This window comes from Niallia sp. WK069_GA_01, assembly GCF_983173855.1.
In genome coordinates, this window is record NZ_OZ470138.1 from 3,517,957 (window position 1) to 3,575,627 (window position 57,671).

The window sequence follows — 57,671 nt, forward strand, 5'->3', positions numbered from 1 at the left end:
TTCTTGAGAACTCAAAAGCCTTCTTCTTGTTCCATCAAACTTATCGTTTTCCAAAAATACAATTCGTCTAATTGGTAAATTCAAGCCCATGCCAATAGCGTCTGTTGAAACGATAACGGATGTTTCTCCATCTAAAAAACGTTGCATCTGCTTTTTTCTTGTTTCCGGCGGCATACTTCCGTAAATTAAACTTACCTGCCTACCCGTTCTCTGCAATTCTGATGCGGTTTCCAGCACTCTTCTTCTTGAAAAACAAACTAGAGCATCCCCTTTTCGAGTATGATTTATACGAAATAAAGAAGATTCTACTTCCAAGGGAACAGCCCTTTTATATTCATGAATTTCCACATAAGAATCTCCAAGAAGGTGAAGAATCATTGATTTTGCATGAACGCTGCAAATAATATGCACTTCTTTTGCATTTGCTTTTGTAATGGCTCTATACCAAGCAAAACCTCTGTCTTTATCCGCAATCATCTGTGATTCATCTATGACAATTACTTCATAAAAATCTTTCTCATGAAACATTTCAACTGTGCAGGACAGATGATTTGCACCTATTGTAAGTTTTTCTTCTTCACCTGTTTTTAAAGAACAGGGCATATTCTCTTCCTGTAATTTCTCATAAATTTCAAGTGCTAATAATCGGAGAGGTGCTAAATAAAGACCACTTTTTGCTTTCTTCATTCTTTTTATTGCCTGAAACGTTTTCCCTGTATTGGTTTCCCCTACATGGAGCACGTAATGAATATTTCTGCCCGAGGGGGGGTGATATTCTTTACCGAAAATATCCTCTATCATTCGTGCTTCTTCTTCTTTTTTACGTCTTCTTTCTTCCTTATTCTCTTTTTCCTTTTCTTGTCGTTTTATGCGATCTTCTTGATAAATTTTTTGATGCGTTTCTAAGTCAAAAGGAATATCAAGAAGTTTTATAAGGTCAAAAATCGTTTCCTCTAATAAATCTTCAAAAAATTCCATAGAGAGTTCTTCAAAAACGTCCATTCCTATTTCTAATAAATACGAATTTGGTAATGCTTTATGAAAAATCCCCTCATATTCCGTATACAGATGGGAAGGCAATTCCTGTTTTAACCAATTAGGTGCAAAATCATCTATATAATTCCGAAGAAGGTCTTGATATGTTTCTTCTAAATCCTCCCCAAACAGCGATCCATTAGATTGCAGCATTGTTTCATCGTGAAAATAATCATCCAATGTACAAACATTCAAACTTACTATAACCCCGTTTCTTTCTATATCAATAGCAAGATGGCTTCCTACTAAATAACGAATATAAAGATATACATCCTCATAATTTTCTTTTAACTTTTGTTCGATATAATATAGAAACTTCTCTTCTAATTTCTTCTGGATTACTAGTTGTTTTATCTTTTCTTGTTGATCTAAATATATTTTTCTAACCTTTTTATATCTTTTTTCCCATGCAGTCATTTCATCAGCAACAAAAAGACTGTCTAGCCATTCCATAAAATCAATTGGTTCTACCTCTCTTATTTCTGTTCGAAACAGTTTGTTAACCAATTTTTTTCTTAATCCTTCTATGCTTACTCCCTTTTCAGTTAAATAGCTTTTCTTCTCCTTAAAAGTAGCATGGCTTGCTGTTATATTGAGCCATGTATTCAACCAAATTTGGTTAATATACTCTCCTCTCTCCCTTACATATTGTTCATATGAAGGCATCATTTCTTTTCGTTGTAAATACCTGTCTACATCTTCCAAAATAATTTGTTTTGTTCGTCTAACTGCACGTTCAAAATAAGCTGTTAACACATCATTCATAAGAAAAACTCCCATTTTTTATCTTTTTATTAGTTTTCTTATTTTCTTTCATTATATGTACAAGAGATTGTCTCGTCCTTTTTTATCTATTATACAACTTCTCTCTTTTGTTTTAGATATATGCTTTGTTTATTCCTTCTAAATTCAAGAGATGGAAGGAAAAGATCTTTATTATTATTTACGTGAAATTTGTTGCAATGATGCATATACTGCCCTAAAATACAGGATAGATATATTTATTTTAGCTATACTATTTAAAGAATACTGCGGAATTATGTTCATCTTATAGGAGGAACCAAACGTGCCAAATACATATAAAAGCTCCAAATTAAAAGTTTTTTCATTAAATTCTAATCCACAATTAGCGCAAGAAATTGCAGATAAGATTGGGGTCGAGTTAGGAAAATGCGCTGTAAAGCAGTTTAGTGATGGAGAAATTCAAATCAATATTGAGGAAAGTGTTCGTGGCTGTGACGTTTTTATTATCCAATCTACTTGTGAGCCAGTGAACCAACATATTATGGAAATACTCATTATGATTGATGCTTTAAAACGTGCATCCGTAAAATCAATTAATGTCGTTATTCCTTATTACGGTTATGCTCGTCAAGACAGAAAAGCGCAGCCAAGAGAACCAATTACGGCTAAGCTTGTTGCTAATTTAATTCAGAAGTCTGGGGCAAATCGTGTTATAACATTGGATCTTCATGCTCCGCAAACACAAGGATTTTTTAATATCCCAGTAGATTTAATGGTTGGTATGCCTATTTTATCCCAATATTTATGTACAAAAGAATTTAATAATGATGTCGTTGTCGTAGCCCCTGATCATGGCAGTGTAACACGTGCTCGTGAATTAGCTGATCGATTAAAAGCACCAATTGCGATTATTGACAAACGTGGACCTCGTGACTTTGGTTCAAGAGAAATCAATATTGTCGGGAACATCGAAGGGAAAACAGCAATTTTAATAGACGATATTATTGATACTGCCTATAGAATCACAAATGGAACAAACGCACTACTAGAAAATGGTGCTAAAGAAGTGTATGCCTGCTGTACACATCCTGTTCTATCTGAACCAGCAATTGAAAAGATTAAAGAATCTCCACTAAAAGAATTAATCGTTACAAATAGCATTCCACTTACAGAAGAAAAAAGAATCGATAAAATCACACAGCTTTCTATTGCACCATTGATGAGTGATGCAATCATTCGAGTATTTGAAGAAAAATCCGTCAGTGTATTATTTAAATAAAGAACAAAAAAGCATCTGGCAATATTGTCAGATGCTTTTTTTAAAAATAAGAAAGCATAAAATTTTCAACTTAGATTAGTGTCTAGATCCAGCGCACTTGCTTATAAAAAACTAAGTTGTTTTGTACAATGCACAGTGCAGCTTATTTCTTATTAAAAATCTACCTTTTCCAAATAAAGTCCGCACGCATCAGCCATGCCACCCGTTTGATCTCGTTTTTTCGATTCTAAAATTCCTGGGATATGATTGGCATTTATTGTGCCTTCGCCGACTTCTATCAATGTACCAACCATTTTTCTTACCATGTTATAAAGAAATCCATCTCCGCGCACTCTAATTTGGAGAAAACCAGCTTCTTCTTCAATTTGAATAGCATATATTTCACGCACCATCGACTTTTTCTTTGTTTTAGCATTTGAAAAAGCAGTAAAATCATGTTTCCCGATAAAATGCTTACTTGCTTGCTGCATTTTTGCGATGTTTAGTTTTTTCTCCACATGCATACTGTACTTACGCATAAAAGGATTTGTATATTCCTTATTCCAAATCTTATATAAATATGTCTTATCCTTCGCATTATATCGAGCATGAAAACGTTCAGAAACTAATGTAACTTTTATGATGCTGATATCTTGAGGTAAATATTTATTCAAATAGTCCTTAACTTCCGATTCCGTTAAATCTCTATTGATCTTAAAATTAGCTATTTGACTGATAGCATGGACACCAGCATCCGTTCTGCTGCATCCGATAATTTCTACCTTTTCTCCCATCATCTCTGTTAACACATTTTCTATTTTTCCTTGAATAGAACTATCGCCATTACCAAGACGCTGCCAGCCTTTATAACGTCCACCATCATACTGAATTAACAATTTATAATTATTCATTTTTTCTCCTTCGTGTAGTGCTTTATCATTTATATAAAGAATCGCAAATAAATCACTAATATTTTTCTATTGTATCCAAACTTTAAATGTCATTGCTCAAACATTCCTGAGTTGGAACACTTTATTATAACACTACTTAAGAAAAAAGGATGATCCAATACATAATATATATGTGATAGTCTTTTGCTGAAGCGTATACTAAGTTTTAGCTAAGCTTACTTACACGCTCAATTAGTCCGCAGGCAAATACACTTCGCTTTCCCCACGGACGAGCGTCGAGACTCCTCGCTGCACTGCGGGTCGAGTAGACGGGAGCCTCTCCGAAATGGATTGTGCTCCGCTATCCCTCTAAGAACCGTGCGTGCGGAATTATCGCACACGGCTCCTCCCTATCACCTTTTACAAAATGTTTCATACTGTTTCATTCTGCTATCCTTACTGGTTTTGTTTCCATTCCATCACTATCTCCGTGTATAGTAAATGTTTCTCCATAAGGGCTGTAATAGGGTAGCTGCCTTTCCTCCATCAGAATTACCCGATTTCTTTGGTACTACACAGCTATCCGACTTCCTGTCAGCTTTTGGCTTGCTTGCTTTTTATCGCTTGGTTCGCCATACTCTCTATTTACATAGAAAGACTAAACAGGATCTCCCGAGTTGCTACCATATATCGATGTATAACGTGCCGAGGTCACCGACTCCGAAGAGGTTTCCATTTTCTCGCCATTTTGCGAAAATAGAAATATTGCTTTCTGTGGAGACCAACACATCAGCCCTCTTAAAGGAAGATTTCGGAGCTCTATCCCTTCAACCATTTGGCTTACGGCCCATTACCTCGCTGTCTACGCTTAAAACCAAGAGTTACCCCTTGCCCTCCAAGACTCGCTACGAGTGAATGGCTAGTTCTTTCTCGGTGGGAATTCCACCCACTATATATGGCAACCTAGGCTCGGTCGCTCGGTCTCGTCTTTCTCGCATTCCCGTGGGAGTCTTCGTGTATTCTGACTGCTCTCTGCTTATAAATTTTAGAATGCTGCATCTTTTCATGCGCCATGGTGTATAAGGGTCTACCTGAATATATTGTCTGTTTTTCTTTCCTTTTTTCTAGTTAGTTCGCTTCCCTGTTTTTTTCCGGTTTTCCTTTTGATAAAAACCATCCACCCAAAGCGATCAGAAGCATAACCGACCAAAAGATGGTATTCCAAATAGGACCTTCCACAAAATCATGAGAAATAATATGCAAGGAAGGATGCGCAAGCGTATGCATTAATAACTTAACTCCAACCCAGCCAACGAGTAACATTGCCGCCTTTTCAAGACTTGGGCGTTCTGTCAAAATTTTAACAAAGTAACCTGCAGCGAACCGAATAACAATTAAACCTGCAATGGCTCCTATTAAAATAACAATAAATTGAGCACCATCCATCCCACCAATGTCTCTTATTGGCGTATCTGGCAAAGCTATAACAAGTGCTACTGCTGCTAATATAGAATCAACCGCGAATGCAATATCTGCTAAGGCAATTTGTGCAACAGTCATACGATAGCTCTTCCCTTGTTTCTTTGTTTCTCCATGATCCTTTTTTAATAAATGTTTTAATGCGATAAAGATTAAATAAGCAGCTCCAATCGCTTGAATTTGCCAAACATGAAAAAGATACGAAATAACAAAAATAGCGCCAATCCTAAAGATAAAAGCTAATATCAATCCAATATTAATCGCCTTTTTTTGCTGTTCTACTGGTAAATGCTTTGCCATAATAGCTAAAACGAGGGCATTATCAGCAGATAATATCCCTTCTAAAAAAATTAAAATAAGTAAAACCCAACCATACTCTAATAATAATGATAATTCCATCATATTCCCCCTATACATTCTTACTTCATAAACGATGCTTGCATTCGTTTACTACTATCTTGCATCATACTTTAATTTTTATAACTTTTTTATTAAGCCTAAATTTTTAAAATTTGGGCATCATCCCCATTTTACATAAACTAAAACCGACTAGTTAATTTAGGTATGAGTTCTTCACTTTTTGAACCATTTCCACTCATTCTGTTTATTTCAAATGGATACAAATTATATTTTCTAAGCTGAAAATTTCAATCTGTTTATCAGATAACAATTTTTAAAAATCACTTTGATTTTCTGCATAAAGTTTAATCAGTATAAGGATAGGAAATATATAGATAGGATAATAGCAACTTATAAGTAAGAAAGGAAAGTGCACTTTATATGTACATAGATATCAGTTTAAAATTAATAATTGGACTCATCTGTCTATTGGTTTCACTTCGATTTTCTGGCAAAAAATTAATGTCACAATTAACACCTTTTGATTTTTTGCAAATTATTGTTCTTGGCGCAATTGTCGGAGGTGTCATTTATAATCCTAAAATCGAGATTCATAAACTGCTTTATACGCTTCTACTTTGGCAAATACTTATCTTTATAATCGAAAAACTGACACATAGTAGAGGAGTACGCAAAATAATAAAAGGGGAAGATTCCATTTTAATGAGTAATGGAAAACTTAATATGGATGAATTCCAAAAAAATGATTTAGCAATGGAACAGTTTCGTACTATGTTAAGAATGAACGGGATTTTCTCTTTAACAGAAGTGAAGCATGCACAATTGGAAACAAACGGAATGTTAAGCATTGTAAGAGTTAATGAACCTGACCCTTCTGCCTTACTAATAAGTAATGGTGAATATGTAGATAAAGAATTCAGACGAATAGGCAAGACAAAAGAGTGGCTTAGCAGCCAATTAGAGGAAATGGGATATGAAGATAGAAAAAACCTCTTTTGTGTAGAATGGACAAATGGCAGAGGATTGCATGTGACACCTGCGAGAGAAAAGTAGAAAAAATAAGGGTAAAAATAAAAAAACGTCTGCTCCACAAATGGACAAATTCAAAGTTTTGTGTGTAGGCTTTTTTTTTTCCATTTTTTATTTACATACACCACTAAGCATGTTATTCTTTTTAAGAATTATAATTCCAATTTAACCAATCGGAATTATTACATATTGTATTAGGAGGAATTTTCGTTGAACTTTTTATCTATTTTAAATATTATTTTTTTATTAGTGCTTCTTAGTATTTTATTCTATATGCAAAAGAAGCATGTCTCCTTCTCCAAGCGTGTTTTTACTGGACTGGGACTAGGCATCTTATTTGGAGTTATTTTACAATTGTTTTATGAGCCAACTTCAGAAGTCATAATAACATCGAATGACTGGTTCGGCTTAATAGGTAATGGCTATGTGAAGTTATTACAAATGATTGTTATGCCACTTGTGTTTATTTCCATCATCTCTGCATTTACACGATTAGAAAAGTCAAATAACCTAGGAAAGATCAGTGGTCTTGTGATAGGAACATTATTACTGACAACAGCAATTGCTGCATCACTTGGAATTGCATCCGCTATTGGGTTTGATTTAAAAGCAATTGATATTAATTCTGGTGACGCGGAGGCACTTCGTGGTCAGCAGTTAGAAGAAAGTTTAGGAGAAGTACAAAGTACAACAATTCCACAAAAAATACTTGGATTTCTTCCTGCAAATCCATTCTTAGATTTAACGGGAGCAAGACCTACTTCTACAATTGCGGTTGTTATTTTTGCAGCATTCATTGGAGTTGCCTTACTTGGAATAAGACGAAAAAATCCTGAGCAGGCCGAATTTTTTCAAAAGATGGTTGAAGCAGTCTATTCAGTGATAATGCGTATAGTAACACTTGTATTACGTCTTACTCCATACGGAATTCTTGCTTTAATGGCAAAAACAGTTGCAGGCAGTAATGTTGATGCTATATTAAAATTAGGGAAATTTGTAATTGCTTCTTATGCAGCATTAATCGCCATGTTTATCGTTCATTTAGTTATTCTAGCCGTATTAGGATTAAGTCCAAAAAAATATATAAAAAAAGTGCTTCCAGTATTAACCTTTGCTTTTACTTCTCGTACAAGTGCTGGGACACTGCCATTAAATATTGACGCACAAAAATCAAAATTAGGCGTTTCTGAGTCTACTGCTAACTTTGCTGCATCCTTTGGTGTATCGATTGGACAAAACGGATGTGCTGGTATTTACCCAGCAATGGTAGCCGTTATGATCGCTCCAACAGCAGGAATTAATCCTTTGTCTCCTTCCTTTATTGCGACATTAATTATTGTCGTAATGATTAGTTCATTTGGAGTTGCTGGTGTAGGTGGAGGCGCTACTTTTGCAACATTAATCGTGCTTTCGACCTTAAATTTACCAGTTGCATTAGCAGGGTTATTAATCTCTGTAGAGCCATTAATTGATATGGGACGTACTGCATTAAATGTTAGTGGGTCAATGGTTTCAGGAGTCGTAACAAGTAAAACGCTTGGAGAGTTAGACACGGACATATATAATTCGGATGAAGATCTTTCATCTGAAAATAAAGCATCATAAATTATGAAGAAGCTGGGACATAAGTATTCCAGCCGAAGATAAACCCGAACCATGATACGAAGATGTAAAAAGTATTTCGTAATCATGGTTTGGGTTTTTTATTTATATAAAAAAGAAGGTTTGCGGTAAACACCCGCAGCCTGCATACACTTCGCTTTCCGTGGGGCTCGGCTTTAGCCGCTTCTTCCCAGCGGAAAGCGAGTGTTTGTAGCGTAATGGAACAACATAGTTTTCATACTTAACTACTCAAACTTCGCACCATCAAATTCGTTTCCAAGTCTTGAGGTTACTCGGTTTAGAACAATAAAATGGGAGGTTTGTTTTTTAAAAGGTGAAAAAGTATATACTTTTTGAAATGTGAAGGCTGTCTAGCTTCGCCGTACAGGATGTACAAGTGCCGGCCAAGACATAAGGACGTGGCGTATTTAGCCGGTCAGCGCCTAGCCCCGGTGAGTATTGCCTCCATCCTCTAAAAGTAAAAAACACTTTTTGAGTCTGGAGAACATTTTTCTTCGGAGCTAAACAAGGCGCTTGCGCTTTTCTTATGGGGTTGCTTTCCACTACGGGTTGCTTCGCTTTCCGCGGGGTGGGAGCTGAGCCTCCTCGGCGTTGCCTTGCGGGGTCTCAGCCTTCCCACATTTCCCGCAGGAGTCTTCGCACCCTCCGTTACAAGCAACTTGTTTTAGAATACGTTCTTGTCTTCGAATTTCATTACAAGGTATTATTGCTAAACCATAGTAGCGTTGTTTTTTTATGTTATTATTCAACGTTATTCTACTAAAATGTGTCGCTTTTAGTCTATTCAATAAAGTGGGTGTTTTTACCAGTTCAACGACAGCAACTAATGATCAAAAACGGCTTGATTGGAGTGGAAGGTGCGAGACTCCTGTGGGATTAGCGAGACAGCTGAGACCCTGCAGGCCAAGGGCCGAAGCGGCTCAGCGCGAGCCCCACGGAAAGCGAGCATCCTGAAACGGAAAGAAAGCCCCTATTTATAAGGAGATTAATCAATCCCCCTTTTCTCATTGCTCTAAACCAAGTTATGCTAATACATGAAGAGGAATTTATAACTGCGAAGTTTGAGTTAACTAGATGAAAAAACATAAATAACCAGTATAGGGAAGTAACCATTTACGTGCTAAATTAGAGCATATTCGTCTTTACCTATTACCAATTAGTTCAGACAAATTAAAACTCATTTCTTTATTCTATACAATCTTTTTCTGGATTCAAGTTTACTTGTCGCCACTTATCGTTGCCAATTCTGCGAAATTGGGCTATCTCGATGTCCGTTCCATTGGTTAAAGTAAAGAATATAAAACAGTAATCAGCCCCATCCTTTCCATGAAAAGAAATGTATTTCACATACTCTTTTTGAATCATCGGGTATTTTTTCTGAATAAACGAACACCAACTTCCATATTTCACATCAATAACAGATTCTCCATCATGACTCCAGCCGTGATAAGGTGCACAAAGAAAATCCTCGGTATCCTCTTGTATTGCTGAAATCCGATAACCATCTTCTTCATGAACAAGCTGAATAAAGCCGTACGTATAACCAAAGTATTCCGCTTTCTTGTGTTCAAGTACTTCGATCGTTTCGATTTCATAAAAGAATTTTATTGTCCCTTTTTCATCGGGCACTCGACAAAGCTTAATTAAACTGGTATGCCCTATCCCAGTAAAAAGTCGAATAAATGCTTCATACTTTACTCTTTTTTGATAATCTTTTGAGAAAAAATTATAAGCTAATGGAAAAGGATATTGCGCTTGCCCAATTGATCCGCAGCTTCGTTCTTCCATAAAATAAGCTTCACGTAAAAGGCTGAAATAGTTGAGAAGCGTGTTTTCAGGAGTTCCAGTCCAATCGGCTGGAAGCAGAATTTGATTATATTTTTTATCATAATAAGGAACAAATACGTCAAAGTTTTCAAACCGTCCATTCAGAGCAGGATGGCAAGAAGGACGGAAATATTGATTATTTTGTAATGGCACAACTATCACCCCATTTTAGTTTATGGGCAAATAAGATAGAGGTGTCCGCTTTCTTTTTTTTCTTCGTTTGCTTCCCCACTTCATTTTCAAAATTTGGAATGATAACGAGCGTAGAGTCACTTGTTCCAAAAATTTTTAAAAAATAGATGCTGTCATAGCTGGAGCAGTTTATGAGCCGAATAGCTGCTATTTATATTCCTCCACACGGTTTCGTCCATTTAATTTTGCCTGATAAAGGGCTTGATCTGCATTCTGTACAAGCTGCTCCATGTCTTCTTCCTTCGTAACATAACTTGAAGCAATCCCCAAACTAATTGTCACTCGATCAGAAAAAGGGGAATATTCATGATTTATTTTCATAGAAAATATAGCTTTTCGTATTTTTTCTGCAAGCTCATAGATTGCTCTATTATCTAAATCAAATACTGCCATCATAAATTCCTCTCCTCCAAACCGCGCTGCAATGCTATCAGCGGAAGGGAGACAAGATTTCAGCTTTTGCGCAACTAACTTCAGACTCATATCGCCTTCTAAATGTCCATAGTTGTCATTAAATTGCTTAAATACATCAATATCAAGCATGATAAGAGAAAGCTTTCTTTTTTTATTGACGGCCTTTAAAGCATCTTCTACATATTGCTGACAGCCTCTTCGATTTGGAATTTGTGTTAATTCATCGATCAAACTCAAACGCTCAAGCTTTTCGTTCACTTTCATAAGTTCTCTATTAATGTTCTCATTTTCTTCGATTTTTAATGACAGCCTGCTATTTGATTCTGTTAGAAGAAGTCTATTAAAAAAGCCAGATGCATAATTTGTATATAATATACGTGATGCAAGCCAACAGAAAAAAGCAAAAACTGCTAGATTAATATAGTGTCCCATTAAAATAGAGTGTGAATGCTGAAAAAATGGCAATCCTACAACAAGCACCAATATTGGGAGCAGATACAATAAAAGCATTCTTCTATTCGATGCGTGAAATAAAACAGAAACACTCATAAGGTTAACTGCAAATGCCATTACATGTCCATACTCGCGCTGATCAACCAAAGTAACTACTGCTCCCCATACTAAAAAGAAACTAATAAAGATCAATAAACCCATTTCAAACCTTTTAGCATTTCTTTCCGTAAAAGAGCCTTTTCTTTCAAACCGGTGTATATGCAAAAGCATTAAACAGCTCATTGTTAATAAGAAAAAATATAATAAGAAATAAACAGGAAAATTAAATTTGCAACCGGTTCCAATCGCGGCAATCATATTCACTAGAATTAAAATAGATTCAAATAAGCATACGACCTTTGCAAACAGCTTACTCCGCTTAATATTTTCATGAAATAAATGCTTTGTAAGTAATTTTTCTTTTTCAGGAGATATTTTTAACGTAATAAATGCGTTTTTTAATTCCATAACCATCCTCATTGCCTTTTTTTACTCATTATACAAAATATAATATGGAGATGATAGATTTCTTTTGCTAACAAGAACACATTTCCTATTTATTAAATACTATTTTACTGGCATTATGAACAATTTCTTCTATGAAAGAATGAACCAAGCACGACCTTTAATATTTTATCCATCTAAAAACCTACTTCTTTATTCCTTAAAGAGTGTGACCCTTTACATAGACAGCTTTCATATGTTAAAACTAATAAAGATAATCATCCATATTCAATTCATAATTTAATAAATACATACCACTAGGGGTGCTTTTTAGCTGAGAGAGACCATTGTCTTAACCCTTATAACCTGATCTAGATAACACTAGCGGAGGAAAGAGGTATTGTAATGGAATTTTGGCAACATATTATATGCTAATCATTCATTATAATGTTTATTCAAACACTTCTTTCTAATAAAAAAAGAAGTGTTTTTTTGCGTAAAAAGGAGAGGATTTACATGGCAGAGATTGTACAGTCCCTTGTCCAGCAAGTGGAGGAACGAAAAGAAGAGTTAATTGAATTATTGAAAAAGCTGGTATCTTATAAGACACCTGCACCGCCAGCAAGAAATACAAACGATGCGCAAGAGTATGTAGCCAGTTTGCTGGAGAAATCTCATTTTTCCATTGATAAATGGGATGTATATCCAAATGACCCGAATATTGTTGGTGTATTAAAAGGAACGAATTCATCCCATTATAAAAGTCTCATTCTAAACGGACATATGGATGTGGCAGAAGTAAGTGAAGATGAACAATGGGAAAGCAACCCATTCATGCCCATTGTAAAAGAAGATGTGATAATTGGACGTGGAGTGGCTGACATGAAAGGTGGTTTAGCTGGCGCATTGTTTGCCATACAGCTTTTTACAGAAGCAGGTGTAACATTCCCAGGTGATTTAATTTTTCAATCGGTTGTAGGAGAAGAAGTTGGGGAGGCTGGAACACTTCAATGCTGTAAACGCGGCTACTCCGCAGATTTTGCTGTTGTAATGGATACGAGTGATTTACATATTCAAGGTCAAGGTGGCGTTATTACTGGTTGGATTACGATTAAAAGCAAAAAAACATATCATGACGGGACACGCCGCAATATGATTCATGCTGGCGGCGGAACGTTTGCAGCGAGTGCCATTGAAAAAATGGCTAAAGTTATTCAAGGTTTACAAGAACTAGAACGTCATTGGGCTGTCACCAAAAGTTATCCTGGTTTTTTACCAGGTACGAATACGATTAATCCTGCCGTTATCGAAGGCGGACGACACGCAGCGTTTATCGCCGATGAGTGTCGTTTATGGATTACCGTTCATTATTATCCAAATGAATCCTATGAACAAGTGGCAAATGAAATAGAAGAACATATTTTACATGTGGCAAAAGCAGATCCGTGGTTAAAAGAAAACCCTCCAACATTTGAATGGGGAGGCACATCAATGATTGAAGATCGCGGGGAGATTTTCCCATCATTAGAAGTAGATAAAAATCATGCCGGGGTTCAACTGCTTGCACAGTCTCATGAACAAATATTTCACAAACAAGCCATCATGGATGTATCACCAAGCGTGACAGACGGAGGTTGGCTCGCCGATGCAAATATTCCTGCAGCAATTTACGGACCAGGAGATTTGCAAAATGCTCATGCTGTTAATGAACAATTGTCCCTCCATCAGCTCGTTCAGTATACAAAAGTAATGATTGAATTTATTTATAACTGGCTCCATACAGAAAGGCGTGAAAATGATGATATTTAGTGAACGTTTATATAAAAATATTCAGCCAATTTGGCGTAAAGTCCATGTTCATCCATTTATACAAGGAATGGGTGACGGCACTTTAGATAAAGAAAAATTTAGATTTTATATGATTCAAGATTATATCTATTTAATAGACTACGCAAAGCTGTTCGCATTAGGTGCAGTAAAAGCAACAGATGTAGAAACGATGGGGAAATTTGCGGCACTCTTGCATTCCACATTAAACGAAGAAATGGCTCTTCACCGTATATATGCGAAAAAGTTTGGAATTAGTGAGCAAGAATTAGAACAGGCAGAGCCTTCCCCAACAACGTTAGCTTATACACATTATATGCTGCATGTTGCGCAAAATGGTACTTTAGCAGAGCTTGTTGCAGCCTTGTTACCATGCATGTGGAGCTATTGGGAACTCGGCAAAGAGCTAAGCCAAAAGTCAGGAGCAATCGATGATGAATTTTACGGAGAATGGATTTCGATGTACAGCTCCATTGAATTCGGCGAACTTGTCACATGGTGCATTCATCTATGCGACAAATTAACCGAAGGAAAACCAGAAGCAGAACTAAAGAAATTAGAAGAAATTTTCTTAAATACAACTCGTTTTGAATATATGTTTTGGAATATGGCTTACCATCAAACAATGTGGCCGATGGATGAATAAATTTCGTTAAGCTTGTTGGTGCACTGCTTTGCAGGAACCCTTATTTCAAGTAGACACTCATGCAACCACAACCAAATTTGCACGATGGCGCATGAAAAGAAGCAGATTTCTATTTTATTCTATGACCTAAGTTGAAGCAGAGAGCAGGCGGAATACACGAAGACTCCCGTGGGAATTGCGGGACAGGCGTGGCCCCACAGGAGTGAGCTCCGAGGCGGCTCGGCGCACGCCCCATGGAAAGCGAAGTGTATTCTGACTGCGGACTTATCGAGAAAGCCAAAGCCTCTTTCAAGGTAGTCCCTAAAGATAAACGAAACCATAAACATACCTAACTTATTAGCCCCTTGTTAATTCTTGTTTCCCCATCGCATAAACGAATTGTTTTGCTGTATTTGTTATTCGTTCTAAATCTTCAGATGTAAACAAACTAGGTAGTTTTGTTAGATTGCTTCCTATCCCTACTGCAATCGCACCAGCATCTAGATAATCCCGGATATTATCTACATTGATTCCTCCTGTTGGCAATAGCGGAATATGCGGAAGCGGCCCTTTTATTCCTTTAATAAAATCAATCCCAACAACATTAGCAGGAAAAACCTTTACTGCATCAGCTCCTAAATTATACGCTTGATTAATCTCTGTTGGTGTCATTGCACCCAAAATACATGTTTTCCCATTGTTTTTTGCTACCTTGATAACATCCTCTTGAACGGTTGGTGTAAATATAAACTCTGCTCCTGCTTCTATCGCTCGTTTCGCAGTTTCTGCATTTAATACCGTTCCCGCTCCAATAATAACTTCTCCCTTTTTGTAAAAATCAACTAACTTTTTAATAGCTTTTACTGCATGCGGGTTTTCCATCGTAATTTCTAAAATCGTAACCTTCCCTTTTCTTAATGCTTCTGCCAAATCAATAGCATTATCTTCCGTAATATCACGAATAACTGCTGTAATCCCTCTGTTTTTAATTTCTTGTAACAAAATAATTCCCTCCCAGTTATAATTATTGATTTATTTCTTTGAAACAACTACAATTTACCTATGTCAAGATTTATCAACAGGTCTAATTGTTTGCAGACAATTAGGCCTTTTTTAATGCAGCGTTTTGAACCGGCTTTTTATTCAAAAAGGAATTGCCAGCTTTTACTGCAATAATCGTTAAAATGGCTCCAATTATTAATGCACCTGCTAATAACAGGTACGAAGAGGTAAAACTTCCTGTAATGGAAGCGATTAAACCAGTCAGATACGATCCAACAAATGATCCAAGTGCTCCCATACTATTGATCAACGCCATTGCTCCCCCTGCAACATTACGTGGCAAAATTTCCGGAATAATCGCAAAGAATGGACCATATGGAGCATACATAGCAGCACCGGCAATAACTAGCATGCTATAAGAAATCCAGAAATGGTTAGCAAAGATAAAGGATCCTATAAATGCAATGGCACCTATTAATAGAAACGGCCAGACAAACACTGCTCGATCTTGCTTTTTATCAGAAAAAAAGGAAACAAGTATCATAGCGGTTGCCGCAAAAATATATGGCACCGCAGCGAGCCAGCCTGTCGCGACCATTCCCATATCGGAAGCGCCTTCAATAATCTTCGGCAGCCACATAACAAAACCGTATAAGCCTAAACTCCATAAAAAATACTGTGCGCAAAGCAAAATAACTGTTTTTGATTTAAATGCCGTTTTATAATCCTTAACTTCTTTTATCCCTTTTTGTTCTTCCTCTAATGCGGATTGAAGATTTGCTTTTTCTTGTTTAGATAACCATTTCGCTTGATTTGGATGATCACATATTAAGAACCACCAAAGAATCGCCCAAATAATCGCTGGCAAACCTTCCGAAATAAACATCATTCTCCACCCAAAATTTTGTACTAAATAACCTGAAACCACAGACATCCACATAACCGTTACAGGATTTCCAAGTATTAAAAATGTATTTGCTTTTGAACGTTCTGCTTTTGTAAACCAATGACTTATAAACACAAGCATTGCTGGCATTACTGCTGCTTCTACAATTCCTAAAGAGAACCGAATAACCATTAACGTCGGAACATTTGAAACCAAACCAGTTGCTGTAGCTAACATCCCCCAAACAATAAGCGCCCAAAACACCAATTTCTTTGCACTCCGTTTTTCAGCAAAATTAGCACTTGGTACTTGAAAGAAAAAGTAGCCTAAAAAGAATAATGATCCTAATAAAGAGGATGTTGCTGCCGTAATCTTTAAATCATGCTCTAAACCAGAAGCTGCCCCAAAGCTATAATTGGCACGATCCAAATAAGCTAAACTATACGTAATAAAAATCACCGGAATTAAACGCCACCATCTAGATTTTGCAAGTCCCTTATTCATTACACATTAGCCCCTTCTCTATGATTATTTAAAAAATCATTTAACTGTTCTCTCGTTGGATAGCCATCATGATCACCAGGAGATTGTACGGCTAAAGCTCCAATTGCATTACCGCGCAAGATCGCTTCTTTAATTGGCAGTCCTTCGATAAGACCACTAATAACTCCTGTTGCAAAACCATCTCCTGCCCCAACCGTATCCACTACATCCTCTACAATAAAACCGCTTACATAACCTTCTTCATGATGTGATTTGTAATAAGCTCCATCTGGCCCTAATTTCACAATCACTAATTCCACTTTTTCACTATTATTAAAATCAAAGTCCGCTATTTTACTAGCATCCTTAGAACCTGTCAAAATCTCTCCTTCATGAATACCTGGCAAAATAATATTGCATTGAAAAGCTGTTTCATTGATGACAGCAATCATTTCATCTTGTGATTTCCACAATTTTGGCCGCAAATTCGTATCGAATGAAACAGGTATCTTCTGTTTTTCCGCTACCGCTAATGCTAAGAGTGCGTATTGACGAAAGCTTTCGGAAACAGCCAATGGTATGCCCGTCATATGCAGATGCCTTGTTTGACGAATATAATCCTGATTCAGTTCCTTTTCTGATATTTTGCTAGCTGCTGTGTTTTTTCGAAAATACTGAACGTCTGGATCGCCAATTTTTGTTTTTGCCTTCAACTGAAATCCTGTCGGGTTTTCTTCATCCATTAGAATTTGCGATGTATCCACTCCTTCCTTTTGTAAATACTGCCGAATATACTTGCCAAACGAATCATTTCCGACTTTACTCATCCATGAAACTTTTAATCCTAATCGTGAAAGTCCAACAGCTACATTTACCTCGGCACCAGCCAGCGCTTTTGTAAAGTGATGGATATCCTGTAAATTCCCCAGTTCATCTGCCATAAATAAAGCCATTGCCTCTCCAAAAGTTATCGCATCTAATTTGTTCATAACTTCGCTTCCTCCTGACAATTCTTACGTATTAATTCCACATAATACTTGGCCTTTTCATCTGATTTCAGCGGAAATTCTATTGCGATAGGAACATTGTTTATTGTCTGAATAGCTTGCTTCCATTCGGCGCCCTCTTCATCAATTAAAGGAATGGTGACACATATTCCTTCCTTTTTCACCACTTGTTTTAGATGAAGATAGCCCACATATTCCTTACATTCTTTTAAAGCGGTTTGAAAACATTGATTTACATACTGCCAATTACCTGTGTCAAACACGAGCGGAATATTCAATTGGTAACCTTTACATTTCTGAGCAAACTGTTTGATCACGCTAATATTTCCACCATATACTGTTTGATCATTTTCCACCATCACCACAAACCTGTCTGAAGCCTTTTGAAGAAATGACGTCCATTCTTCAAACTTCGACGTTTGCTCGTTAAAATGTCCCAGTGGAAATTTCACTATTTTAGCTTCTAAAATAGAGGCTTCTTGCAACACTTCCCATAGCTCCTGCCCATTTAATTGCTCTTTTGGATTCCAAATCGGAACAGGCGCAGAATAAACAATTTTTAATGTTGTTTGCTTTAATATAGCAGCAATTTGCACCAGATCATTTTCATTTCTAACTAGTTCTCTTCTTATTTCAATCCCTGTAGCACCTGCTTTTTTTACTCGTTCAACAAATGCTTGTTGTCCATTTTCCTTTATCATTTTTTCTTCATATGAATTTAAGGTAATAAAAATATCCTGCATACATAACACCCCTTTCATTGAAATGTAACTAGCTTATTGCTTGTTATAAAAGTTATATTATTTAATATGTTTTAATAAACCGATTTAGTATAACGTTTTCAAACTTCTTTTTTTTAGGATTTTTGAACCAGCTCTTGTAACTCTCTTACGATAAAAGTCTCTCCAATTCCATTTATGCTGTTCACAATATTTCTTGCAGCAACCCAAGCCATTTCATTCCTTGTTTCTTCCACTGCTGAACCGATATGTGGAGTGGTCAAAACATTGTCAAACTGTAAGAACGGGTGGTCTTTGCGAATTGGTTCCTCATGGAATACATCTAAAGCAGCTCCAAATAATTTTCCTTCTTTTAGAATTTTTATCAAATCCTCTTCATTAACAATCTCACCACGAGAAGAGTTTATAAAAATAGCATTTGGTTTCATTAAATTTAATTTATCATAATGAATCAAATTCTCTGTTTCTTTCATTAAAGGCAGCATTACTAATACAAAATCAGATTCTGCCATAATCATGTCAATTGCTGCATATTGTATCCCCAGTTCCTTTTCCGTTTCTTCTTTACGAAAAGCATCAAAATAAGAAACCTCCATATCAAAGCCCAATTTTGCTCGCTTTGCTACCTTTGAACCAATTCTACCAAGCCCCAAAATTCCTAATTTCTTTCCATAAACATTTACTCCGAATAAATCTTTACCGATTGATTCTGTCCATTTTCCATCTTTCACATAATGGTCTAATAATCCAATACGTCTTGCAGCAGAAAGAATTAAGGTGAAAGCCAAATCGGCAACCGTTTCATCTAATACAGATGGTGTATGCATTCCAATCACATTTCTCTTTTTCATTTCTTCTATATCAAACCCGTTATATCCAACGGCAATGTTGCTTACAAATTTTAATTCTGGCGATTTGCTCATTAATTCACAATCAATTTTATACTTATTTGTTGTAATCAAAGCAGTAATATCTTGCAAGGCTTCGGCTAATTGATCTTCCGGCATCATACGATTTGAATTCCAAATGGTCACATCACAATTATCACGCAAATATTCCTCCACATCTTCCGGAATCGGCTTCGTTACTAGTATTTTTTTCTTCACATTTCCCATCTCCTTTTAGATCAATTCGAACGGCTCCAGTTGCGGCTGAAGTTGTTACTTGTGCATACATTTGCAATAAGTTACTATCTACCTTTTTCAGCTCTCTTATAAATCCTGTTTTTCTCTTTTCTAATTCTTCTTCTGAAACAAGGATTGTTATTTCTCGTGTCGCTACATCAATAGTAATTTCATCTCCATTCTCTACAAATGCAATGGTTCCCCCTTCCGCTGCTTCAGGACTTACATAACCAATGGACAGTCCGGCTGATGCACCTGAGAATCGACCATCCGTAATTAATGCTACCTGCTTATATTTAGTTAAAATTTCTGTACATCGGTGTAATTCTCTCATTCCCGGTCCACCTTTTGGTCCTTCATACCGAATGATGACTGCATCTCCTTCTTGAATTTCTCCCTGTTCATAGCTCTCCACAAATTCCTCTTCTGAATTAAAGACATTTGCTCTTCCTTTAAATTGCATGCCTTCTTTCGCTACACCTGACTGCTTAATAAGCGCACCGTCTTTTGCTAAATTTCCTGTAAGAACTGCAATGCCTCCCTCATGATTAATTGGAGTAGCTAATTCTTTTATAATTTCCCTATCTTCAACATCAGCATGAACAATATTTTCCCCAACCGTTTTCCCAGAAACCGTAAACGCATCAAGATGGATTAACGATTGAATTTCTTTCATTAAGGCTGGTACACCGCCTGCTCGCTGCAAATCATTCGTTGTGTATAAATTATTATTCGGAGTAACTCCTGCAAGAAAGGGAATCTTGCGACTTAACTGATCGAATACGGATAAAGGTAAATCTACGCCTACTTCCTTTGCAATGGCTGGTAAATGTAAACATGCATTTAATGATCCGCCCATTGCCAAAAGGACAGATACAGCATTTTCAAAAGCTTCTAGTGTCATAATATCTTTCGGTGTCACTTTCTCTTTCACCATCTGAACTGCTCTTCGTCCTGCTTCTTTAGCTGCTTCCAACTGCTCATCTGACAGCGCTCTCATCCAAGATGTATAAGGAAGTGCCATTCCTAAAGCTTCCGATAAGCCTTGCATCGTATTTGCAGTTCCTAAAAATGGGCAAGCTCCTGCACTTGGATAATATTGATTAGTTACTTGCACAAGTTTCTCTTCCCCAATTTTCCCATCTAGGAAATCACGACGCGCTTGTTTCGATTCATACGGTTTAATATAGTTAGGCATTACGCCTCCAAGTACAACGGTTGTCGGTAAATTTAATCGCCCTGCTGCCATCAGCATGCCGGGAACAATCTTATCACAAGAACTCATCACAACCATACCATCAAATATTCCATGTGCTTTCACCATTGTTTCCACTGTATCCGCTATCATTTCACGACTAGGAAGGGAATACCTCATTCCTTCATGGCCTTGTGCAATCCCGTCACATACAGCAATCGTATTAAATTCCAAAGGCAACCCGCCTGCTTCTTTAATCCCCACTTTCACATGCTCTGCCAATTCACGCAAATGAACATGTCCTGGCACGATTTCGTTCCAAGAATTAGCTACAGCAATAATGGGCTTATCGAATTGACTATAACTAAAGCCGCATGAACACAAATGTCCTTTTAATATAGCGCGTGTATAAGGCTTTATTGTGGATAATTTGTTATTCACCTTGATTCACCTCTTTTTCTTTTTATTTAACGCTTACAAGTTGATTATATTATATAAAAATATGTTTTGGATGCTTTAATTGTGTCTGATTTCCGAATTAATAAACCGGTTTAGTAAAACGCTTTATTTTTAAATACTCTTCCTTGCTAATGAGGTTTTTTATAGAAGATTGATAAAGCTCATGAGGGGCAGTTGGAAGGAGAAGAAAAATGTAGTAGACATCATGCAAATCAGATTTGCACCATAGCTCATGAAAAGCGAAGTATATTCAGGCTTCGGACTAATGAAGAGAGACTTTTTTCAAAGTCGAAAAAACGAAGTAAATATAATATAAGGCTGTCTTTCACTCTTCCGACAGCCTTAATAATAAATGATTTAAAGACTTACTGGCGTTTTTTTGTTTTTTTATTATTTAACTTTTCTGCAGCTGTTAGCGGTTCATTTGCAAATTCATGATCATACTGATTGGATGCTTTTCCTTTTACTGCTTGTTGGTCACTAAAATCATCATTCAATTTCTTCTTTTTTTCACTCATCTTGCATCACCTCCTTTACCTATTTTTGCGAAAATTGATGAAAATTATGTAAAAAGTACTTATAGAGGTTTCGCAAAATAATTGTTTCGTAATGATATCTGTGTATATTTACACCAAATTATTATGAATTATTTTGAATGCATCTATCACAAATTGTTCAGGATTTTCCATTTATAAATCTTACCGATGACAGCCACACTAAAAATATTATTTCACTTGTGAAAACCTTTATTTTAAAGCAAAAATCACTTGTCTAAATTCCCTTAATTTGCTTCTTCCCTTTACAACTGTTACACTTATTACAAGACAAATGATTTTTTTCGTAAGTTTTTTCAATCTTTGCACTTATTGATTTATAGGGATTACTATTATTGGCGAATAACGAATTATTGATTGGGGGGCTGTTTTTTAAAATAAAACTTTTACACGGAGGTCATTAACTTGTCAGAAAATGTAGATAATAAAAGAACGAAATCAGAAATTGTTTTTAGGTCTATCTTAGCTTTAATCGGTGTTGCTATTCTTGCCATTGGTGCTACGCTTTGTAGGGTAGGAAATGTCGGATTAGATCCTTTTACTGCTATAAACATAGGAATTTCTAATATCATTGGTCTAAGTTTGGGAACTTCCCAGCTCGCTGCAAATTTAATTATCATTGTCTTTGTATTGTTATTAGATAGAAAAAGAATCGGAATCGGTACCATTATCAATATGGTATGTGCTGGTTTTATGATTGAATGGTTTTCAGAACTGTATACCACATTGTTTCAGTATGACCCGACATTGCTAACCAAGGTCGTAAATGGTATTCTCGGTTTGCTCTTCTTTACACTCGGAACTTCCATCTATATGACTGCGAAAGTCGGAGTTGCCCCTTATGATGCACTTGCCCCTATTGCATCGAAAAGACTAAAAATCAAATACAAATTTTGTCGTATGGCACAGGATATTGGATTTATGGTTGGTGCTTTAATTGCTGGGGGACCAATTGGACCTGCTACCATTATCATCTCCTTTTTTGCCGGCCCATTAATTACGTTTTGGGATACTCGCTTCAGTAACAATCTTGTTGCAAGTTTTGTAGACTTTGGCAAACATCCATCGGGGAAAAAAATTGGACATGGAATTGATAGTGCAGGAAAATACACCTACAACTTAGTAAAGTACAGCTACAATCAAACGGTTGTTACGCAAGAGAAACTCTCCGATTATTCAGATGAACAATTGGAACAACAAGTAAAACAAACACATCGAACTTTAAATCATATGAAAACTGTATTAAATAACACAGTTATTCAATATGGAATGTTAAAAAAAGAAGAACGGAAAAGAAAAAAAGAACTAAGCAAGCTGAAAAACAGCACAGAAAAATCAGAAGTTCCTGAAAAAAAGACAGCAGAACCTGAACCTAAATCCGATGCAACACATCAATAGAATTTCTGTATACGAAAGCAAAATATCGGATTGTCGCTTTAGCATTAACCTTGCTTTTATTCTGAACACCAAACAGTTCTTCACAAATATCTAAACTGCCTGTGTCCCTATTTTCGCCAATACAGGCAGCTTAGATATTATAAGAGCATTTTTAAATATATTTTACATAAGTGCTCCCTTTATGCCTGCTTAGGCTAAAAAATTACGTTTCATTTGTCTTATAAAAGGGAATAGTAAAAATGTTGCTTAATTTACGAAATTATTTTTTCAACAAAGGAGTTATTATAATTTTATGAAAGCTTTAGTTTTAACTGGAACAGAAAAAATGGAAATTCAAAATTTACCTGAACAAACTTTACAAAATAATGAAATCAAAATAAAAATGAAATTTGCCGGCATTTGCGGGACAGACAAACATTTATTTAAAGGACTTCCTGGTTCAGCACAAGCCAATCCTCCTGTCATTTTAGGACATGAGAACTCTGGAGTAATCAGCGAGTTAGGACCAAATGTGAAAAGTGGTCTGAAAGTTGGCGATCGTGTAACGATTGATCCTAACATTCCTTGTGGATTTTGCTCTTATTGTCATGATAATAAACCGCAGCTTTGTGAAAATATGGACGCAATTGGAGTAACCCGCGATGGTGGCATGGCTGAATATGTTAATGTACCAGAAACAAATGTTTACAAGATTCCAGACAGTCTTAGTTTTAAAGAAGCAGCAATGGCGGAGCCTGTTAGTTGCATGATTCATGCATTAAAACAAGTAGATATTAAAACACATCATACAGTCTTAATCGTTGGAGATGGATTTTTAGGACAATTATTCCTTCAATTTTTGGCGAATAGTGGTGTGAAAAAGGTGGATGTCAGCAATCGAAATCCAAACAAAGTGGAATTTCTGAAAAAAATTGGTGCTTCAACTGTTCTCCATCATGATGATTTGAACGAATTAAAAGATGATCAAAAGTATGATATTGTCATCGAATGTGTCGGCGTAACGAAAACACAAGAAAATGCTGTCTCTTCTGCACGCCGTGGCGGACAAGTTTTAATGTTTGGTGTTGCTAATCCTGATGATATGATTCAAATTAGCGCTTACGATATTTTCTTTAACGAACTTACCATTAAAGGGGCATTCATTAACCCTCATTCTATGAATGAAGCCATTCAAGTATTATCGAATAAATCCTTGTTGGATGTCGAAGCACTTCTTTCCCATGAGTTCACTTTAGAAGAAGTTCCTGATTTCTTGGCTGGAAATATCAATGAAAAAGTTGCAAAAGCCGTTATTAATCTGGAAGCATAATTCAGCTAAATAGGAAGATTCACTAGAAATAAAACAAAAAAACATAGCCCTGATCAACTTGTTTTCACCTAAACGAGTTGATCAGGGCTATTCTTATATCCTTTTTCGGAACTAATTTACTAATAGACATAGTACATTTAAAACGAATATTTACTCAAGTACCGCAGTAAGTTTGGTAAGGACATGACGACGCTTCAGGCAATATAGTATAGTCAGCTTGTTCAGGATTGTGGGCATATGGAGTGGAAAGAACTTGAAGAAGTCGTTCCATCTTGCTATAGTCTCCATCTTTCACAGCCGCTTCTAATGCTTCTTCCACTCGATGATTGCGCGGAATTACCCCTGGATTGTTGTTTCTCATCATCTCATGGGAATCCGCTTTCGATTGCTGCTGTCTGCCGAGCCTCTCTTCCCAGACCTTCTTCCACTGTACAAATTCTGATGTTTCAAGCAAGGCAATACCCTCATTAGTATCAAAAGTTAAAGCGCGGAAAGTATTCGTATAGTCCGCTTCATGCTTCTGCATCATTTGAAGAAGATTATCTATTAAAGCTTCGTCCTGCTCCTCTTCATTAAATATTCCCAGTTTTGCTCTCATTCCTGCAATCCAATTCGATTGATATAGTATAGAAAAATTAGAAATAGCATCCTGCGCCATTTTTACAGCCTGCTCTTGATTATCATCTAGAAGCGGCAATAAAGATTCCGCAAATCGTGCAAGATTCCAGCCGCCAATATAAGGCTGATTGCCATAAGCATAACGGCCTTGAGCATCAATAGAACTAAACACCGTTGCCAAATCATAACCATCCATAAAAGCGCATGGACCATAATCAATCGTTTCTCCGCTTATGGTCATATTGTCTGTATTCATCACCCCATGAATAAAACCGACAAGCTGCCATTTAGCAATAAGAGATGCCTGACGTTTGATTACTTCCTGAAGTAGAGAAAGATATTTATTTTCATTATCTGCTATATCTGGAAAATGCCGTTCTATTGCATAGTCAGCCAAAGCTTGGAGATCCTCAACACTACCCCAGTTTGCAGCATATTGAAAAGTGCCGACGCGTAGATGACTTGCAGCAATACGGGTCATTATAGCACCTGGCAAATCTGTTTCTCGCATGATGGACTCACCAGTTGTAACTACGGCTAAACTACGAGTAGTAGGAATACGAAGTGCATACATGGCTTCGCTGATAATATATTCACGCAGCATCGGTCCAAGAGCCGCCCTGCCATCACCCCTTCGTGAATACGGTGTTCGCCCGGATCCTTTAAGCTGAATATCGACCCGCTCACCTAAAGGAGTAATTTGCTCACCTAGAAGAAGAGCCCTGCCATCACCAAGCCTATTAAAATGCCCAAACTGATGCCCTCCGTATGCTTGTGCAAGTGGAAAGCCTCCTTTTGGTATTCGATTGCCAGCAAATACCGCTACTCCTTCTTCCCCCTGTAGCTCCTCTGCATTTAACCCTAGAGATATTGCTAAAGAATGATTAAGCTTGATCAGCTTTGGTGAACGTACTGGATTTAAGTTGACACTACTAAAAAATGCGTTTGGCAAACGTGCATAGCTATTGTCTAAATTCCATCCTGTGTTCATTATATTTTTGTCCATCGTATCCCTCTCTTCATGTTAGAGTTTGTTCAATAAGTCCGGTAAAAATGACACGTCGAAATCACCATATCCCGTGGAAAGCCGATGCTCAAAGTGAAGACGTCTCGAACTTTTTGGTCCTTTTTATCCTCCATTTAGAACACGCACTTTTATCTTTTTATTTCCTGTTTTCCTTTTGCATCAAACAAAAATACGAACTATTTTCTATTACTTTTTTTATCTTTCTTTAATGTCCACACAACGGCATCCATTTTATTTTCTACGTCTACTATCTTATTATACCCTTTCCTGTTAAACGAAGGAAAAATGACCAATTAACAGTTAGTTTTATCTAAATGAATATTCAAACAAAAAATATCTAAGCTAGAACTTGAGTATGTCAAAATGCGGATAAAAAAAAACGCACAGCAGGCTGCTGTACGTTTTTTAGATTGCAAATGCGTGATTCCCAATTTTTTTCATTACTTTACGAGTTAAAATCCAATCACTTGTTGCTGTTTCCGGATTATAGAAGTAGAGTAAATCATCGTATTTATCTTGATTCTCTAACGCTTCTTCCACTGCTTGATGAGCCTCATTATCGGCAGGTTCATGAATGGAACCATTTCGAACCGGTTCGAAAGCATTTTTTTCAAAAATAACAGCCTTGATTGTATCAGGAAATTGTTTATGTTCTAAACGATTCAACACAACTGCTGCAACAGCTACTTTCCCAACATATGGCTCACCTTTTGCTTCTGAGTGAACAAGACGAGCAAGTAACTGCTTTTCTTTCTTCGAGATTTTTACAGCAAGCTCTTTCTTTTTCATCAAATTCTTTGGCGCATCTACTTTTTCTACTTTATTAATCATACGCACATTCATTAATTTAGCTTCATTTTTGTAGATTCCTAATTTATTCGTAAATAATGTTAACGTGCTGCCAGTGTGAATAGAAGCTGCTTGGGCATTTATTCGAGGAAAAACGGTATATGAACTAATTACTAGTGTAATGGTAATAGCAAATATAAATAATTTTTTCAAATTGTAAACCTCCTGCTTTTTTTTTAGAATCTGAACAGGCCCATCTACAAGGCTAACAGGTTTACAAGCATTTCTCACTATTTAATTATTGGCAGAATTACCATTTGTATAACATTTCATAAGAAAACAAAGTTACAATTAAGAGAATACTTTATCACAGGGGAAACTTAGCAGAAAAACGATATAAACTCTCTATCTGCTTAACGATGATTTATCGCTACTTTTATTCGAATTATTAGGGGAATATAGGGAATGAGGTTTTTTCCTATTTGTTAGAAAAACAGAAGACAATAAAAAAGTGCCTAGACATTATGAACATTTCTTAAATGCCTAGCACTTCTATAAGTTTCTCACAACACACTTAATAATCTCGATTGACCATATAATTCAATAAATGTTTTAGAAAGTTCGTTTTACGAGGCACAGCTTCTAACGATTCCATTGCAAGACAGTAATGTTCCCACATTTCTTTTTTGGCACCAATAGAACCTAGGATGGAAACAAAAGTTGAATTATTGTTTTCGTTATCTTTTCCAACTGGTTTTCCTAACAGCCCCGCATCTCCTTCCACATCAAGCAAGTCATCTTTAATTTGAAAAGCTATGCCAGCATGATACGCAAATTTTTTCAAAGCATTTTTCTCTAATTCATTAGCATTGGCAAGAATGGCAGGCATGATAAGAGAAGCTTCAAACCCAATTCCTGTTTTATAAAAACAGATCTTATTCAATTGTTCCAAAGTCAATTGTTTCCCTTTGGAATCCAAGTCCATAGCCTGTCCTTTACACATATCCCCTGTCATTTGCGCCGAATATTGAATCAAAGAAAGCACCGTTTTCCTGTCAAATGCTTCAAGAGATGCCTGTTCCCAAACAGCCCTCTGCGTTAAGAAGAGACCTGTTAATTCTGCAATTGCCGTATTATATACCTTATGAAGCGTTGGACGCCCTCGGCGAGTAGCTGAATTATCTTGGGACGGCAGATCATCGAAGATTAAAGAAGCAGTGTGCATATATTCTATTGATTTCAAAAGTGGCAGGATGGCCGATTTATCTAATCCGTATTCATTCACACCCATAAACCAAGTTACAATTGGCCTTAAACGTTTTCCATCGCCTTCTAAGCTGTAGTTTGCAGCTTCTATTAATGGATCGTTAGCATCTGTAGCATCTACTTTAGCCAGCTTTAAGCTATTGTTGATTTGTGTGCGGACAGCCTCAATCGTTTGTGAAAACTCTTCCTGCTCCTTCCTTTCCTTCTTCAAACTCATAATTAGATGATCTCGAAGCAGTTTGTCAAAGAAATCAACGTCATCCGCTTTAATCACCATTTTTTGAATAAGATGATTAAACTGCTGGTTCTCAGAAGTAAACAGTTCCATTACTTCATTATATTGCTTCGTTCCCACCCGTTCTTTAAAACGCTTCAGACCGTTTATTGCACGATCCAAAATGACCTCTCGCGTCTTCTTATCAGAACGATATACGTGATGAATCAAATGAGAGATAACCGTCCAATATAATTCAAATGGATTGATAAGGTCGGGGCGTTTTTTATGATATTTCCTGTAATAAGTATATGGTGTTACCGTATCTTCCTTCCAATCATCAAACATATCGGCAAAATCATCTGCCAATTGATTATAAATGCCATAATAAAATGTTCGGCTGTCAAAACCTTCATCTCGATCCGCGCTAATGACGGAACGAACAATCAATCGGGATGAAGATGATTTTAAAATAATCGGTACATAAAGCTCTTCGTTTGTGTAATCTCCATGAGATAGATTCTTTACTCGGTCCACTTCCTGTGAATGAAAAAAAACATAGGACTGTTGAAAAAAGGATGTCAATGTCTCTGGCTCCTGATTTGCCTTCATATACTCAAATGCCTCGCGAAGTTCTGAATGAATAAATCGAATCAGTTTCAGATTATTTCCCTTCCACTTCCCCAATGGTGGAACAAATCCTGTAACAAGCGTTGTGCGAATCATATCGGTATACTGTTTTTCCTCTTCCATGGATAAGATCTTAGCATCTAGTAGATCGTCAATGAGGGGATAAGTCAGACCATAATAAAAACCTAGCTTAATCGCTTTATGCAATCTTTGTGTTCGAGTTTCAGGCAGTATTCCTTCACCCATTTCTTCCAATTCATGCATTACTACCCCAGCAATAATTTTAAGAACTTTTCGCTTGGCATGCTCCTTGTCCATCCCATTTGGAATAGTTAATGATAGCGTCCGCAATTTGTTTATTACCCAAATTACAGTAGATTCTACGCTATCCTTCTGAGCCATTCGGTACAAACTAGCCAGACTGAACATTTCTAGTTGGTCCCCTTGTTTTTGGATCAAGTGAGTTTTTAAACCGTCCACAACACGTCGAATGCTTTTCTGTGTTTCAGAAGAGTTTAAATCCTTCCCCAAATCTCGCATGTAAAGATAAGAAATACTTCTGTCCAAATAATTATCTAGCTTTCCCGTGTAATTTAGCCAATGAATAAAAGGATAATATCCTTTCGAGTCAGGCTTTCCTTTTTTTCTCGAAAAAAGGGAGAATAAAGAAGGAGGGGAAATATGCTGCTGTTTCCATGATTGAAAATCCTGCATTAAGGTAGGGACATACGTCTTTTGCATAACTTTTTCTTGTAGCAGTTGAAAATACTGAGCTGCCTTCTGCTCAGCCGATCGATAACATGCATCTGCATGCTTTAGTAAAGCCTCATCCATACGATAAATACCTCTGTTTCATTCGTTCTTCTATCTTGCTTCCTTATCGTTTCATTAACAAGAATAATTCTATTTATTCCTATTAATTAATCTAACTATTTTTCAATATAATCTAAAGATAACATTTTTATGACTAAAAAAGCTTCCCAGAGCTTGTAAAACTCCACTATTCTTATATTATCTTTGATTGAATACGATTAATCAGTTATTTATCGGCATGTTAAGAACCTTACATCTTTGTCAACTGCATAGTGGAAATGCAAGTGTCATCCTTTTCAAATGTTGAGATCTCTGACTCTGCGGTTTTTCCATCATGCGAAATCTTTACCCGGTACGTTTTGTCACGAGGCAGCCATAAATCCATAAACCCGTTCGATTGTGTTTTCAATGTTTGGTCCAATATCACGTTACCTTCCACATCTTTAATTGATACTTGAAATTCTTTATTTTCCATTTCTCCTTCGCATCCAGTCAAGCTATGGACAGCACAAGGATGTGTTTTCTCGACATAAGGGGCGATAGAAACGAAAAAATCGTTTTTTGGCAAGTCATACTTTTTCTGGCTTTCATCACTATTTGTTACAATAAGTTGCTTCGATGTAATAGAAGCAGATGAATTTTTCATATTGCCAATACTGTACTCATGCACCAACTGCTTAATACTTGGAGTTTTCTTTTCCTCCCCCCCATTACTTTCGTTACTGAACATTGATATATAAACTGTTAGCGCAACGACAAGCAGTCCCGCAACAGACACGATAATTCTTCTATTCATTTTGTTATTTCCTCCCGATCTATTTGTATGATATTTTCTTTACGTATCGTATACTTCCTATAACTAAATTTTTTCCTCCTTATTACTACAAGTTCATTCCTTCACAATATGTATTCTAACACATTATTCCTATCACTAAAAAAGGACTAGACGAAATTTTCACAAAAAAAAGTGACAGACATAATCAAAAACATGTAAGATGCCTGACACTTGCTTTTCTATTCAGCTAGTTAGTACAAATCTTATAAGGTAAAAATTACTTATTCCCAACATCTTCATATATTAGTGGATATTTTTTATAAAAAAAATGAAGTTTTACTTTACTGCTCAGATACTGTCGAGTCTTTCTCCACAACGAATTCGATTTCGCAGTCCCAGCATTTTTTGATCCAAACGCTCTAAATCCTTTAGCACTGCTTTTTCCTGTGGGCTCGACTCAATTACATCATGAATGCCACCGTTTTTAATGACCATTCTCTTCTCTCCTGATAATGCTAAAATGGGGTCATGTGTCGCCATCAAGACAATTTTATCTTTTTTCACTAACAGCTCCAATGCCTTTTTTCGATCAATTCCAGCATTTTCAATTTCATCAATCAGTACAATGGGCGAAACACTTAAAATAGCCGTATCTGCAATCATTAATGCCCTAGATTGCCCACCGCTAAGGGATGTCACAGGTGTGGAAGCAGAAAATTTTTCGCCAGCCAACCTATTGGCATATTCCATAATTATCTTCGTTTTCTCTTCCGGATCTTTAACCATTCTGCTTTCTGCGTGCGTTTTGATAAAGTCTTCTACCATCATATCGACGACAAAGTTCATGTTTTGCGATAATTGGGCGACCAATTTATGTTCAAGAGAAAACCGCCATTCACTTGGAGGTACTTCATTATTAATTAAAATCCTTCTGCCTGTCGGTGTATCTCCTTGTGCCATCCATTCAAGATCTGCTAACAGCCTGCTTTTACCAGAGCCTGTAGGGCCAACCACACAGACAATTTCACCAGTTTTTAAGGTTAAGGAACAATTTTCGGGTTTCCCTGTTTTGTCACGTCCTCCTATAATCGTAACAGATTCTACTTTCATGGAATTATTTTGCTGAAGATCGATCATATGATGAAGAAAATGATCCAATCGTTGAATTAATTCATCTCGACTCATGCCTATATCTTCAAGTAATTCAGAATCAAGCCCTGAAAAATAATCTTGAAGGGCAACCTCTTTTTGTGTCAGCGGCAAAGCCATTCCTGAAAAGAATTCTTGACAATATGTGTACTCCTTTAATAAACGACTAAGCTTCCAACCTTTTAATTGTTTATAATCCACTATTTTTTTCTCCATCGCCTTCAATCCTGTCCAAAATTCATTTTTCTGACATTGCCCATTTGAAAATCATGACCAATCCTTGTTTCCCCTAAACAATACGAACAGAGAGCAGCTGGCATCGTGAACCTTAGTTTACTGCCGGCTAAAGTCGTGATGTCCTTATTATCTAATAATAAGCTGCTTAGTTCATAAATTCCTTGTCCAGTAATGCCATTGACATGAAAAATAGTGGCTTTGGGGTTCACTTGGCGAACGCGAAAAGCAAAGACCTCTCGTTCTGCCTGGGAGACAATATCCCCTTTACTAATAACAACCAAATCAGCTAATTTTAACATCGGACCAATTTTTTTTGGGGTATGAATGCCCATTAGATTATCAATCACACATACTGCTTTAATGTCTTTTATATGAGGGGAGCAGCGATTGCACAACCCTGCGCTCTCTGTTATTAATAAATCAAACTTTTTATTTAGCCCCCATGTTATGCATTCTTCTATATTGCTGATAAAATAGTGGTCGGGACATAGGTTTCCTGCCAAGCCTACTTTCACTTCTATCCCCGCTTTTTCATATATCTGATGATCCTGTGTTGTTAAACAATCGAGTTTAATCACCCCTATTTTTAATCCTTCTTCCTTTAATACTTGTGCTGCCTTAAGAATGACCGATGTCTTTCCAGATGAAGGAGGACCTGCTACCGTAACAACTTTCATTTTCTCCCCTCCCAGTACTCCTCAAGAAAAACCTCCTCCAATTCTGTTGTTAACTGAGCAATATCTTTTTCTCTGAGAAATTCCCATCCAAGCCATTTGAACGTGGATTCTTTTGGTAATCCATTATCAACAAGTGGGTGGTAGGACGGAAAAAAAGCTTCCGAAAAAAATGTACCTATCTCTTTTTCTGCCAAAAATTCCGCTAGTTTATTGACTTCAGAGGATGTATTGCTTTTTACCATCATCACCATCGGATTTACAATTGCCCCATCTTCTGGCCAAATCACGGAAACATTCTTTTTCGGACGAATAAGTTTAGAAAAAGAATAGGGAATAGCACTGATTTTTGGTGCATCTGACCTGCCGCTTCCGGCCAGCTTTACCATTTCTGCAGGATGAAGTCCTACTTTCACTGCCTTTCCTAATTTCCGAACCGCTTCCTCTCCATGCTCTTTGTACATATTTAATAAAATCCCTTCACAAAAATCACGATGTTGATGACCTCGAATGGCAACAGAACGTTCATATTCTGGGCGAAGCAAGTCCTTCCAACGCTTTGGAAGCGGCATATCCGGATGGTTCGTTCGATCCACTAGCATCACGGTTGGATTAAAGCAAAGTATCGTATAATGTCCCTCCGGATCTTGCAGAGGGAGCTTACCAAGACTTGGATTTTTTTCTTTCCTGCCTACCGATTGAAAATAGCCTTTGTCAACAAAACGTTCTCTGAACTCTTGATGAAAAAAATAACTAAAACCTGGAGCAATCATCATATCAGGTATTTCCTCTATCTCTTGGCATTCTTTTAGATAGGGAAAAAAATCAAACTGGGTATTTGCATTTGATTTAATAAAATAACGAAGGTTTCCTCCTTTATCCCCTTGTACGTAAGATGTAAGAAACGATTCAAACGGAACCTTCAGCGGACAAGGCAGCAATCCTATTAAATGATGTTCTTGCAGTGTGGAATAATTCAAAATTTTTCCTCCCTTTTTAAAGAAATATGCAAACCACTAAGAAAAGCGTAAGCGTCTTGAACAGCTCTGAAGAAAAATGTTCACATGACTCAAAAAGTGTTTTTTACTTTTAGAGGCATGGGGTTATTTTTCACAAGAGCTAGACAATAGAAAAGCGCAAGCGCCTTGTTTAGCCCCGAAAAAACATGTTCTCCTGACTAAAATCCTTTTCCTGTAAAACTTTTTCCTTTCCATTAAAAAGTAAATGCTAATAATCTTATGTAAATTGAATATTCAGAAAAATAAAGTCTATTTTATTATAAAGGATTTTGTTCTGTTTACGAGCTCCTAAAAATGAACATTTTTTGTATATTGAATATTCAAGTCGGTTTGCATGAGTAAATGAAGCATCATTTTTTATAAGCAAGAAGAGACTTTAACCCATTATAAATAGAAAGTGGCAGGAATTCATAAGAACAAACGTCCTTATGAATTCCTGCCACCTTTGTTACTTTATTATCCCTGTTTTACTACTCATTACGATTCAATTTCGTTATTTCTTCTACTAAAATAGGGACCACATAATGATTCATGGGTTCTCACATATGTCCATTTAAATTCCTTGTCTACTATGTATATATCTTTTTCATTTATAAAGTCATCTGCCGTTAATGCCTCCGCATTTTCAATAATAATGGCATCAGCACCACGTTGATAAAAAACAAAACAAGACTTTTTCGGTTCTCTATTAAACGCTATATCTGCTTGTCTTTCTTTAAGACAAAGCTTTTTTTCGTAGCTAAACACATGCCATAAAAATCCACCTTCGTTATGAAGATAAATAGCTTTCTTTTCGTTTTCAGAAAGATGATCGAAAAAATGATCTTCCCATTGCTTTCGTAAATAGGTTCCCCATTTCGGTATTTCCGTCACCTTCCCTTTTTTCTTGCTTCGTGTTGCTAGTAAATCCATGCTATATTCCAATACAAAATTCACCCTGTTCATTCTTATTTCCTTTAAAGAAGCGAAACCTTAAACACTATCCTGTAATATCCTAACATATGTGTAAAATTTCTAAGGCTGTTACATCAAGTTCCTCTAATTTTTCTTCTGCTGTTGGTTTTTCGACTAATCTTATTAACTCACTTTTAACTTGTTTCTTTACATCAGCAGGCAACCTTTTGACTAAAATTTCTAAACACCAATACATCCACACATAATCATTCGTTGCTAAAACATTTTTAATAAGCGGAATCAATTCATTTGGGAAAGTGAACAGTATTTCTGCTATTTCATTTGCTATCGGCCAATTCATATCCTGAATCCATTCCATTAGATAAGGCAGCAAGGCAGCAATTCTCTTCTATTCAGCTTCTTTAATTGATTCACTCTTTCAAAGTCATGTTTATTTCTTGGTATGTATTTTGAGGGATTATGCATGGTTCTCCTTGAAATGTTTGATTTAAGTGCCATATATCTTTTTCTAATCTTTTTCCCATTCGCCAATTTCTGCTCGCACGATTGGGGCTACTTCTTTTCCTAATAACTCAATTGCTTTCATCACATCTTCATGAGGCATTGTCCCGACTGGAACATGCAGCATAAATCTTGTAATGCCAACATTTTTGCGCAGATGAATGATTTTATCCGCAACTGTTTTGACATCGCCTACGTAAAGTGCACCTTCCAAACTTCTTGCGGCATCAAAGCTTGCTTTCGTATAAGGACCCCATCCTCTCTCCTTGCCAAGAGCATTCATTGCTTGCTGAGTGGGTAGAAAAAACTTATTTACCGCCGTCTCTATGTTTTCAGCAACAAATCCATGGGAATGGGATGCTACAGGAAGAGTTTCTGGATTATGCCCCCCGTGCTCTGCCGCTTTTTTATAAAGCTGAACAAGTGGTGCAAACTGCAGTGGGCTGCCGCCAATAATCGCAAGCACAAGCGGCAGTCCAAGCAATCCAGCTCGAACAACAGATTCTCTGCTACCGCCACTTCCAATCCAAACAGGAAGTATTTCTTGCACTGGACGAGGATAAACACCAAGATCTGAAATAGCAGCCCGGTGCTTTCCACTCCAAGTTACCTTCTCAGCTGCCTGTAACTTTAACAGCAAGTCTAGCTTTTCATCAAATAGCTCGTCATAATCATGCAAATCGTACCCGAATAACGGAAAGGACTCGATAAACGACCCACGGCCCGCCATTATTTCCGCACGGCCATTTGAAATGCCATCAAGAGTAGCGAAATCTTGATATACCCGAACTGGATCTGCTGAAGAAAGAACCGTTACAGCACTTGTCAGTCTAATTCGATTCGTTTGTGATGCTGCTGCAGCCAATATAACGGCAGGAGAAGAAGCCGCATAATCCTTACGGTGGTGTTCACCTACACCAAATACATCCAATCCCACTTGATCTGCCAACACAATTTCCTCTACCACTTCCCGTATCCGCTGTGCATGACTAATCACTTTGCCGGTTTGAACATCCGGCGTCGTTTCTACAAAGGTACTAATGCCTATTTCCACTGGTTCCAGCCTCCGTTTATATTTTGATACTTTATAGCTTATATGGAAGCTTGTTTTTTTCCTAGTCAAAATAATCGTCTTTAAAATTTTACTACCTTATTATGTACTTATGCAAAAAATTCACCAAGTGATCATAGGACAAAAATAATAGATGCATTATCTAAATTCTTCTACTCTATCTAACCATTCGTATTCTGCAGCATACTTATCCAATTGTTTATCGCTCACTAATACTTCAGTCTTCGATCCCAGACCAAAAGACTTATAGCCCGTTAAAGATAGTGCTATAGCTTGCATATTTGTAAAATAAAGAAAGAAGCACACTATCTATGATTCTATTGATATAACAAACCGTACTAGAAACATTTACTCAATACTAAAATACTCGTAAAATAATAATTAAACGAATAACACCACTACTTTATTAGACTAGACGAGAAAAATAAAGAACTGTTATGCTTAGGATAGAAAATAAAAAACGAGGTGTATGATGAATCAATATTGGAATGATCTTGTCAAAAAATTAGACCCTTATGTACCTGGAGAACAGCCTAAAGATAAGTCTTATGTAAAATTAAATACGAATGAAAATCCATATTCTCCATCTGCCTATGTATTGGAGGCCATAAAGCAAGCTGTTGATGACCAATTGCGCTTATATCCTGATCCAAACTGTGATCAATTAAGAGAAAAAATTGCAAGTCATTATCAACTTTCTAGTGATCAAGTTTTTGTCGGCAATGGTTCGGATGAAGTTCTTGCTTTTAGTTTTATGTCTTTCTTTTCACCTGATCGCCCTGTCCTTTTTGCCGATATTACATACAGCTTTTATAAAGTATATGCAAATCTTTGCAACTTACAAGTGGACCTTATCCCACTAGAGGATGACTTCAATATCCCTATTTCTTCATTTTGCAAACCAAATGGCGGAGTGGTAATTCCAAATCCAAACGCACCGACAGGACAGCTTCTTTCCTTAGCAGCGATTAAAACCATTCTTGATTCCAATCCAGACAGCGTGGTAATTATAGATGAAGCCTACATCGATTTTGGAGGAGAAACCGCCATCCCACTTATAAAAGATTATCCGAATTTACTTGTTGTTCAAACACTATCTAAATTCGGCTCCCTTGCTGGAATACGTGTTGGTTTCGCGCTTGGACACCCTGATTTAATAGAAGGGCTTAATCGATTAAAAAATTCCTTTAACTCTTATACACTCGACCGTGTAGCACTTGCTGGATCTGTTGCAGCGTTTGAAGATCATGCCTATTTTAAAGAAATGGCACAAAAAATCATTACAACAAGAGAGCATACAACCGCTCAATTAAAGGAACTTGGCTTTTCCATTATTCCATCAAAAGCTAATTTTATCTTTATCACCCATCCGAAGATAGAAGCTGAAACGCTTTTTCATCAATTAAAAAGCAATGGCATACTTGTCCGCTATTTTAATAAACCTAGAATTTCAAATTATTTACGAGTCACCATCGGTACGGACGATGAAATGGAGCAGTTTTTGGAAGGAGTTCGTGGGATTTTGGGGAGGGAGTAAATTCTGTAATTTTCTTCTTTCTTTAGAAAAGATACATAAAAACAAGTCAACAAGAAAAAATCACATTCTATTTAGCCAATAAAAAGAGCATTAATCTACATGCTCTTTTTTTCATTGTTACTGAAAAGAAATCATCAATTTTTAAGAAGTAAATGGTATAATATTCTAAATTCTAGAAATTAAAGGAGGAGATGATAAAATGGATGTTGTAATTCGAGAAATGCAAAAGGCTGATATTCAACAAGTGCAACACGTTGCTAAATCAAGCTGGAACGACACATACGAAGGAATTATTCCTCTTGAGATTCAAGAAAATTTCTTAAAATCTGCGTATAACAATGAAATGATGAAATGGCGATTAGAGCATACTAACCTTTTTGTTGCAGAAACTGAAGGAAAAATAATTGGTTTTGCTAACTATTCTCGTGTTAAAGACGAAGGGAAAGCTGAACTTGCGGCAATTTATTTATATTCAGCATATCAAGGTAAAGGAATAGGAACCTCTTTGTTGCATGAAGGTGTGAAGAATTTAGAAGGTGTCAAAGAAATTTACATAAATGTAGAAAAAGAAAACAAAATCGGTACCACCTTCTACAAAGCAAAAGGATTTCATGTAGTTTCCGAATTTAATGAAGATTTTCAAGGGCATATACTACATACAGTAAGAATGATGCTTAGCGTTTAAAGTTCCCACATGCGTGAACTATTTGATGTAAATAATTTTTCTGTAATCAAATGAAAGATTCCTCATTGTAAATCTATTCACAATGAGGAGTTTTTGTAGTAGCAATTGATTTATTTTCATTTACAAAACTCTACTTCTCCGTTTATATCCCACTACGTTCAGATGATACACAGCTAGAGTATCCAATCCGACTGCTCCGGCGGACTTTATATCCCACTACGTTCGAATAATACAATTGAATGTTCCGGTAAGGTTCTATCTTCTCTTTTCTTTATATCCCACTATGTTCAAATGATACGATTTTTTGGTTAGCTTTTCAAGGTTTGCGTTTTGTTCTTTATATCACACTACGCTCAGATGATACCTTGAATATCGTAAAGCGTTTATGAACTTTGCTAAAACCTTTATATCCCACTACGTTCAGATATTACTTAATTCTCGATTAGGGATTAATGAAATTTCCATACTTTATATCCCACTACGTTCAGATATTACATTTTCAACGAAAGTATCTTCTTCTAAGTTAATAATCTTTATATCCCACTACGTTCAGATATTACAGGGAGGCTACATCAGCCGCTCGTACAACTCTCTACTTTATATCCCACTACGTTCAGATATTACCCGTTCCATCCGCCCCCACACTCGCTTGTGCAGCTTGCTTTATATCCCACTACGTTCAGATATTACCAACACGTAATCTGTAAAGACCTAAAGTATTCCCTGACTTTATATCCCACTACGTTCAGATATTACCTGTTTTTCTTTTTACAGTAATACCAAGGCTGATATCCTTTATATCCCACTACGTTCAGATATTACTTCTTTAACATCCAACATATATAAAAACAACACTAGCTTTATATCCCACTACGTTCAGATATTACTAATCTTTATTCCATCTTTATATAGTCTAACCCTCTCCTTTATATCCCACTACGTTCAGATATTACACTTCGTCGTATTCCAATGAATCTGGACTATTCCATGCTTTATATCCCACTACGTTCAGATATTACTCTGATTCGGGAAGATTTTATTTATATCCTTAATTGACTTTATATCCCACTACGTTCAGATATTACCACTTCGCCTTTTGTATCCAGCTTGACCACGGCATTCCTTTATATCCCACTACGTTCAGATATTACTAATAATCATTCACCACATGCGGTTTACTAGAATTACTTTATATCCCACTACGTTCAGATATTACTGATTTAGAACAGCCAGTCCAGAAAGCCTTTCTTCTCTTTATATCCCACTACGTTCAGATATTACAACTTATCACAAATGTTTTCCATTATTTTAAACTTAACTTTATATCCCACTACGTTCAGATATTACTTTAAAGGTAGACATGGGATTGGTAAAGTCGGTATAGACATCTTTATATCCCACTACGTTCAGATATTACTGGATCAATCAAAGTAGTTCCCAATGACCTGCAATACTTTATATCCCACTACGTTCAGATATTACGTTTGTTATCAGCAAAGAACTCTGATAGTTCTCCATTCTTTATATCCCACTACGTTCAGATATTACCCTCAAAATCCAGTCCACGAAAACCCTTATACACCAAGGGTTTAAGCGGATTGTTGATATCTCAATATTTTACCTTTTTGCAGTGAACCGTTAGTCGTGTTTTTACAATCCCTCAAAAATAGGATTTGGTCCCTTGAGCCACAAGGGATTGATGTACTTTTGGTTTAAAATAGGTTTACTGCAAATCTGCTACTTATTTAGAATAATTATAATATGTTTTCATGCTATTTTACTATATAAATAAATCAAATGGATTCTTTTCTCTACCATGTACCACCTTTTTTATGTTTCTCGGATTCTTCACCTGGTACACATAGATAGAATCCGTTTCTTTATTTACGATGTTATTTAATTCTGCCATACATTGCGTATATTTTCCAAGTGTTATTTCTCCTTCAAACACAGAATTTTGTGTCCAATCCAAATATTCACGAAGTTTTTTACATACTTTTCCTACTCTTTTCTCACCAACATCATATGTGATAATTACAAACACTTATTACCACCACGCTTTCAATGGTTTATATACATCATCGCCAATTACATGCTTAATTAATTTATAACATTCCAATCGAATTAAATAACGATAGGTTGTATTTCTTTTCAACATGCGATGTTTAACAGATTGATTCAATTTTTCCTCCCATGCGGTAATAAATTTTTTCTTTCCTTCTTCGTTTAGATAACAAATTTCTCCTTCTAAATAATCAAAGTGCTTTTTCGTAATTTGTCTTCTATTAATTAGTGAAAAAATAATCGAATCCACAATTAATGGCTTAAAAATTTCGGCTAAATCTAAGCATAAGGAAAATCTCTTGGTGGATGGTTCATGGAGATAACTGATGGTAGAATTCAAAGAAGTTTTATAAATCTCCGACAATACCGCTCGATACATTAATGTATTACCAAATGAAATTAGCGCATTAATCGGATCTCTTGGTGGCTGCTTTTCTCTTTTTTCAAAAACAAAATCCTGTTTTAATATCTGATTAAAAGATTGATAGTACAAGTGACGAATTTGCCCTTCTCGTCCCATTAATTCATGAATACTAGTAGACGTATGTAATTGGCTCAATAGTAGTTGAATCCCTTCTATATATTCAGCAGTTCCTTCTTTATAGTTACGCAAATTTCGAAGCATGTGATGTACTGCCCCATTTAAAAATTGATAAGCTATATACAATCGTTTATACCTATCTGAATAATGTTCACTTTGCTTCACAATCACATGGCCAGATTCTTTAGCATCACGAGGATTAAATGCACCGGTAAAAAATCCATAATAATTATAAAACTGCAAAGTAATACCATATTGGCTTAAATAAGTTAATAGTTTTGTATTAACATCAATTTCTCCAAACAAATGCAACGTTTGAATTTTTTCAATCGGAAGTGGTTTCTTCTGCCCTTCTTCATTCTCAAAATAAATCGTATTATCCTTCCTTTTTAAACGACCATTCGAAAAAACATAATGATCACGCATCATCGTCATCGTCATCATCCTCCCTTGAAAAACAAAAATTATAATAGGCACAACTTTTGCAGTATCGTAATTTCTTCAGAACTGGAGGTTTCTCACGTTCTATAATTTTGTATACTTCTGCAATTGCCTTTTTTACCTTAGTTACTTTTTCTTCTGTTAAAATTACTTCAATTGTTTTCTTTTCTTTCGTATAGCTGATTAATCCTTTTTTCTCAATACCTCTGAGAGAAAGCTGATATAGATAGAACAACATTTGCATCTCATCCGATTCTTTCATCTTGCTAGAAATCTTTATTTCTCTGACATAATCTCCGTCAATGGCATCGATTTTAAAAGCGCCGTCTATTAATATTTCCTTATTTTTAAGACGAGAATAGGAAGATTCATGAAGAACAGCCCCCTGTATCACTCTATCTGATTCATTCTCCATCCCTATTCCTTTTTTATAGAGCCACAATTTTCGTTTACATACAATGTAATAAGATAAATCAACACCACCTACAGTTCTCGTTTGTAGCATCCATTTCTCCTCCTCTTTAATACTATGTAAACTGACTATCAGAAAATAATTTCATATCATTTGTATATTTTAGACCCCTATGTTGGTCATATTCATAGTCAACGATTTTGATAGACGCATAGTTACCTATTTTGAGTAATTTTTCAACTCTATTTAATGAATTCGCTATCGCTACTCGATATTGTGGAAGATCTACTGTAAATCCATATAGTTTTTCCCTTAATGTTGCACGATCTGCTTTTGATTCATCTGTTGCTTTTTTTCTTAACGTTTTATTATAGCAAGAAAGTAAGCTGTCAATTTCCTCTTGATTATTTTGGTAAACAGAATAGGGGATAATCGTTTCATTAAATATTTCTCTTAAATTGGTTATTCTTGAATCTAAATCTTCGTATTCTCTTATACTTTTTAAAATTTTCAAAAACTCGCAAATCTCTTTATAATAACTACTTCCCTTTAGATGTAGCGTTGTATAGTTGTTCTCTATTAATTTCATTTTTAATTCTTCAGTAAATACAATTGGCTCTCTATATTTTTCTAATGCCTTTTTAGAAATTTCAAAAATACTGGTATCTACTATACTATACTTTTCTTGAAAACTTATACCAGATGTGTAATCGTTACCACCATCATAAACAAATACATTTACTCTTTTATGATTTAATACTCTATTTCTATATACTCTGCCCATCCTTTGAAATAGACCGTTCAAATCAGATAATTCAGTATAAAGTACATCAAAGTCAATATCTACACTCGCTTCTACCACTTGCGTTGTAATCCAAATACCACTGCTTTTGTTCTCTAATTTCCCCATTTTTTGAATCTTATCTTCCTTTTCTTTTCGATTATTTTTCGTAAATCTACTATGAAATAAGAATACATCCGTTCGTTCCTTTATCAATACATCAAATATTTCTTGTGCTTTTTTAACTGTATTTACGATAATTAATATTTTTTCATCTTCGTTATCTTTCTTAATATCTTCTAAATTTATCTGCTCATTTTTCACTATAAGACGATGGCGGACTGCAACTTGACCATTTACCTTTTTAAAAAAGGGGACAGCTGGCTGATTATAAGGAATTCGCAAATCGTTTAATAAATCGTTTAAAAAAGGAGCAAATGTTGCTGTCATAATAGTAAATTTCCCACCAATTTCCGTTATTTCTTTTAATGCAGCTAAAAGGCATGCTACCATTTTTGGTGAATACATTTGAATTTCATCAATAATTAGTTTTGAATAAGCTAAAGTAGCTAATTTTTTTTCAAAACCTTCTTCTTTAAAGACAAAATCTAATAGCTGATCAAGAGTAGAAATAGTAAGTGGCATAGACCATTGCTTTGTTTTTTCAAAATAGTCTATCGAATAAATATCATTTTTTATATATTCACTTTCTGTCTCTGAATGTAGAAGCGCAACTTGTTTAAACCGAATTTCATTTTCTATACGTTTATAGATGCTATTTATAGAGACTCTAAGCGGTAATGTAAAAAATCCTTTAGCACTTCCAATCCAATATAGTGCTGCTTCAGTTTTTCCTATTCCTGTGGAAGCAATAACTATATTATTTTCATCTTGATGTTCCATCAAATAGTTTTGTAATCCATTCCTCCCACTATCATATTTTCTAGTTAAAAATTCATCCACATAGCTAATTAAACCTGGATTCGCAATTTCTACTGGTATGTTTGCGCTAGCAGCGTGGTCAATTTTATTTAACAGCCCTTTGACAAGGACAAATTGTTTGGCTAATTCGGGGTTGCATTTTTTTCTTATTCTTCTATGAACATATTTTTTAAACCTTCTTTTTGGTTCAGCTATAGGGTACGGAAACACTTCTTTAAACCGTTTAAAATAATGAGGCAAATCTTGATCAATCGTTGCTTTTAAATCTTGAGGAGTTGCTGCTGGTCGATTATGATGAAAATAAACAGCTTGCGCAACAATTTTCCTCTCATCATCGCCTTCTATTAGATCATAAGGAATAAAAGCGCAACTTAAGTAGCCATGAGGAATTTCCATAACATTTGGTATTCCATCATGTAATAAACAATCTGTTTTTTTAAGAGCCACCAATAATTTATTCTGAAATTTTGTATTCATTTTTCCTACATCATGATAAATGCACGATTTTTTTAATAAATCCCATCTAAGAAAGGGTATGTTAGAGTAAATTCCTTTTAGATTTTCTAGTTCTTGTACTAACCTTTCTGTATGCTTTATTATCGTTTCTTCTAAGTTATCATCTGATTTTGCAAGAAATAAATTATGCAATCTTTTTGCTCCCTTCTAACAAGACTAGGAAAAATTTGTTTAATCCCTAGTCTCTGTAACTTCAAAATCTTTTCAATTACGAAAAGAATACAATATTTCCATCTTCATCAAATTCATAAGTATCATAAATCAATTCTCGACCTTTTGCTCCATAGAATGCAGAAACTTGTTTCCATCTTCGCTGCTCTACACCTTTTTTAATTTGTACTTTTTCATAAAAACGATTCAATTTATACACGGTCGCAAACTCCACATTTTCGGCACTATAATTATCAAATAACTCTACAGGTATATAGGAAGAGTACTTTAATATAAAATCTTCTTCTAATTCCTGCTCTACTATCCCCACTATTTTGACCTCTTCCACCCTTGCTAAATCCTCTCGACGACCAAGTGATATATACTCTGCTGGATTTTTAAATGATTTAAATATCACTTCTAAATCTTCGTCTCTCTCTGGTAAAACATGAATCATTAATTCTACATCGGTTAAGAGTTCAGTCGTACTAATTCCTCGTATTAATCCATAATCTCTATTTTCATCTGAAGAATGTAATTTATGCGTATGTCTTACTTGTTCATAGGAGGAAGCGGCAAATTCATATCTTGTTGCTAAATCATTTACTTTCGAGTAATAATCTCCAACAATGCTAATTTTCAATGGATGATATTCAGTAAATCCACATACTCGATGTATCATTCCAGATACTGTGGAGTAAGGTGGAAGTGGGTAGGTTTCTTTTAATTGAAAGCTGGATGGTAATTTATAATTAACCATATTTTGATATAGTTTTATTCTAAGTGCTTTCATGAAATCACCCCTTAATCTAAGTAATAATTACTTACTTCTTTTTGGATAAATTCGAAGAAAGCAGCTACAGATAGTGGAAATAAGTTCTGTTGAATTTGTTCGTCATTATTGAATATTCCTTCTATTAGTCCACATTTTGTATTTTCAGCTACTTGTGTGTCTAACGATAATACTCCTTGTAACGTTTCTACATTTAATCGATTATTTTTCACTTTCATGCGGTTTTCAAAAAATGGGTTTTTGATATCATATACTCCACCAATCACAAAAATCGGGGAAAAGTTTTCCCTTCTTCCTTTTATATCACGATATAAAAACTTTAATGTTTGTAACAGAGCGTTCACTCTTTTTGCTTTTTCTTCATTAGATACAGAGATTTCTTTTTCATTGTGATCAATACCAACTTGATCTAAATCAATAGTGATCGTATACGTGTAATATGAATGGTGAATTTCACTTTGAGCAATATTTCCTCCTTTCAATTGTTCTTTTCCATCATTACCACTTGCTAATTGATAACGGTCTAACAATCCTTTATTCGTTAAAAAATCAGTATCTGCTTGAAAACTCTCTAATGCAATAGCATTGGATAAGCGAACAACAGCTGGACGAGTCTTTGTTGCTTTATTTGTTTTCATATAACCAAATAAATCGATTTCAGGATAATCAGAAATTAATGCATCTGGTGCAAACTGAATAACAGATTTGTCTAATTCAAGTGGCGTGCGATCTTCCCCCATTTGTTGAATAATATTGTAACGCAACGCTTGTCTAGAAATATAGGTAAAGCTATCCCCAGTACCTCTCGTTAGTTTTTTTAATGAAGTAACGTTACCAACACCTTCTCCGTAATTTCCACTTTCCGCCTCAAAAACAACTGATAAAGTTAAACCTTTTTTATTCATTTTTTGCTTCCTCCTTTTTCTCTCCTTTTGGGTTAAGGCCAGAGCGTAGACCTAAAACAAATGCGTAACCAAGTGTTTGCAATTTATCTTCATCTGTAAGCGCCTCAATCATTTGTGGTGGGATGGTTATATCTCCCTCTTTTCCTGCATACATATGTGCATTAACAAAAGTATCCATAAACCTCCCCTTGTCTTTGGTTTTTAAAGCATTAAGCAAACGGTAGGTAATCCCCCCTAATTTATTGCTTGAATTTTTAAAATTATAGTTTTGTGCTAATTTTCTTCCTGCATTTTCAACACTTGCAATTTTATCCCTTGATACATAAGAATAATATTCACTCATCAAATCATCTCCTTTCTTTTTTTGATATTGAATAATCGTTCCAATAAAACTATTATTCAAGTAAACAATATCTAGTATTAAACGATTACTTCGAATAGGTTCATCCGCCATTTTCGGCAAGTTTGTTCGACATAACAAACTTATTAAATCAAATTGATTTTTATTTTTATACAGACGATCCATTACATGTTGGTAAATATTCAAATAGGTATTATCACTTGTTTTAACAACCTTGCTAATCATGTTGCTTAATGTTGTTTGATGTCTTTTTATCACATCTAATTTATCTTTTGATAAGACATTATAAGTATATGGTCGGAAATTATCTGTTTTATTATCTAAATTGCTAAATTTAATGATTTGAATATTATCTATTTCATTTTTTGATTGTTTATTTTTTTGTGCTTCCATGAAATCTATTAACTGATAATACGTTTTCGCTTCTAATAATTGGATACTATTATCTGCCTTAATAGCTTCCATTTCATAATTTTTATTTAATGTAATTAAACCATCAATTGAACTATTACAATTCACAAAGTAGCCTTGCTTGTTAATAAAAGTAAAACCTGCAGGAATACAAGAATAAATAAAATTTATAAGCGGTGAGATATAACATACATTAGATTGTAAGTTCCAAAAATGGGAGGTTTTCCTACTCATATCTACCCCCATTTTAGTTAGCCAAGCCATATCATAAGCGTGTGGTTTTGATAGCTTTTTAATTGGTTGATTGCTAATAAAACATACATACTTATCTTTTGAATGATCTTCTTTGTAATAAATTTTAATGGGATCAATAAAATATTTTTTATATTCTTCAAATATATCTAATGTTGTAGATGACTTATGTAGAAAAGATACGCCACTCCAAAAGTTATCAATTATTGTATAGGCAGTATTTTTTGCTAAAATATATTTTTTCACTTCTGATTTCTCTAAATACTCAATAATTACATGAAGGAATTGTTTCCCTTCATCAATTTCACTTTGAATAGCGGGAATAGTTTCATTCTTTTTTAACTTGAACTTTTTTAATTTTTTTCCCATCTCTAATAAATCTACTTCATTACGATTAATCATTTTATAGGCAGCTGCATAACTGTTACTTTTAAGATTTTTTTTTGCTCTTTCAATATATTTATTCCAATCCTCTATTGCCTTGTCATCCCATTCTTTTTTATGAAGGAATTCCTTTCCCTTTGATACAATATAAGTTAAGGATAAAAGATCTTTGTATTTATTTTCGAAATATTGAAAATAATAATATTGAAAATTCTCTAAGACGGAGAGGTCAAACTCTACATAATTACTAGTAGATTTATAAAATATATTTGCTTCTTCTAATATATTCACAAAACCTGTGATGCCAGCATTTAAAAGTGCATCTGCTGTCTCCACTCTTACCATTGTCATAATCTTCACCTCCTTTCAAGTTACACCATATCTAAACAACCAAACCCCTGATTACTACGAAGTGATATTCCCTCCAAATAAAATACGTTTAAATCTCGTGGATCCCCGTCTAATAATACTTGTCCTATATTTCCTGTAAAAAATAAATCACCTGATTTTTGATGTAAATTTTCTTTTATAACCGTTTTTTTCAAATGATGCTTTAGTATTTTAATTGGTTGATATAACGACCTTCCATACTTGCTTTCTATCATTTTTGAACAGATAATATTTAATTCTTTTTCAAAATTTTCATCACTAGCAAGCAAAGGTTTTTTATCTTTTGATTCAACCAACAGAGGAGATAAAGTCTTAAACCATATCGGTGATTGTATAATCGGCTTTTCCTTTATCATTTTCACTCCAGTAAATTTCATTGTACTTCCTTTATAGTAGTATTCTTTTTTTTGTTGAGCCCCGTTAATAAGATGAATGATCATCTCATAATTAGAGCTAGATACAGTTAAATTCAACGTATTGGAAATAATTCCATCTTCTTTAATTTGAATATTCGGAAAATAAGGCGCATAACAAAATTCCTTTGTTACTTTTTCCCTATCCGCAAAAAATGATTGATAAAAATCCTCTGATTGTGATCGAACAATTTCCTTTAAGTATGACAATAATAATAGACGATACCGTAAAGGAAAGTGTTCAATCTGAAAACTAAAAACACATCGCATTTTATTCCTCCAGTTTAATATTATTTTATATACCTAATTTTATACCAATCATTGGAAACAATCAACCTTTTTAGCATTTTTTTCTATATTCTATTATACAACTATTCTAAAATTTAAACTGACAAAAACAGTCAGCGAACAAACTTTCTGTCAAAAAAACACAAAAAAACTGAGCAGGAAAATTAATGTTCCAACTCAGCTTTTTTCTATGACAATTACACAATTTAAAATTTTTGACCACTGCGTTCAAATAATAAAACAATCTTTGATAAAATAATAATAAACATTTACATCCCACATTTGTTCAAATACAATTTATTACTCATAGCTTTTCAGCAGCTTTTTATATTCTTCTCTTAACTGCTTTCTTACATGACGGGGTTCAAGTACTTCTGCATCCATTCCATACTTTCTAATCCATCGCAGAAATAGTTTACTCATCGTCTCGATAGTTAAAAGAATCGAACCATCCTCTTCCTCTTCAATTATAGCATTCTTATCGTAAAACTTTTTTTCTTTTATATATTTTCCTACTTTATTACTAAATCGTATAACAAATCTATTTATTTCATCTTTACTATCCATTTTCCAAGTTGCAAGATGATTGGTAATAGAAAAATCTTTTTGAACAATAAATTTTTCTTTTTGTAATTGCCAATTTCTAATTCTATCCACACGAAAATTACGAATGTCTTTTCTTTCATTGCAATAAGCAACAACATAATAATGATCATCTCTATCTACAATATAATAAGGATGGACAATCCGACTTGTTTCAGCTTCATTTGTAGGACTGTAATACGTTATTAAGATATTTCTGCTCTTTTCCATTGCATTTACAAGAGCAATCATTAAATTTTCATCATATGTATCATGATAAAGAAAATGATGCAGTATACGATTACTAATTATCTGATTCCACTTTGTTTCTTTATTTATTTTATTTCTGTCAAATTTGAATTCTATTTTCTTCAAGTTTTCTTTAATTACATACTGCTTTGGCAGTGCTTGAGTTAATAACAGAGATAGCCACTCTCTATCTGTTAATCCAGTGTTTTGGTTGATTGGCTTTTGAATTAAAAGGTAGCCTTTTTTCTCTGAATGGAAATAAAAACCAACCTTTTCTAACTCACTTATATCTCGGTAAACATTGCGTATGGATGTTTCTGTAACCTCTGCTAATTCTTTAGCAGTCACAAAATCTCCAGTACTACTAAGATAATCAATAATTTTAAAAAGCCGCTCCACCTTATTCATTTTCACCTAGAAAACAACTCCTAAATAAATGCATAATCTCATTTTTCTCCTATTATACCAAAAGACAATAAAATACTTTTCTATTTTCCCAAAAAGTTATAATATACTAAATATAATTACTCTCACAGTATCATTCTAAAAGGATATTCTAAACAATAATTATTATAATCTCAATCATATTTTGCAGTGAACCTATTTTCATAAGAAACTGCCACAAACCCAGAAGCACCAAGGGATTAAGCCTTCTTTTTATTAAATATGAAAAACACAATCATCGGTTCACTGCAAAACGGAGAAACATTAATAAAACTAGAATGCTCTCCAAGCCTTGGTATATAAAGGTTTTCCATGCAATTTTCCAGAGGCTTTTATCTGAACGTAGTGGGATATAAACTAGGAATTCCTTTCTATATGCGGATGATAACTTCTAACTTTTATCTGAACGTAGTGGGATATAAACATAATCCAATTAGCTAATCTATAATGAGATTGTTTTCTTTTATCTGAACGTAGTGGGATATAAACCAAGTAAATATAAATATGGCAAAAAGACTAGCAAAAGCTTTTATCTGAACGTAGTGGGATATAAACTTATGTTTGATTTACCGAAGACACGCTTGCTGTCCACTTTTATCTGAACGTAGTGGGATATAAACGTGTATCCTTCAAGTGCAGCAGATTCAATTCGGTTAACTTTTATCTGAACGTAGTGGGATATAAACCATAGTAAGTCTGAATATCATTATATACTTGATAATCTTTTATCTGAACGTAGTGGGATATAAACTAAGGACTGTAGTTGGTTTCCTTGTCTCTATGAGGCTTTTATCTGAACGTAGTGGGATATAAACACTTGAACAGAAAAAGCAATTGGATCATCATCTAAAAACTTTTATCTGAACGTAGTGGGATATAAACTTTTAGGAAATCGTTCAGCTTCTTCAGGAGTAATTTTCTTTTATCTGAACGTAGTGGGATATAAACGGGAATCGAAAAGGGAAACTTATCTTTAACATTTGCCTTTTATCTGAACGTAGTGGGATATAAACAAACGATTTTTAGCTTTATAATCCAAAAATCTTATACTTTTATCTGAACGTAGTGGGATATAAACTCAATGAATGAATCTTTTAAAAAACCACCACAACACTTTTATCTGAACGTAGTGGGATATAAACAATTGAGTAGTAATATCTCCAGTCACAGAATCCATACCTTTTATCTGAACGTAGTGGGATATAAACGTACATATCTTTTTTTAGATGTTGCGGTATTTTAGCCTTTTATCTGAACGTAGTGGGATATAAACGTGGACAAGAAGAAAGTAAATCCTCCATCCAACCACTTTTATCTGAACGTAGTGGGATATAAACAATGTGGATGAAACATTCTTATTTAAGCGAAATCCCCTTTTATCTGAACGTAGTGGGATATAAACAGAAGAATACGTGGACGGATTGCATTTTGTTTTGGCTTACGTAGTGGGATATAAACTACATATTTACCAGTGTGTTAAAGTGTACACGTTGCTTTTATCTGAACGTAGTGGAATATAAACATCAAAAAACATTAGAATAGCATACCGGATAAAATAACTTTTATCTGAACGTAGTGGGATATAAACTAAAGATGCTACTAAATTATTACGTCTTGGAAATTTCTTTTATCTGAACGTTGTGGGATATAAATGATGGAAGTATGGAAGTGTTAAAAGTTTGCTGGTGGATTTTTATCTGAACGTAGTGGAAAAATAAAGAAGCATTTACATATTTCCCATCCTGTATTTACCAAAATCCATTCTAGTGTTTAGATTGTTTGTATCGACAGTTTAAGTGGAACAAATAATGAGAGTGAGCTTCGCCACATTGGTTTGGTTATGTACTTATTAATAGAAAAATTTCAAAAGAAAATGAAATTACTAAATAGATTGGTAGAGTTTCAATTATCAAAACTGCGTACACAGTCCTATAAGCAAAAAAGCCGACTCAAAAGAATCAGCTTTTCAATAAAATATTTTATGCAGTTTATTGTAAATTCTGAAAAAAATGCCTGCTATAATCTCTTTCAATTCCTTCTTTCCAGCTTCGATCAACTTTTTTTCCACTCCGAAGGTCGTCACGGCTTCATTTACTGCTTCATAATTTAATTGTGTTCCTATCTGATCAGCATGATATTCCACTGCGAAGTATTCATCTATTCCAAATCGCGTAGTGCAGCCAATCTAATTAATCCTAATCATCCTTTGTTTGCCTGAAATATGTTGAATTGTACCCATGCCCATTTGTCCTTGATTACTGGAAGTTAATTTCAATTCAATGATATTTCCTAAATCACCAGTGGCTCTGAAGTAAACCTAACACTCCTTTATCAATATCCACATTTTTTGAAGTCTGATCTTTATACGGTTTTTGATTCCGCTACGTCTTTACTTACGCAACTTCATGATCGCTCTTTTCACTTCGTTTGTTCTTTCTATTCGGATGAAAGAGACTGTATAGAACGGGAATGATAATTAACGTTAGAATCGTGGATGTCGTTAACCCTCCGATTACGACAACAGCTAAAGATCGGGACACGAGTCCGGCGTGGCTAGAAACAGCCATTGGAATCAAGGCTCCAACTGTCGCGATGGCTGTCATAAGGATCGGGCGAATTCGAACAGCACCTGCTTCAAGCAAGGATTCGTGGATACTTAAACCTAGCTTTTCGTTTTGCTTTACACGGTCAAGCAATACTATCGCATTGGTTACAACAATTCCATTTAGCATCATGACACCGATCATGGCCGGCATTCCAATTGGTTCTTTTACAACAAACAATCCAACTAAGGCTCCTATTAAAGAGAATGGAATAGCAAAAAGAATCACAAATGGTGCCTTTCCTTCTCCAAAAGAGATAACCATAACCATATAGACTAGTAGAATACTAACCGCAATAGCAATCGTCATGTTTTTAAAGCCTTCATCCATTGCAGCCGAAGCCCCTTCTTTATACCAAGATACTCCATTCGGCAAGTCTAGTTTTTCTAGCGCTGCATTGGCTTTATTACTTATTTCACCTGTATTAGGATCTGTAATGGCTGCTCGAAGCATCACGTATTCTTTTCCATTTAAATCACTAATAGAAATTCTATTTTTTACTTTTTCAAGCGTGCCGAGATCCTTTATAGCTACCTCTTGACCTAATGGGTTCTTTATTTTTTGCTCTCCGAGTGCTTTAATGGATGAAACATCGTCTAATTGAAGCTTTAATTGTAAATCGGTTTTATCGCCATTCAACTCGAGCTCTGTTACAGTATCACCCGTAATAAGGCTGCGAAGGCTTTGAGCGACCATTCCTGGCATGAGACCATGATCACTAAGCTTTTGGTCGTCTAAATCGATATTAATTTCAGGCTTTTCTCCTTCAAGATTTGTACTGATATCGGCTAATCCATTAATTTTTTTTAGTGCTTGGGTCATCTGCTCGCTTCCTGATTTTATATCTTCAATATTTGGACCATTTACAATAATCTCTAAGTAAGATTGACCGCCTCCAGTCATATCTCCAGTACTAGTCAAGGTAATTTCCTTTGCACCATTTATGTCCTTAAATTCATTTCGAAGGTCTTTTGCTAATTTTTTAGGTTCTTTCACCGAATCTTTCATGACAAAAGAAATAGACGCTGAACCCTCCTCTACAGAAGTTGCGATTTGCTTTATTTCTTTTCTATCCATTAAAATACTTTCTACTTGACTTGCCAGTTCATTTGTCTTCCCTGCTCCAATTCCTTGCTCCATAGAAATAGAAGTTCGGTATTCAAATGATTCCTCTTGTGGCAAAAAGGTCGTTCCAAGTCTTGGCGCAATTGTTACGATACTTGTCGCCAATAAAAGCACAGCTACTATTAAAGTCACTGCTCGATGCGAAAGTGCCCATGCCAATGCCTTTCGATATGTTTTTTGAATTCCGTTCTCTTTATGTTCCATCGGTTTAATATTTAGCAAAAAGATTCTAGATAGCAATGGAACAATCGTGATTGCTGTCAATAAAGAGAACAATAAAGAAATGACTACCGTCCATGCAAGTGGTGCAAAGAATCTCCCCACAATGCCAGGGACGAATGCCATTGGCAAAAAGACGGCAACGGTCGTAATTGTCGATGACGTAATGGCGGATGCCACTTCACTTGTCGACTCTTCGACTAGCTTTTGATTATGATTTTTGGAAGCACTTACTCGACGGAATACATTTTCAATGACAACGATGGAGTCATCTACGACTCGACCAACCGCTACAGCAATCCCTGCTAGCGTCATAATATTTAATGTATATCCCAACATTTTTAACAATAAAAACGATGATAGGATGGAAAGCGGAATAGAAATAATAGCAATAAGTGTTGAACGAATGTTGCGCAAAAATAATAACGTAACAATAACAGCCATTACGGCACCTAATATTGCTTCACGCAGCATCGATGAAACCGATTCCTGAATGGATATCGATTGATCGGAAAGTGTATCCAATTTATAATTAGATGGAATATCCATTTCTTTTAACATTTTATTGGCTTCTTTTACAATAGCAACCGTATTTTCTCCCGATTCAATAGTTAAATCGATAATGACAGCCGGCTTAGAATTAATTCTAGTATAACTATTTTGCTCCCCCTTCCCAATGCTGACATTTGCAATTTTTTTTAATTGGATAGATGGAATAGATGGTACGGATGATCCCTCTTTAACCGTTGCTTTATTAGGTAAAGGAATGTTGATATTTTGAACGCCCTTTACTGAGCTGAGCTCTTTGCTTACGCGCACAGGCAATACTTCGTCGTTAACAGCAACTTCACCAGTTGGAATGGATAAATGATTGGCCAAGATTGCTTGCTTTACCTCATCAAGCGTCAATCCATATTGTGTTAGCTTTTCCGGTAAAAGCTCAACAAACAGCTTATTTTCATCAATACCTGCAGCTTTAACCTCTGCTACACCTTCGATTCCTTCTAAAGCAGGAACTACTTCTGTTTTTACATAGTTTTGTATGTCCTTCTGATCTCCATCTGCATAAAGACCTACTTTATAAACTGCTTCACCATCAGGAGATTGACGCATGTATTCAGGCTGACCTGCCGTCTCTGGTAGCTTGACTTTAGAGATGGCTTGTCTTGCAAGATCCTCCCCATCATCCATATCTACACTCATTTCGTATTCGAGTGTGATCCAAACTCCCCATGCCGTCGCGTCGGAGTATACGTTTTTCACTCCATTAATATTCATGACTTCCTTCTGAACAAGTTCTGCAATATCCTTCGATGCCTGCTCCGGCGATGCACCAGGGTAGGAAATGAATACACTTAAATAAGGAATATCCACTCCAGGGTATTTTTCAACGTTCATTTTCTGAACAGAATAAATCCCTCCTCCAATCAGCATCGCAACAATTAAACATAAAGCGACCGTATTTTTCATACTAAAACGAATAATAGATTTCATTTGTCCTCCTCGTATAAATTTAATAATTACTGCTTTATCATACTAAACTTTCCACATTTTTCATAATGAACCAGAGATTTAGAAATAACTAAGACTTAAGACTTAAAAAGGGCTATCGATGCTTATCCCTATAGCCTTTAAGCGAGAAATTGATAAATTTGAGAAACGTGAAAAGAATCTCGCGTTAATTTCATTTTTCTCTATATACAAGGGAACTTCTTCATCCCCCTCTTCATTCACTGATTTTCCCAGTGACCTCCACTTAATACATAGGGAAAGCGTAAAGAATAAAATTCTTCTAATCCATTAACTTCGACAAACTCCGACTAAATTCGGGTCGTCACTGTGATCAAGTTTAAACGATTGACAATTCATAGTATTTCAGTTAGAATTAAAAAAAATATTACATATACAAAAAATCTCTTATCCAGAGAGGTGGAGGGACTGGCCCGATGAAACCTCAGCAACCACATTTTTTTGATGGTGCTAATTCCAACAAAGCATAGCTTTGAACGATAAGAAGAGGTACCTTTTTATATAAAAATAAAAATCCTCTTCTTAGGAAGAGGATTTTTTGTATAGAAAGGGAGAGTTATTATTATGATAAATAACGACTACTAACCAAATAAATGATTATCTAGATTTATATCTTTATGCAGGAAACATTGGTGATACTTTATTTAGAAGATTGATTTCGTAATTGTTGGTATATAGAAAGAATCTCTTTATTAATATGTTTGAACTTTTCCCAAAGTGTATAAATGGAAGAAGCATCGTTTGGATTTTTGTTTTCCTGCTGGATTATTTTTATCTTTTCGATAATTTCCTGCTGCCCGTATCTATAACTCTTTCACACTTTAAGGAAGACACAGAAAAATGATCATTTTTGGAAAAAATAATGAACTAGTCTCTCCACATCCAAAGAAAATTCCCACATCTTTTTCAGTGACCTCCATTTTAAATATAGCGAAAAGCATAAAAAATTCTTCTAAACTATCAAACTTCGACAAAATCCGATTAAATTCGGGACGTCACTGTGACTTTTTTTGTTATAATGAAAACACTATCCAATGAAGTCAGGAGTATCGCTAATGTTAAACGAGTTAACTCAATTGATGAAGAAGAGTTTTGATCAACTTCCCCTTAGACCACCACTATTTTATTCATGGAAATATGGTATACGTTTTGAAATTGCTATACCCTCGGTGAACCATTTAGATGAACGTAATCTTCAACAAATTAACGAAAGAAGCACAGGTATTTTTAATCATGTTTTTCATGATACAGATGAACTATTGCTTGTCACGGACATTCATTGTGAAAAGAAGGATAATTTTTTGCAAAAAAGACCAACAAAAGTGTATCAAAAATATGTTAAGAGCAAAAAATTGTTACGCAGACTACAGTATCAATTATTGCCCAGTGTGTTCACCGAACCTGATTTTGACGAAGATATGGTCACACATCGATTTGTTCTGAAGTGTAAAAAGAAAGATATCCGGTACAGTCAGCTGCTGTCCGCTATAAGCTATGAGGATTTTCCACATCCGACACGCATCTTAAAAAATAACGATCGGCCTGGTTGTGATATATACTTTATAAATGTGACCAGAAAAATGATTTATCACCTTTATGACGATCGAGGCTGTGACGTTATTGCGGCAAATAAAAATTCTTTATATACGCTATATAAAGAATTAAACCTTTGGATATTGGATTATGACCGCGAACAAATTGACCGGCTATTTAAATAAAGCTGCCTGTCCCCCTACTCTAAATATTAACGCTTCGGGGAGCAGGCATTAATCGTTCTATCCTGTTTTAGCCGATAAATTATTCTTGATCAAATAAGGAAATTTGAATAATAGCATCTTCCTTTTTCGTTACAGAATTTGCATAGAATACATTTTTATAATATCGATCTTGCCTGCCTTTTTCTCCTGCAAATTCTAAATATCCCTGTTTAATTAATGATTCTAACGCTTGAACAACCGAGGGATAGATTTTATATTTTCCAGTTACATATTTGTCATTAGGTGCATGACAGTTTTCGATAAGGTATTGACACACCTTACTTGCAAGAAAAATAGGGATATTTTCTTTTTGAATAAATGTTTCTATTTCTTTACTATAATGTAATAAGGCAGTTGATTGTGGATTATTCTTACTGCCTTGTGGTTTCTTTTTTATTACTTTCACTGGCGGATTTATGATGTTTTTTACATTCCCTACAAATTTTGACGGCATAACCCGGCTGCCATATTGTTTGTTATAAGAAAGCAATTCCAATGAATGTTCCGCTCTTGTCATACCAACATAAAATAGGCGAACTGCTTCCTCTAGAAGCTGAGCGCTGCCATTTTCAAATTCTTCGATGTCCTCAGCGGATGGGATTACCCCATTAATTAAATCAACCATATAGACTCGCTTAAACTCTAATCCTTTTGAACTGTGCAGCGTTGAGAGAGTAACGGCATTTTTGTTTTTATTAAACCTAGAACGCTCTAACACCGTTTCCAAATGTTTAAGCCTCGCTGCAAACTCTTCCATTGTTTCTAGTGAATCCGCCATTTCTTCTAATGTAAAAAGAATTC

The 57,671-nt window shown here is 35.4% G+C and carries 43 protein-coding genes, 2 CRISPR repeat arrays and 2 riboswitches (2 of these 47 only partly in view); of the genes, 10 read left to right on the plus strand and 33 right to left on the minus strand.

The window, feature by feature from the left end:
* Positions 1-1,800 carry the 5' portion of a helicase-related protein gene (locus AC5LWL_RS16595; protein ID WP_493435350.1) on the minus strand. 684 nt of this gene lie to the left of the window's left edge, so only the first 1,800 of its 2,484 coding nucleotides appear in the window; it begins with the start codon at positions 1,798-1,800; the stop codon falls past the left edge of the window.
* A gap of 301 nt (positions 1,801-2,101) precedes the next feature.
* Here AC5LWL_RS16595 and AC5LWL_RS16600 point away from each other — a divergent pair, with 301 nt between their 5' ends.
* On the plus strand, positions 2,102-3,058 hold the full coding sequence (locus AC5LWL_RS16600) for a ribose-phosphate diphosphokinase (protein WP_493435351.1): 957 nt from the start codon (positions 2,102-2,104) through the stop codon (positions 3,056-3,058).
* Positions 3,059-3,210: 152 nt separating this feature from the next.
* Here the strand turns inward: AC5LWL_RS16600 and truA are convergent, their stop codons facing one another.
* Both truA and AC5LWL_RS16610 read right to left on the minus strand, forming a co-directional pair.
* Positions 3,211-3,948, minus strand: a complete 738-nt coding sequence (truA, locus tag AC5LWL_RS16605) for a tRNA pseudouridine(38-40) synthase TruA (RefSeq protein ID WP_493435352.1) — start codon at positions 3,946-3,948, stop codon at positions 3,211-3,213.
* 1,107 nt (positions 3,949-5,055) lie between these two features.
* Positions 5,056-5,805, minus strand: coding sequence for a TerC family protein (locus tag AC5LWL_RS16610; RefSeq protein ID WP_493435353.1), 750 nt, complete (start codon positions 5,803-5,805; stop codon positions 5,056-5,058).
* A 381-nt stretch (positions 5,806-6,186) separates the two neighbouring features.
* Between AC5LWL_RS16610 and AC5LWL_RS16615 the strand changes: the two genes are divergently transcribed.
* Positions 6,187-6,819 (plus strand): DUF421 domain-containing protein, encoded by a 633-nt coding sequence (locus tag AC5LWL_RS16615; RefSeq protein WP_493435354.1) that lies wholly within the window; start codon positions 6,187-6,189, stop codon positions 6,817-6,819.
* A 186-nt stretch (positions 6,820-7,005) separates the two neighbouring features.
* Positions 7,006-8,400: an L-cystine transporter gene (locus tag AC5LWL_RS16620; RefSeq protein WP_493435355.1), complete on the plus strand. Its 1,395-nt coding sequence runs from the start codon at positions 7,006-7,008 to the stop codon at positions 8,398-8,400.
* Between the two features lie 1,203 nt (positions 8,401-9,603).
* On the opposite strand, the gene AC5LWL_RS16625 is transcribed toward AC5LWL_RS16620, so the two are convergent.
* Together AC5LWL_RS16625 and AC5LWL_RS16630 are read right to left on the minus strand one after the other, a co-directional pair.
* The gene (locus AC5LWL_RS16625; RefSeq protein WP_493435356.1) at positions 9,604-10,398 is read right to left on the minus strand and encodes a hypothetical protein; all 795 of its coding nucleotides are present in this window, start codon (positions 10,396-10,398) and stop codon (positions 9,604-9,606) included.
* Positions 10,399-10,584: 186 nt separating this feature from the next.
* A complete protein-coding gene (locus AC5LWL_RS16630) occupies positions 10,585-11,811 on the minus strand; it encodes a GGDEF domain-containing protein (protein WP_493435357.1) in 1,227 nt (408 codons plus the stop codon).
* 285 nt (positions 11,812-12,096) lie between these two features.
* Positions 12,097-12,197, plus strand: a riboswitch (TPP riboswitch).
* A gap of 106 nt (positions 12,198-12,303) precedes the next feature.
* Between AC5LWL_RS16630 and AC5LWL_RS16635 the strand changes: the two genes are divergently transcribed.
* Positions 12,304-13,596 (plus strand): acetylornithine deacetylase, encoded by a 1,293-nt coding sequence (locus tag AC5LWL_RS16635; protein ID WP_493435358.1) that lies wholly within the window; start codon positions 12,304-12,306, stop codon positions 13,594-13,596.
* On the plus strand, positions 13,586-14,260 hold the full coding sequence (gene tenA / locus AC5LWL_RS16640; protein WP_493436634.1) for a thiaminase II: 675 nt from the start codon (positions 13,586-13,588) through the stop codon (positions 14,258-14,260). The genes AC5LWL_RS16635 and tenA overlap by 11 nt, the downstream gene beginning before the upstream one ends.
* 336 nt (positions 14,261-14,596) lie before the next feature.
* On the opposite strand, the gene AC5LWL_RS16645 is transcribed toward tenA, so the two are convergent.
* From AC5LWL_RS16645 to sspO, 7 genes are all read right to left on the minus strand, one after another.
* Positions 14,597-15,241 carry a bifunctional 4-hydroxy-2-oxoglutarate aldolase/2-dehydro-3-deoxy-phosphogluconate aldolase gene (locus tag AC5LWL_RS16645; RefSeq protein ID WP_493435359.1) on the minus strand — a complete coding sequence of 215 codons (645 nt, stop codon included), beginning with the start codon at positions 15,239-15,241 and terminating at the stop codon, positions 14,597-14,599.
* A 100-nt stretch (positions 15,242-15,341) separates the two neighbouring features.
* Complete coding sequence (locus AC5LWL_RS16650) at positions 15,342-16,631, minus strand: MFS transporter (protein ID WP_493435360.1); 1,290 nt, start codon at positions 16,629-16,631, stop codon at positions 15,342-15,344.
* Positions 16,631-17,599 (minus strand): sugar kinase, encoded by a 969-nt coding sequence (locus tag AC5LWL_RS16655; RefSeq protein ID WP_493435361.1) that lies wholly within the window; start codon positions 17,597-17,599, stop codon positions 16,631-16,633. The genes AC5LWL_RS16650 and AC5LWL_RS16655 overlap by 1 nt, the downstream gene beginning before the upstream one ends.
* Positions 17,596-18,360: a sugar phosphate isomerase/epimerase family protein gene (locus AC5LWL_RS16660; RefSeq protein WP_493435362.1), complete on the minus strand. Its 765-nt coding sequence runs from the start codon at positions 18,358-18,360 to the stop codon at positions 17,596-17,598. Before AC5LWL_RS16660 ends, AC5LWL_RS16655 begins: the two co-directional genes overlap by 4 nt.
* A 113-nt stretch (positions 18,361-18,473) precedes the next feature.
* Positions 18,474-19,463, minus strand: coding sequence for a 2-hydroxyacid dehydrogenase (locus AC5LWL_RS16665; protein ID WP_493435363.1), 990 nt, complete (start codon positions 19,461-19,463; stop codon positions 18,474-18,476).
* Positions 19,402-21,117, minus strand: a complete 1,716-nt coding sequence (gene ilvD / locus AC5LWL_RS16670) for a dihydroxy-acid dehydratase (RefSeq protein WP_493435364.1) — start codon at positions 21,115-21,117, stop codon at positions 19,402-19,404. The genes AC5LWL_RS16665 and ilvD overlap by 62 nt, the downstream gene beginning before the upstream one ends.
* A 383-nt stretch (positions 21,118-21,500) precedes the next feature.
* Complete coding sequence (sspO, locus tag AC5LWL_RS16675; RefSeq protein WP_493435365.1) at positions 21,501-21,653, minus strand: small acid-soluble spore protein SspO; 153 nt, start codon at positions 21,651-21,653, stop codon at positions 21,501-21,503.
* A 441-nt stretch (positions 21,654-22,094) separates the two neighbouring features.
* Between sspO and AC5LWL_RS16680 the strand changes: the two genes are divergently transcribed.
* Entirely contained in the window at positions 22,095-23,087 is a 993-nt protein-coding gene (locus AC5LWL_RS16680; RefSeq protein ID WP_493435366.1) for a YczE/YyaS/YitT family protein, read from the plus strand.
* Positions 23,088-23,379: 292 nt separating this feature from the next.
* Positions 23,380-24,396 (plus strand): zinc-dependent alcohol dehydrogenase family protein, encoded by a 1,017-nt coding sequence (locus tag AC5LWL_RS16685; protein WP_493435367.1) that lies wholly within the window; start codon positions 23,380-23,382, stop codon positions 24,394-24,396.
* Positions 24,397-24,550: 154 nt separating this feature from the next.
* Here the strand turns inward: AC5LWL_RS16685 and AC5LWL_RS16690 are convergent, their stop codons facing one another.
* The 10 genes from AC5LWL_RS16690 to AC5LWL_RS16735 all read right to left on the minus strand — a co-directional run bounded on the left by AC5LWL_RS16690 (position 24,551) and on the right by AC5LWL_RS16735 (position 36,077).
* On the minus strand, positions 24,551-26,020 hold the full coding sequence (locus tag AC5LWL_RS16690; RefSeq protein WP_493435368.1) for a protein adenylyltransferase SelO: 1,470 nt from the start codon (positions 26,018-26,020) through the stop codon (positions 24,551-24,553).
* 426 nt (positions 26,021-26,446) lie between these two features.
* A complete protein-coding gene (locus tag AC5LWL_RS16695) occupies positions 26,447-27,043 on the minus strand; it encodes a cell wall hydrolase (RefSeq protein WP_493435369.1) in 597 nt (198 codons plus the stop codon).
* Between the two features lie 361 nt (positions 27,044-27,404).
* On the minus strand, positions 27,405-29,774 hold the full coding sequence (locus tag AC5LWL_RS16700; protein WP_493435370.1) for a polyprenyl synthetase family protein: 2,370 nt from the start codon (positions 29,772-29,774) through the stop codon (positions 27,405-27,407).
* Between the two features lie 229 nt (positions 29,775-30,003).
* Entirely contained in the window at positions 30,004-30,549 is a 546-nt protein-coding gene (locus AC5LWL_RS16705; RefSeq protein WP_493435371.1) for a CueP family metal-binding protein, read from the minus strand.
* 327 nt (positions 30,550-30,876) lie between these two features.
* Complete coding sequence (locus AC5LWL_RS16710; protein ID WP_493435372.1) at positions 30,877-31,893, minus strand: ATP-binding cassette domain-containing protein; 1,017 nt, start codon at positions 31,891-31,893, stop codon at positions 30,877-30,879.
* Positions 31,894-31,898: 5 nt separating this feature from the next.
* Positions 31,899-32,591, minus strand: a complete 693-nt coding sequence (locus AC5LWL_RS16715; protein ID WP_493435373.1) for a GTP-binding protein — start codon at positions 32,589-32,591, stop codon at positions 31,899-31,901.
* Positions 32,588-33,568, minus strand: coding sequence for an ABC transporter substrate-binding protein (locus AC5LWL_RS16720; protein ID WP_493435374.1), 981 nt, complete (start codon positions 33,566-33,568; stop codon positions 32,588-32,590). The genes AC5LWL_RS16715 and AC5LWL_RS16720 overlap by 4 nt, the downstream gene beginning before the upstream one ends.
* A gap of 516 nt (positions 33,569-34,084) precedes the next feature.
* Entirely contained in the window at positions 34,085-34,519 is a 435-nt protein-coding gene (locus AC5LWL_RS16725; protein ID WP_493436635.1) for a DUF4275 family protein, read from the minus strand.
* An 82-nt stretch (positions 34,520-34,601) separates the two neighbouring features.
* On the minus strand, positions 34,602-34,880 hold the full coding sequence (locus AC5LWL_RS16730; RefSeq protein WP_493435375.1) for a DUF5071 domain-containing protein: 279 nt from the start codon (positions 34,878-34,880) through the stop codon (positions 34,602-34,604).
* A gap of 150 nt (positions 34,881-35,030) precedes the next feature.
* Positions 35,031-36,077 (minus strand): LLM class flavin-dependent oxidoreductase, encoded by a 1,047-nt coding sequence (locus tag AC5LWL_RS16735; RefSeq protein ID WP_493435376.1) that lies wholly within the window; start codon positions 36,075-36,077, stop codon positions 35,031-35,033.
* Positions 36,078-36,567: 490 nt separating this feature from the next.
* Between AC5LWL_RS16735 and hisC the strand changes: the two genes are divergently transcribed.
* Together hisC and AC5LWL_RS16745 are read left to right on the plus strand one after the other, a co-directional pair.
* The gene (gene hisC, locus AC5LWL_RS16740) at positions 36,568-37,632 is read left to right on the plus strand and encodes a histidinol-phosphate transaminase (RefSeq protein WP_493435377.1); all 1,065 of its coding nucleotides are present in this window, start codon (positions 36,568-36,570) and stop codon (positions 37,630-37,632) included.
* A 199-nt stretch (positions 37,633-37,831) separates the two neighbouring features.
* Positions 37,832-38,317 (plus strand): GNAT family N-acetyltransferase, encoded by a 486-nt coding sequence (locus AC5LWL_RS16745; RefSeq protein ID WP_493435378.1) that lies wholly within the window; start codon positions 37,832-37,834, stop codon positions 38,315-38,317.
* A 140-nt stretch (positions 38,318-38,457) separates the two neighbouring features.
* Positions 38,458-39,865: a CRISPR direct-repeat array (repeat unit 29 nt; unit sequence CTTTATATCCCACTACGTTCAGATATTAC).
* Between the two features lie 232 nt (positions 39,866-40,097).
* Here AC5LWL_RS16745 and cas2 read toward each other — a convergent pair.
* From cas2 to AC5LWL_RS16795, 10 genes are all read right to left on the minus strand, one after another.
* Positions 40,098-40,361, minus strand: a complete 264-nt coding sequence (cas2, locus tag AC5LWL_RS16750; RefSeq protein WP_493435379.1) for a CRISPR-associated endonuclease Cas2 — start codon at positions 40,359-40,361, stop codon at positions 40,098-40,100.
* 3 nt (positions 40,362-40,364) lie between these two features.
* Positions 40,365-41,351 (minus strand): type I-B CRISPR-associated endonuclease Cas1b, encoded by a 987-nt coding sequence (gene cas1b / locus AC5LWL_RS16755; protein WP_493436636.1) that lies wholly within the window; start codon positions 41,349-41,351, stop codon positions 40,365-40,367.
* The gene (gene cas4 / locus AC5LWL_RS16760; protein WP_493435380.1) at positions 41,341-41,868 is read right to left on the minus strand and encodes a CRISPR-associated protein Cas4; all 528 of its coding nucleotides are present in this window, start codon (positions 41,866-41,868) and stop codon (positions 41,341-41,343) included. Before cas4 ends, cas1b begins: the two co-directional genes overlap by 11 nt.
* 22 nt (positions 41,869-41,890) lie before the next feature.
* Positions 41,891-44,146, minus strand: coding sequence for a CRISPR-associated helicase Cas3' (gene cas3 / locus AC5LWL_RS16765; RefSeq protein ID WP_493435381.1), 2,256 nt, complete (start codon positions 44,144-44,146; stop codon positions 41,891-41,893).
* Between the two features lie 76 nt (positions 44,147-44,222).
* A complete protein-coding gene (cas5b, locus tag AC5LWL_RS16770) occupies positions 44,223-44,957 on the minus strand; it encodes a type I-B CRISPR-associated protein Cas5b (protein WP_493435382.1) in 735 nt (244 codons plus the stop codon).
* An 11-nt stretch (positions 44,958-44,968) separates the two neighbouring features.
* On the minus strand, positions 44,969-45,862 hold the full coding sequence (gene cas7i, locus AC5LWL_RS16775; protein WP_493435383.1) for a type I-B CRISPR-associated protein Cas7/Cst2/DevR: 894 nt from the start codon (positions 45,860-45,862) through the stop codon (positions 44,969-44,971).
* Positions 45,855-47,621, minus strand: coding sequence for a type I-B CRISPR-associated protein Cas8b1/Cst1 (cas8a1, locus tag AC5LWL_RS16780; RefSeq protein WP_493435384.1), 1,767 nt, complete (start codon positions 47,619-47,621; stop codon positions 45,855-45,857). Before cas8a1 ends, cas7i begins: the two co-directional genes overlap by 8 nt.
* Positions 47,622-47,641: 20 nt before the next feature.
* Positions 47,642-48,343 (minus strand): CRISPR-associated endoribonuclease Cas6, encoded by a 702-nt coding sequence (cas6, locus tag AC5LWL_RS16785; protein ID WP_493435385.1) that lies wholly within the window; start codon positions 48,341-48,343, stop codon positions 47,642-47,644.
* A gap of 318 nt (positions 48,344-48,661) precedes the next feature.
* Complete coding sequence (locus AC5LWL_RS16790) at positions 48,662-49,600, minus strand: helix-turn-helix transcriptional regulator (protein WP_493436637.1); 939 nt, start codon at positions 49,598-49,600, stop codon at positions 48,662-48,664.
* Between the two features lie 365 nt (positions 49,601-49,965).
* Positions 49,966-51,039: a CRISPR direct-repeat array (repeat unit 29 nt; unit sequence CTTTTATCTGAACGTAGTGGGATATAAAC).
* Positions 51,040-52,029: 990 nt separating this feature from the next.
* Positions 52,030-55,077 (minus strand): efflux RND transporter permease subunit, encoded by a 3,048-nt coding sequence (locus AC5LWL_RS16795; RefSeq protein ID WP_493435386.1) that lies wholly within the window; start codon positions 55,075-55,077, stop codon positions 52,030-52,032.
* A gap of 420 nt (positions 55,078-55,497) precedes the next feature.
* Positions 55,498-55,599: riboswitch (SAM riboswitch) on the plus strand.
* 569 nt (positions 55,600-56,168) lie between these two features.
* Between AC5LWL_RS16795 and AC5LWL_RS16800 the strand changes: the two genes are divergently transcribed.
* Positions 56,169-56,831 carry a DUF3885 domain-containing protein gene (locus AC5LWL_RS16800; RefSeq protein WP_493435387.1) on the plus strand — a complete coding sequence of 221 codons (663 nt, stop codon included), beginning with the start codon at positions 56,169-56,171 and terminating at the stop codon, positions 56,829-56,831.
* Between the two features lie 79 nt (positions 56,832-56,910).
* Here the strand turns inward: AC5LWL_RS16800 and AC5LWL_RS16805 are convergent, their stop codons facing one another.
* Positions 56,911-57,671 carry the end of a UvrD-helicase domain-containing protein gene (locus AC5LWL_RS16805; RefSeq protein WP_493435388.1) on the minus strand. Its footprint extends 1,564 nt past the window's final position, so 761 of the gene's 2,325 nt are visible here — the last part of the coding sequence; the start codon falls outside the window, past its right edge; its stop codon occupies positions 56,911-56,913.

Coding starts and splice junctions, on each gene's coding strand:
- truA (WP_493435352.1), bottom strand. CDS start 3,948: ATGAATAATTATAAATTGTTAATTCAGTATGATGGTGGACGTTATAAA.
- AC5LWL_RS16610 (WP_493435353.1), bottom strand. CDS start 5,805: ATGGAATTATCATTATTATTAGAGTATGGTTGGGTTTTACTTATTTTA.
- AC5LWL_RS16615 (WP_493435354.1), top strand. CDS start 6,187: ATGTACATAGATATCAGTTTAAAATTAATAATTGGACTCATCTGTCTA.
- AC5LWL_RS16630 (WP_493435357.1), bottom strand. CDS start 11,811: ATGGAATTAAAAAACGCATTTATTACGTTAAAAATATCTCCTGAAAAA.
- AC5LWL_RS16635 (WP_493435358.1), top strand. CDS start 12,304: ATGGCAGAGATTGTACAGTCCCTTGTCCAGCAAGTGGAGGAACGAAAA.
- tenA (WP_493436634.1), top strand. CDS start 13,586: ATGATATTTAGTGAACGTTTATATAAAAATATTCAGCCAATTTGGCGT.
- AC5LWL_RS16650 (WP_493435360.1), bottom strand. CDS start 16,631: ATGAATAAGGGACTTGCAAAATCTAGATGGTGGCGTTTAATTCCGGTG.
- AC5LWL_RS16655 (WP_493435361.1), bottom strand. CDS start 17,599: ATGAACAAATTAGATGCGATAACTTTTGGAGAGGCAATGGCTTTATTT.
- AC5LWL_RS16660 (WP_493435362.1), bottom strand. CDS start 18,360: ATGCAGGATATTTTTATTACCTTAAATTCATATGAAGAAAAAATGATA.
- sspO (WP_493435365.1), bottom strand. CDS start 21,653: ATGAGTGAAAAAAAGAAGAAATTGAATGATGATTTTAGTGACCAACAA.
- AC5LWL_RS16685 (WP_493435367.1), top strand. CDS start 23,380: ATGAAAGCTTTAGTTTTAACTGGAACAGAAAAAATGGAAATTCAAAAT.
- AC5LWL_RS16690 (WP_493435368.1), bottom strand. CDS start 26,020: ATGGACAAAAATATAATGAACACAGGATGGAATTTAGACAATAGCTAT.
- AC5LWL_RS16700 (WP_493435370.1), bottom strand. CDS start 29,774: ATGGATGAGGCTTTACTAAAGCATGCAGATGCATGTTATCGATCGGCT.
- AC5LWL_RS16705 (WP_493435371.1), bottom strand. CDS start 30,549: ATGAATAGAAGAATTATCGTGTCTGTTGCGGGACTGCTTGTCGTTGCG.
- AC5LWL_RS16710 (WP_493435372.1), bottom strand. CDS start 31,893: ATGGAGAAAAAAATAGTGGATTATAAACAATTAAAAGGTTGGAAGCTT.
- AC5LWL_RS16715 (WP_493435373.1), bottom strand. CDS start 32,591: ATGAAAGTTGTTACGGTAGCAGGTCCTCCTTCATCTGGAAAGACATCG.
- AC5LWL_RS16725 (WP_493436635.1), bottom strand. CDS start 34,519: ATGGATTTACTAGCAACACGAAGCAAGAAAAAAGGGAAGGTGACGGAA.
- AC5LWL_RS16730 (WP_493435375.1), bottom strand. CDS start 34,880: ATGGAATGGATTCAGGATATGAATTGGCCGATAGCAAATGAAATAGCA.
- hisC (WP_493435377.1), top strand. CDS start 36,568: ATGAATCAATATTGGAATGATCTTGTCAAAAAATTAGACCCTTATGTA.
- AC5LWL_RS16745 (WP_493435378.1), top strand. CDS start 37,832: ATGGATGTTGTAATTCGAGAAATGCAAAAGGCTGATATTCAACAAGTG.
- cas1b (WP_493436636.1), bottom strand. CDS start 41,351: ATGATGCGTGATCATTATGTTTTTTCGAATGGTCGTTTAAAAAGGAAG.
- cas4 (WP_493435380.1), bottom strand. CDS start 41,868: ATGCTACAAACGAGAACTGTAGGTGGTGTTGATTTATCTTATTACATT.
- cas5b (WP_493435382.1), bottom strand. CDS start 44,957: ATGAAAGCACTTAGAATAAAACTATATCAAAATATGGTTAATTATAAA.
- cas7i (WP_493435383.1), bottom strand. CDS start 45,862: ATGAATAAAAAAGGTTTAACTTTATCAGTTGTTTTTGAGGCGGAAAGT.
- cas8a1 (WP_493435384.1), bottom strand. CDS start 47,621: ATGACAATGGTAAGAGTGGAGACAGCAGATGCACTTTTAAATGCTGGC.
- cas6 (WP_493435385.1), bottom strand. CDS start 48,343: ATGCGATGTGTTTTTAGTTTTCAGATTGAACACTTTCCTTTACGGTAT.
- AC5LWL_RS16790 (WP_493436637.1), bottom strand. CDS start 49,600: ATGAATAAGGTGGAGCGGCTTTTTAAAATTATTGATTATCTTAGTAGT.
- AC5LWL_RS16795 (WP_493435386.1), bottom strand. CDS start 55,077: ATGAAATCTATTATTCGTTTTAGTATGAAAAATACGGTCGCTTTATGT.
- AC5LWL_RS16800 (WP_493435387.1), top strand. CDS start 56,169: ATGTTAAACGAGTTAACTCAATTGATGAAGAAGAGTTTTGATCAACTT.